Source organism: Pseudomonas sp. SWRI179 (genome assembly GCF_014268705.1).
GTDB lineage: Bacteria > Pseudomonadota > Gammaproteobacteria > Pseudomonadales > Pseudomonadaceae > Aquipseudomonas > Aquipseudomonas zanjanensis.
Genome location: NZ_JABWRA010000018.1, coordinates 55,889 through 113,559, shown reverse-complemented (window position 1 = coordinate 113,559; position 57,671 = coordinate 55,889). Strand labels below are relative to the sequence as shown.

At 63.3% G+C, this 57,671-nt stretch carries 51 protein-coding genes and 1 tRNA gene (1 of these 52 cut by a window edge); 21 read left to right on the top strand and 31 right to left on the bottom strand.

Annotation, left to right across the window (positions count from 1 at the left end; genetic code table 11):
- The coding region annotated (locus HU767_RS12810; RefSeq protein ID WP_238349461.1) for a DUF6531 domain-containing protein crosses the window boundary (this coding region is incomplete at its 3' end): on the bottom strand, positions 1-1,560 show 1,560 of its 2,428 nt. The annotated region extends 868 nt beyond the left edge of the window.
- A gap of 580 nt (positions 1,561-2,140) precedes the next feature.
- On the opposite strand from HU767_RS12810, the gene HU767_RS12805 reads away from it, so the two are divergent.
- The 6 genes from HU767_RS12805 (at position 2,141) to HU767_RS12780 (ending at position 8,050) form a co-directional block, all read left to right on the top strand.
- A complete protein-coding gene (locus tag HU767_RS12805; protein WP_186710517.1) occupies positions 2,141-2,764 on the top strand; it encodes a CDP-alcohol phosphatidyltransferase family protein in 624 nt (207 codons plus the stop codon).
- Between the two features lie 10 nt (positions 2,765-2,774).
- Complete coding sequence (locus tag HU767_RS12800; protein ID WP_186729659.1) at positions 2,775-4,532, top strand: bifunctional alpha/beta hydrolase/class I SAM-dependent methyltransferase; 1,758 nt, start codon at positions 2,775-2,777, stop codon at positions 4,530-4,532.
- Positions 4,532-5,875 (top strand): phosphatase PAP2/dual specificity phosphatase family protein, encoded by a 1,344-nt coding sequence (locus HU767_RS12795; RefSeq protein WP_186729658.1) that lies wholly within the window; start codon positions 4,532-4,534, stop codon positions 5,873-5,875. Before HU767_RS12800 ends, HU767_RS12795 begins: the two co-directional genes overlap by 1 nt.
- Positions 5,865-6,320, top strand: a complete 456-nt coding sequence (locus HU767_RS12790; RefSeq protein WP_186729657.1) for a hypothetical protein — start codon at positions 5,865-5,867, stop codon at positions 6,318-6,320. The genes HU767_RS12795 and HU767_RS12790 overlap by 11 nt, the downstream gene beginning before the upstream one ends.
- Before the next feature lie 175 nt (positions 6,321-6,495).
- Positions 6,496-7,116 (top strand): lysophospholipid acyltransferase family protein, encoded by a 621-nt coding sequence (locus tag HU767_RS12785; protein WP_186710525.1) that lies wholly within the window; start codon positions 6,496-6,498, stop codon positions 7,114-7,116.
- A gap of 1 nt (position 7,117) precedes the next feature.
- Positions 7,118-8,050 carry a phosphatidate cytidylyltransferase gene (locus HU767_RS12780; protein WP_003205974.1) on the top strand — a complete coding sequence of 311 codons (933 nt, stop codon included), beginning with the start codon at positions 7,118-7,120 and terminating at the stop codon, positions 8,048-8,050.
- A 163-nt stretch (positions 8,051-8,213) separates the two neighbouring features.
- Here the strand turns inward: HU767_RS12780 and HU767_RS12775 are convergent, their stop codons facing one another.
- The 13 genes from HU767_RS12775 to HU767_RS12715 all read right to left on the bottom strand — a co-directional run bounded on the left by HU767_RS12775 (position 8,214) and on the right by HU767_RS12715 (position 24,244).
- A complete protein-coding gene (locus HU767_RS12775; RefSeq protein WP_186729656.1) occupies positions 8,214-9,089 on the bottom strand; it encodes an MBL fold metallo-hydrolase in 876 nt (291 codons plus the stop codon).
- Between the two features lie 310 nt (positions 9,090-9,399).
- On the bottom strand, positions 9,400-10,557 hold the full coding sequence (locus tag HU767_RS12770; RefSeq protein ID WP_186729655.1) for a glutathionylspermidine synthase family protein: 1,158 nt from the start codon (positions 10,555-10,557) through the stop codon (positions 9,400-9,402).
- Between the two features lie 12 nt (positions 10,558-10,569).
- Positions 10,570-11,271, bottom strand: coding sequence for a DUF1190 domain-containing protein (locus HU767_RS12765; RefSeq protein ID WP_186729654.1), 702 nt, complete (start codon positions 11,269-11,271; stop codon positions 10,570-10,572).
- A gap of 19 nt (positions 11,272-11,290) precedes the next feature.
- A complete protein-coding gene (locus tag HU767_RS12760; RefSeq protein WP_014340424.1) occupies positions 11,291-11,719 on the bottom strand; it encodes a DUF350 domain-containing protein in 429 nt (142 codons plus the stop codon).
- A 15-nt stretch (positions 11,720-11,734) separates the two neighbouring features.
- Entirely contained in the window at positions 11,735-12,397 is a 663-nt protein-coding gene (locus HU767_RS12755; protein ID WP_186710529.1) for a DUF2491 family protein, read from the bottom strand.
- Complete coding sequence (locus HU767_RS12750; protein WP_186710530.1) at positions 12,384-13,418, bottom strand: ion channel; 1,035 nt, start codon at positions 13,416-13,418, stop codon at positions 12,384-12,386. The genes HU767_RS12755 and HU767_RS12750 overlap by 14 nt, the downstream gene beginning before the upstream one ends.
- Before the next feature lie 288 nt (positions 13,419-13,706).
- Positions 13,707-14,405 (bottom strand): PspA/IM30 family protein, encoded by a 699-nt coding sequence (locus HU767_RS12745; RefSeq protein ID WP_186710531.1) that lies wholly within the window; start codon positions 14,403-14,405, stop codon positions 13,707-13,709.
- Positions 14,406-14,427: 22 nt separating this feature from the next.
- Positions 14,428-15,009, bottom strand: a complete 582-nt coding sequence (locus HU767_RS12740) for a YjfI family protein (RefSeq protein WP_186710533.1) — start codon at positions 15,007-15,009, stop codon at positions 14,428-14,430.
- Positions 15,010-15,500: 491 nt separating this feature from the next.
- On the bottom strand, positions 15,501-16,331 hold the full coding sequence (locus tag HU767_RS12735) for a DUF2135 domain-containing protein (protein WP_186710535.1): 831 nt from the start codon (positions 16,329-16,331) through the stop codon (positions 15,501-15,503).
- 3 nt (positions 16,332-16,334) lie between these two features.
- Entirely contained in the window at positions 16,335-17,954 is a 1,620-nt protein-coding gene (locus HU767_RS12730; protein ID WP_186729653.1) for a DUF2300 domain-containing protein, read from the bottom strand.
- A 1-nt stretch (position 17,955) separates the two neighbouring features.
- Positions 17,956-22,524: an alpha-2-macroglobulin gene (locus tag HU767_RS12725; protein WP_186729660.1), complete on the bottom strand. Its 4,569-nt coding sequence runs from the start codon at positions 22,522-22,524 to the stop codon at positions 17,956-17,958.
- Positions 22,521-23,180, bottom strand: a complete 660-nt coding sequence (locus HU767_RS12720; RefSeq protein ID WP_186710539.1) for a DUF1175 family protein — start codon at positions 23,178-23,180, stop codon at positions 22,521-22,523. The genes HU767_RS12725 and HU767_RS12720 overlap by 4 nt, the downstream gene beginning before the upstream one ends.
- Positions 23,165-24,244, bottom strand: coding sequence for a DUF2138 family protein (locus HU767_RS12715; protein ID WP_186729652.1), 1,080 nt, complete (start codon positions 24,242-24,244; stop codon positions 23,165-23,167). The genes HU767_RS12720 and HU767_RS12715 overlap by 16 nt, the downstream gene beginning before the upstream one ends.
- Before the next feature lie 42 nt (positions 24,245-24,286).
- Between HU767_RS12715 and HU767_RS12710 the strand changes: the two genes are divergently transcribed.
- Positions 24,287-24,393: transfer RNA gene (locus HU767_RS12710), tRNA-Asp, on the top strand.
- Positions 24,394-24,907: 514 nt separating this feature from the next.
- Here the strand turns inward: HU767_RS12710 and HU767_RS12705 are convergent.
- Positions 24,908-25,696, bottom strand: a complete 789-nt coding sequence (locus HU767_RS12705; protein WP_186710545.1) for a DUF2135 domain-containing protein — start codon at positions 25,694-25,696, stop codon at positions 24,908-24,910.
- A 476-nt stretch (positions 25,697-26,172) separates the two neighbouring features.
- Here HU767_RS12705 and HU767_RS12700 point away from each other — a divergent pair, with 476 nt between their 5' ends.
- The 5 genes from HU767_RS12700 to HU767_RS12680 all read left to right on the top strand — a co-directional run bounded on the left by HU767_RS12700 (position 26,173) and on the right by HU767_RS12680 (position 32,697).
- Entirely contained in the window at positions 26,173-27,309 is a 1,137-nt protein-coding gene (locus tag HU767_RS12700; RefSeq protein ID WP_186729651.1) for a Fic family protein, read from the top strand.
- A gap of 219 nt (positions 27,310-27,528) precedes the next feature.
- Positions 27,529-27,771: an exodeoxyribonuclease VII small subunit gene (locus HU767_RS12695; protein ID WP_003185917.1), complete on the top strand. Its 243-nt coding sequence runs from the start codon at positions 27,529-27,531 to the stop codon at positions 27,769-27,771.
- Positions 27,768-28,655, top strand: a complete 888-nt coding sequence (ispA, locus tag HU767_RS12690) for a (2E,6E)-farnesyl diphosphate synthase (RefSeq protein WP_186729650.1) — start codon at positions 27,768-27,770, stop codon at positions 28,653-28,655. The genes HU767_RS12695 and ispA overlap by 4 nt, the downstream gene beginning before the upstream one ends.
- Positions 28,656-28,768: 113 nt before the next feature.
- Positions 28,769-30,667, top strand: coding sequence for a 1-deoxy-D-xylulose-5-phosphate synthase (gene dxs, locus HU767_RS12685; protein ID WP_186729649.1), 1,899 nt, complete (start codon positions 28,769-28,771; stop codon positions 30,665-30,667).
- Between the two features lie 149 nt (positions 30,668-30,816).
- Complete coding sequence (locus HU767_RS12680; RefSeq protein WP_186729648.1) at positions 30,817-32,697, top strand: TonB-dependent receptor; 1,881 nt, start codon at positions 30,817-30,819, stop codon at positions 32,695-32,697.
- 109 nt (positions 32,698-32,806) lie between these two features.
- On the opposite strand, the gene HU767_RS12675 is transcribed toward HU767_RS12680, so the two are convergent.
- The 12 genes from HU767_RS12675 to nrdR form a co-directional block, all read right to left on the bottom strand.
- Positions 32,807-33,592: a cobalamin-binding protein gene (locus HU767_RS12675; RefSeq protein WP_186729647.1), complete on the bottom strand. Its 786-nt coding sequence runs from the start codon at positions 33,590-33,592 to the stop codon at positions 32,807-32,809.
- On the bottom strand, positions 33,592-34,011 hold the full coding sequence (locus HU767_RS12670; protein WP_186707680.1) for an MFS transporter: 420 nt from the start codon (positions 34,009-34,011) through the stop codon (positions 33,592-33,594). The genes HU767_RS12675 and HU767_RS12670 overlap by 1 nt, the downstream gene beginning before the upstream one ends.
- On the bottom strand, positions 34,008-34,625 hold the full coding sequence (gene ribA / locus HU767_RS12665) for a GTP cyclohydrolase II (RefSeq protein WP_014340439.1): 618 nt from the start codon (positions 34,623-34,625) through the stop codon (positions 34,008-34,010). Before ribA ends, HU767_RS12670 begins: the two co-directional genes overlap by 4 nt.
- Before the next feature lie 109 nt (positions 34,626-34,734).
- The gene (locus HU767_RS12660; RefSeq protein ID WP_186707681.1) at positions 34,735-35,493 is read right to left on the bottom strand and encodes a transporter substrate-binding domain-containing protein; all 759 of its coding nucleotides are present in this window, start codon (positions 35,491-35,493) and stop codon (positions 34,735-34,737) included.
- An 11-nt stretch (positions 35,494-35,504) separates the two neighbouring features.
- Positions 35,505-36,008, bottom strand: coding sequence for a phosphatidylglycerophosphatase A (locus HU767_RS12655; protein ID WP_053125805.1), 504 nt, complete (start codon positions 36,006-36,008; stop codon positions 35,505-35,507).
- Positions 36,005-36,970 carry a thiamine-phosphate kinase gene (thiL, locus tag HU767_RS12650; protein ID WP_186729646.1) on the bottom strand — a complete coding sequence of 322 codons (966 nt, stop codon included), beginning with the start codon at positions 36,968-36,970 and terminating at the stop codon, positions 36,005-36,007. The genes HU767_RS12655 and thiL overlap by 4 nt, the downstream gene beginning before the upstream one ends.
- Positions 36,971-37,146: 176 nt before the next feature.
- Complete coding sequence (gene nusB, locus HU767_RS12645) at positions 37,147-37,647, bottom strand: transcription antitermination factor NusB (protein WP_186707683.1); 501 nt, start codon at positions 37,645-37,647, stop codon at positions 37,147-37,149.
- Complete coding sequence (gene ribE / locus HU767_RS12640; RefSeq protein WP_003206025.1) at positions 37,644-38,120, bottom strand: 6,7-dimethyl-8-ribityllumazine synthase; 477 nt, start codon at positions 38,118-38,120, stop codon at positions 37,644-37,646. Before ribE ends, nusB begins: the two co-directional genes overlap by 4 nt.
- A gap of 246 nt (positions 38,121-38,366) precedes the next feature.
- Positions 38,367-39,458: a bifunctional 3,4-dihydroxy-2-butanone-4-phosphate synthase/GTP cyclohydrolase II gene (gene ribBA / locus HU767_RS12635; RefSeq protein ID WP_053125811.1), complete on the bottom strand. Its 1,092-nt coding sequence runs from the start codon at positions 39,456-39,458 to the stop codon at positions 38,367-38,369.
- Between the two features lie 16 nt (positions 39,459-39,474).
- Positions 39,475-40,137, bottom strand: a complete 663-nt coding sequence (locus HU767_RS12630) for a riboflavin synthase (RefSeq protein ID WP_186729645.1) — start codon at positions 40,135-40,137, stop codon at positions 39,475-39,477.
- 46 nt (positions 40,138-40,183) lie between these two features.
- Positions 40,184-41,317, bottom strand: coding sequence for a bifunctional diaminohydroxyphosphoribosylaminopyrimidine deaminase/5-amino-6-(5-phosphoribosylamino)uracil reductase RibD (ribD, locus tag HU767_RS12625; RefSeq protein ID WP_186729644.1), 1,134 nt, complete (start codon positions 41,315-41,317; stop codon positions 40,184-40,186).
- The gene (gene nrdR / locus HU767_RS12620; RefSeq protein WP_163006734.1) at positions 41,314-41,778 is read right to left on the bottom strand and encodes a transcriptional regulator NrdR; all 465 of its coding nucleotides are present in this window, start codon (positions 41,776-41,778) and stop codon (positions 41,314-41,316) included. The genes ribD and nrdR overlap by 4 nt, the downstream gene beginning before the upstream one ends.
- A 127-nt stretch (positions 41,779-41,905) precedes the next feature.
- Here nrdR and HU767_RS12615 point away from each other — a divergent pair, with 127 nt between their 5' ends.
- From HU767_RS12615 to trxA, 3 genes are all read left to right on the top strand, one after another.
- Positions 41,906-42,370 carry a YbaY family lipoprotein gene (locus HU767_RS12615; RefSeq protein WP_186729643.1) on the top strand — a complete coding sequence of 155 codons (465 nt, stop codon included), beginning with the start codon at positions 41,906-41,908 and terminating at the stop codon, positions 42,368-42,370.
- A complete protein-coding gene (locus tag HU767_RS12610; RefSeq protein ID WP_186729642.1) occupies positions 42,367-43,023 on the top strand; it encodes a 50S ribosomal protein L11 methyltransferase in 657 nt (218 codons plus the stop codon). The genes HU767_RS12615 and HU767_RS12610 overlap by 4 nt, the downstream gene beginning before the upstream one ends.
- Before the next feature lie 179 nt (positions 43,024-43,202).
- Positions 43,203-44,075 (top strand): thioredoxin, encoded by an 873-nt coding sequence (trxA, locus tag HU767_RS12605; RefSeq protein ID WP_186729641.1) that lies wholly within the window; start codon positions 43,203-43,205, stop codon positions 44,073-44,075.
- On the opposite strand, the gene HU767_RS12600 is transcribed toward trxA, so the two are convergent.
- Positions 44,069-44,416: a hypothetical protein gene (locus HU767_RS12600; protein WP_186729640.1), complete on the bottom strand. Its 348-nt coding sequence runs from the start codon at positions 44,414-44,416 to the stop codon at positions 44,069-44,071. The genes trxA and HU767_RS12600 overlap by 7 nt on opposite strands.
- A 120-nt stretch (positions 44,417-44,536) precedes the next feature.
- Between HU767_RS12600 and HU767_RS12595 the strand changes: the two genes are divergently transcribed.
- The 5 genes from HU767_RS12595 to HU767_RS12575 all read left to right on the top strand — a co-directional run bounded on the left by HU767_RS12595 (position 44,537) and on the right by HU767_RS12575 (position 48,751).
- Positions 44,537-45,127, top strand: a complete 591-nt coding sequence (locus HU767_RS12595) for a DUF2796 domain-containing protein (RefSeq protein ID WP_186729639.1) — start codon at positions 44,537-44,539, stop codon at positions 45,125-45,127.
- A 159-nt stretch (positions 45,128-45,286) separates the two neighbouring features.
- Positions 45,287-45,997 (top strand): ABC transporter ATP-binding protein, encoded by a 711-nt coding sequence (locus HU767_RS12590; RefSeq protein ID WP_186707691.1) that lies wholly within the window; start codon positions 45,287-45,289, stop codon positions 45,995-45,997.
- Position 45,998: 1 nt separating this feature from the next.
- Positions 45,999-47,264: an ABC transporter permease gene (locus HU767_RS12585; protein ID WP_186729638.1), complete on the top strand. Its 1,266-nt coding sequence runs from the start codon at positions 45,999-46,001 to the stop codon at positions 47,262-47,264.
- An 11-nt stretch (positions 47,265-47,275) separates the two neighbouring features.
- Complete coding sequence (locus tag HU767_RS12580; protein WP_186707693.1) at positions 47,276-47,794, top strand: DUF3299 domain-containing protein; 519 nt, start codon at positions 47,276-47,278, stop codon at positions 47,792-47,794.
- A 258-nt stretch (positions 47,795-48,052) separates the two neighbouring features.
- Positions 48,053-48,751, top strand: a complete 699-nt coding sequence (locus HU767_RS12575; protein WP_186707695.1) for an OmpW family outer membrane protein — start codon at positions 48,053-48,055, stop codon at positions 48,749-48,751.
- A 205-nt stretch (positions 48,752-48,956) separates the two neighbouring features.
- Here HU767_RS12575 and HU767_RS12570 read toward each other — a convergent pair whose 3' ends face one another.
- A complete protein-coding gene (locus tag HU767_RS12570) occupies positions 48,957-49,886 on the bottom strand; it encodes an NAD-dependent epimerase/dehydratase family protein (RefSeq protein ID WP_186729637.1) in 930 nt (309 codons plus the stop codon).
- Positions 49,879-50,763 carry a sugar nucleotide-binding protein gene (locus HU767_RS12565; RefSeq protein WP_053188636.1) on the bottom strand — a complete coding sequence of 295 codons (885 nt, stop codon included), beginning with the start codon at positions 50,761-50,763 and terminating at the stop codon, positions 49,879-49,881. Before HU767_RS12565 ends, HU767_RS12570 begins: the two co-directional genes overlap by 8 nt.
- Positions 50,764-51,062: 299 nt before the next feature.
- Between HU767_RS12565 and HU767_RS12560 the strand changes: the two genes are divergently transcribed.
- A complete protein-coding gene (locus HU767_RS12560) occupies positions 51,063-55,376 on the top strand; it encodes a DEAD/DEAH box helicase (RefSeq protein ID WP_186729636.1) in 4,314 nt (1,437 codons plus the stop codon).
- A gap of 144 nt (positions 55,377-55,520) precedes the next feature.
- Here HU767_RS12560 and HU767_RS12555 read toward each other — a convergent pair whose 3' ends face one another.
- The gene (locus HU767_RS12555) at positions 55,521-57,605 is read right to left on the bottom strand and encodes a mechanosensitive ion channel family protein (protein ID WP_186729635.1); all 2,085 of its coding nucleotides are present in this window, start codon (positions 57,603-57,605) and stop codon (positions 55,521-55,523) included.
- Positions 57,606-57,671 lie beyond the last annotated feature (66 nt).

The following is a 57,671-nucleotide window of genomic DNA, read 5'->3' as shown; positions in this document are numbered from 1 at the left end:
GGGCAATGGAAAAAGCGTGCGACGGTTTTCCTGGTCGACCCAAGTGACCTGTTCGCCGTCGAGTTCCAGGCGATGGGCCAGGGCATGGCTCCAGCCGCGCCCGAGGCCGACGTCCAGGTCGGCGGCGCTGGTGCGGTATAAACGGGTGAAAACGAACGGCAAACGGCCGTCGAGGGTGCCATCGTCGAGGGTCAGTAGTTCTTCGCCGGTGACCATCGACACCGGGCAGCCGCTGGTCTGGGTCTGGGCGGCGGTGTCGGCGCTGTCGCCGTTGGGGTTTTTCGATTGGGCGGGGGCGTCGTCGTGGGGTTCGTGTTGGCTCAGGCGGGTAGAAGGCTGGGATTTTTCCCGCACGATCGGGGCCGGGTTGCTGACCGACAGCGGCGCGAAATCCCCAGTTGAGATCTGCAACGGTCTGACAGGCGCCGGCCCCACTGACGGTCCCTGACCGGCGATTACTACCGGCTTCAGTACGTCGGCATGTTTGTTGGAGCTGTCGCCACCGAGTTGTCCGAGGCGTTGACTCGATGCCTGTAGCCACTTCCGGGCGCGTTCCGAGCGGACATGGCGCAGCACTTTACCGCTCATGCGCAGTCCCACGCCCAGGCCACCGGTCACGCGCGCCAAGAGGAAATTGATCAGAATCGAGGCGCGCATTTCCCCCAGGAGTTCGGCCATGTACTGGGGCGGCAGCATCCGCAGCCAACTGGTGAACGCCGCGGTGTAAACGAAGAGCAAGGGCTCATCGCTCAGGATCATCAGTCCTTTGGCAATCGCCTCGGATGACGCCTTCAGCAGTTGCTCAAGCTCGACTTCGGTGAGGTATTCCAACAATTTTTCACTGTTGGCCTGTAGATCCGCCAACAGATCGAAGACCTGTGTTACGTCGTCCCATAGCTCAAACAGGGCATTTTCAAAGCCACGTAGCTGGGCCTCCTGCAATGCGTTGAAGCGCTTTACAAAACCGCTCTCGGAAGACGCCTTCCACAATGGTTGAAACTCGTTCCACTCCGCTTTCAGCCAACCTTCAAGTTCGACGATCTCGTGCTGGTAGGACGCGTACAGCGCCCGGACATGATCGGTCGTGATATTTGGAAAAAAGCTGATCCGGTAGCGCTGGCCGCGGTCGCATTCGGACACTTCCAAAATGCCGCTGGGACCAATGACATGAGGGATCGGATCGCCAAACGTTTCCTTCCCCAGCTCGCCCGTGATGATCGGCTCCAACACCACTGGCGTGTCGCCGATCGGCACGAAACGCGAGGCCTGGAACATGTGCACCAGTGTCAGTGGGCCTTGTGCCGGACACCTCGCCACCACGGCGCTGACCTGTTTGCCACCGTCTTTCACGGGTGCGAGCGACACCTCCTTGCCGACTTTAAATACTTGCTGAATGTCCAGTGTCCGACCGGCCCAGAATCTTTCCGCCCAACTGTCGTAGTCGCCCAGACAGTGGCGAAAGTCCTGCAATACCTCCTCGACATCGGGTGAGTTCATGGCGGCCAAGACCAGCGAACCAATAGCACCGGTTAATGACGGGATCTTGTCAGGGAAACGCATGCAGGCAGCTCGCGGCGCAGGAGTGGGCGCGAGACTGTGCCGGGGATAACAGGAGAAATAAGTCAGTGAAAGAAGCGGGGCGTGTAGGGCAATTCGCTAATTAGGCCTACGTTGCGAGGATTCCGAAAAATCCTGTGGGATGCGGGCTTGCTCGCGAATGCGGTGGGTCAGCTGCCATTGATGTTGACTGACACTCCGCCATCGCGAGCAAGCTCCCACAGGGGAACTGCGGTGAGGTTGGGAATGTGTGAACAGTTGCTCTCACAGGCTCCCCTTAACTTAAGGGCATAAATCATCGTGGCGAGGGAGCTTGCTCCCGCTCGGCTGCGCAGCAGTCGTAAGCCTGCCGGGTCACCGCGTTGAATGGCCTTGGGGCTGCTTCGCAGCCCAGCGGGAGCAAGCTCCCTCGCCACAGGTTTAGCGTTTTTTGCATTCTCCCAGGGGGTCTTGCGCAGAAAAACGCGCGAATAGATGCCTACCCGCACGCATTCTCAAGAAATACCCGCCTGCAACCCCTCAACCTATCGTAATCTCGCACCTGTATAAGCCCAGCCCCGCCACCGGCCGAGATCTCACCCCGATGCCCTCCATCTACCAACTCAAGCCCGCCTTTCAAAACCTGCTGCGCCCCATGGTCCAACGCCTCTACAACAACGGTGTCACCGCCAACCAGGTCACTCTGCTCGCGGGCATCGTCTCGGTGTTGGTGGGGGCGGTCATTGCCTGGTTCGCCGACCATCCGTGGATTTTCGTCCTGGTGCCGATCTGGATGTTCCTGCGCATGGCGTTGAATGCCGTGGACGGCATGCTGGCGCGGGAGTTTGGTCAACAATCGCATCTGGGCGCCTACCTCAACGAGCTATGCGATATCATCGCCGACGTTGCCTTGATCCTGCCTTTTGCCTTGTTTGCCGATACCAGTCTTCTGCTCGTGTTGTTGGTCACGCTGTTGGCGTTGTTCAGTGAATACGCCGGCGTGCTGGGGGCGATGGTGGGGGCTTCGCGGCGGTATGACGGGCCGATGGGCAAGAGCGATCGCGCTTTTGTGTTTGGCGTGTTGGCGACCGGCATTGCCCTGGGTTGGCTCGGGGCACTCTGGATAAATGGTGTGATGGCGGTGGTTGCCGCCCTGCTGGTTTATACCTTGGTCAATCGGGTCCGTCATGGCCTGGGCCAGGTGACGGAAAACGCTCCCTCAGCATAAGGAAGTTGCAATGCGCGAAGCCCAACACCGGACATTCACCACCCACGATGGCGTGGAACTGTTCTACCAACACTGGCCGGCTATCGATGCCGCAGCGGGCGAACCCCGCCAGGCTGTGTTGTTGTTCCATCGTGGTCATGAACACTCCGGGCGCATTGCGCACCTGGTGGATGAGCTGGATTTGCCCGGGTTCGACTTCTTTGCCTGGGACGCGCGCGGCCACGGCCAGTCGCCGGGCGAACGGGGCGACAGCCCGAGTTTTGCCACCAGTGCGCGGGACGTGCAGACTTTCTGCGATCACATCGGCGCGACGCATCAGATCGACGAAGCGAACATCGCCGTGGTCGCACAAAGCGTCGGCGCGGTGATCGTGTCCACTTGGGTCCACGACTACGCACCGCGCATTCGCTCGCTGGTACTGGCGTCGCCGGCCTTCAAGGTCAAGCTCTACGTGCCGTTCGCCCGGCCGGGCCTGGCGCTGATGCGCAAGTTCCGCGGCAATTTCTTCGTCAATAGCTACGTCAAGGCGAAATTCCTCAGCCATGACCCAGAGCGGGTGGCGTCCTACGACAGCGATCCGTTGATCACCAAGGCCATTTCGGTGAACGTGCTGCTGGGCCTGTACGAAGCCGCCGACCGCGTGGTGGCCGATGCCCAGGCGATCCAGGTGCCGACGCAGCTGTTGATCTCCGGTTCGGACTTTGTGGTGCACCGCAAACCCCAGGAGCAGTTCTTCGAACGCCTGGGCAGCCTGCACAAGGAAAAACACATTCTGCCGGGCTTCTTCCACGACACCCTCGGCGAGAAGAACCGCGCGCCGGCCATTGCCAGCGCCCGCCGCTTCATCCTGCAGAACTTCGCCCGTCCGCTGGAGCGCCCTTCCCTGCTCGACGCCGATCGCCTGGGCGCGACCTGCGCCGAAGCCGAAACCCTGGCCACGCCGCTGCCCCACAACTCGTTGCGTGATTTGTATTGGCGCATGACCCGCGCCAGCATGCGCTTTGGCAGCAAATTGTCCGCCGGGGTGAAGCTGGGCTTCGACACCGGCTTCGACTCCGGCAGCACCCTGGATTACGTCTACCGCAACCGCCCTACCGGCACGTCGGCGCTGGGCAAGATGATCGACCAGAACTACCTGAACTCCATCGGCTGGCGCGGCATTCGCCAGCGCAAGGTGCACGTCGAAGAATTGCTGCGCCTGGCGATGGCCGAGTTGCGCGCCCAGGACCGCGAAGTGCGCATCGTCGACATCGCCGCCGGCCATGGCCGCTACATCCTCGAAGCGCTGCAAGGCGTCAGCCCGTTGCCCGAGTCGATCCTGCTGCGCGACTACAGCGACATCAACGTGCGCGACGGCAGCGCTCTGATCCTGGAAAAAGGCTTGGGCGACATCGCTCAGTTCGTCAAAGGTGATGCCTTCGACCGCCAGGATCTGGCAGCCCTGGAGCCAAAACCAACCCTCGCCGTGGTGTCGGGCCTGTACGAACTGTTCGCCGATAACCAGATGGTCGGCGGTTCCCTCGCCGGCCTGGCCGAAGCCGTGGAGCCTGGTGGCTTCCTGGTCTATACCGGCCAGCCGTGGCACCCGCAACTGGAACTGATCGCCCGCGCCCTCACCAGCCACCGCGCCGGTCAGGCCTGGGTGATGCGTCGACGCACCCAGGCGGAAATGGATCAATTGGTCGAGGCGGCGGGCTTCCGCAAGATCACCCTGCGTGTCGATGAATGGGGCATTTTCAGCGTTTCGCTGGCGCAGCGAGTGCAGTAATGAGCGCCGTCGTCGCTCCGGCCAGGGAACCCGCGCTGCTCAAACCGGCGGTGCTGTGGCTGCTGTTGCTGGCGCCGCTGTTCTTCACCACCTACGGCTTCGCCACCTGGGTCACCGCCCAGCGTGACGACGTCGGCACGCTGGTGTTCGCCTGGGAAAGCCACATGCCGTTCATGGCCTGGACCATCGTGCCGTACTGGTCGATCGATCTGCTGTACGGCTTGTCCTTGCTGTTGCCCAACAGCCGCGACGAACTCAAGCGCCATGCCTTGCGCCTGCTCACGGCCCAGGTGATTGCGGTCAGTTGCTTTTTGATCTGGCCGCTGACGTTTACCTTCCCCCGGCCGGAAATGGATGGGCTGTTCGGCTGGATGTTCGACGTGCTGGCCGGCTTCGACAAGCCGTTCAACCAGGCGCCGTCGCTGCACATCGCGCTGCTGGTGGTGCTCTGGGTCTGTTACCAGCGGCACTTGCAGGGTTTCTGGCGCTGGGTGATGCACGGTTGGTTCGCGTTGATCGGCGTGTCGGTGCTGACGACTTATCAACATCACTTCATTGACCTGCCCACGGGCGCGTTGGCCGGTTGGTTGTGCGTCTGGTTGTGGCCGCTGGATCGACCAAGCCCACTGCTGAGCGCGCGCCTGACGGCCGATCCTGACCGCCGACGCCTGGCCTTGCGTTATGGCCTGGGCGCGGCGGCGCTGTTCATCCCGGCGTTTGCCTTGGGCGGCGCGTGGCTCTGGCTGATCTGGCCGGCGGTCGCGGTGCTCATGGTGGCGCTGAATTACTTGATGTTCGGTGCCGATGGTTTCCAGAAGCGTGCCGATGGTCGCTTGAGTCCGGCGGTGCGTTGGTTGCTGGCGCCGTACCTGGCGGCGGCGTGGATCAATTCCCGCTGCTGGACGCGCAAGCACCCGCAGCCAGACCTGATCGCGGATAACGTCTGGCTGGGGCGAATGCCTACGCCGATGGAATTGAAGGACAGCACGTTTACCGGCGTGCTCGACCTCTGCGCGGAACTGTCCATGGACAGCTCGAATGTCGCCTATCGTTCGTTACCGGTGCTCGACCTCACGGCGCCGACCGCCGAGCAATGCCTGAAAGCGGCAGAAGCCATCGAAAGCCTGCGTCAACATGGGCCGGTGCTGGTCTGCTGCGCCTTGGGTTATTCGCGCAGCGCCACGGCGGTGGTTGCCTGGTTGTTGCACACTGGCCGGGCAGCGAACGTTGACGCAGCGATCGTGCAGATCCAGCGCGCTCGACCGCGCATCGTCTTGCACGCGGCGCACCGTCGGGCACTGGGACAGTTATCCACAACACGGGGGAATGCTCATGATCAGTGATATGGAACTCCACACCGTGGCGAGCCTGTTGCGCCGGGGTCATTCGCTGGACCAGCTTTCCACGGGACTGACGCTGCTGGCGGCGCTGCTGGGGTTGGGGCAATGGCTGGTGGGCGTGATCGATCCGTGGTTGCTGCTGTTGAGTGCTGTGCTGCTGGTTATCGGAGTGGTGGAAAAATACTGGGCACTGCGCGTGGCGTTTGACGCCGATCTGTTCCAGCGCATGGCCGACAGCACCCACTCCCTGGCCGAACGCACCTATGAATTGGATCAAGCCCTCACCGCGTTGGGCCTGCAACCCGCCGAACGGGCCGGGCGCCTGTGGACCGAACGACGGCACGGCGCGTTGTTGCTGCTGCGTCGGCAGTCGCGGTTGCTGGCGGTACAAGTTGTCCTGGTGCTGGGCTTCATCCTGGCCAGTCCCTGGTTAGCTTCAGGTATCTAAAGAGTTTTTGTGGCGAGGGAGCTTGCTCCCGCTGGACTGCGAAGCAGTCCCAAAACCAAGCACTGCGGTGTGTCAGATTGGTTGTATTCAGCCTCTTGGGGGCTGCTGCGCAGCCCAGCGGGAGCAAGCTCCCTCGCCACAGTGATGCTTATGTTTCTCAGGACAAGGAATCCTCATGTTCGAACCCGTGGTCGCCAACCTCATCACCTCCGCCGCTCGCATGGTCACGGGCGCTCGCAGCCTGTGGCTCGGTTGCGCGCCGACGCCGGTGCAGCGGATCTACTTCGCCAACCACAGCAGCCACGGTGACTTCGTGCTGCTCTGGGCCTCGCTGCCGCCGGCGCTGCGCAAGCTCACCCGCCCGGTGGCGGGCTCTGACTATTGGCAAACCAGCCCGGTGCGCCGCTACATCATCAACCGGGTGTTCAACGGCGTGCTGGTGGACCGCGAGCGCAAGGACCCTGCGTACAACCCATTGCAACCGATGCTCGATGCACTGGAAAACGGCGACTCGCTGATCATCTTCCCGGAAGGCACGCGCAATCCGGAGGAAGGCCTGTTGCCCTTCAAGAGCGGGATTTATCACTTGATGAAAAACCACCCCGAGGTCGAGGTGATCCCGGTGTGGATCGCCAACCTCAACCGCGTCATGCCCAAGGGTCGTGTGCTGCCGCTGCCGTTGTTGTGCACCACCAGTTTCGGTGCGCCGCTGTGCATCGAAGAGGGTGAAAGCAAAGAGCAATTCCTTGAACGCAGCCGCGCCGCGCTGCTGGCACTGGCCCCGGAGCACGTCTGACATGGATCGATATACCCTGATGTTGTTTGGCGGGATCGGCGCGATTCTGGTGCTGGCGTCGCTGATTGGTTTCATTCTCAGGCTGCGGACCAAAGGCGCGCCGAACTCGGTCATCGATAACCTCAACGCCCGGATCAACGCCTGGTGGATCATGGTGCTGGTGATCGGCATCGCGTTCTGGCTCGGTAACGCGGCGGTCATCCTGTTGTTCTACGCGGTGTCGTTCTACGCCCTGCGGGAATTCCTGACCCTGACACCGACCCGGCGCAGTGACTACCCGGCCCTGGTGGCGGCGTTCTACCTGGCCCTGCCGCTGCAATACCTGCTGATCTACTACGACTGGTACGGGCTGTTTTCGATCTTTATCCCGGTGTATGTGTTCCTGCTGCTGCCGATCCTGGCATCCCTGGGCGGCGACAGCACGCATTTCCTCGAGCGCGCGTCGAAGGTGCAGTGGGGCTTGATGATCGCGGTGTTCTGCATTTCCTTCGTGCCCGCCCTGCTGACCCTGGACATCGCCGGTTTCGAAGGGCGCAACCTGTTGCTGATCGCCTACCTGGTGATCGTGGTGCAGCTCTCGGATGTGTTGCAGTACGTCTGCGGCAAGCTGTTCGGCAAACACAAGATCGCGCCGAACCTGTCGCCCTCGAAAACCGTGGAAGGTTTTGTCGGCGGCATCTTCCTGGCCTCGCTGATCGGTGGTGCGCTGTGGTGGATCACGCCGTTCAATCCCTGGCAGTCGTTCCTCATCGCCTTGCTGATCAACCTGCTGGGCTTTGCCGGCGGCATTGTCATGTCAGCGATCAAGCGCGACCGCGGCGTCAAGGACTGGGGCCACATGATCGAAGGCCACGGCGGCATGCTCGACCGGCTGGACTCGGTGTGCTTCGCCGCGCCGATCTTCTTCCACCTGGTGCGGTACTGGTGGACTTGAAAGAGCCTGCGGCGAACCCCTGGACCTGTGGGGGTCTGTGGTGAATACCTAACCTGTGGGAGCGGGCTTGCTCGCGAAATCGGTGGGCCAGCTTGCATTTATGTAGACTGTGCAGCCGTCTTCGCGAGCAAGCCCGCTCCCACAGTGTGCCCGGGCGGGTGGTTTAGCGGTGGGTCGACGGCATGGCCGTGGAGTCAACACGGACCGTACGCGCCTGGCGGGTCGCGTGCTCCCACTCCCTGGCATCGTGACTGCAAAAAATCTCGACATGCCCATTCTGGCCCGCCGCCAGTTCCCGCAGGCGATCCTGATTGCGCAGCCGTGCCGGGCGATAGGTGTCCATCATGTACTGATAGAACTTCAGCCCCGGCGGGCAACGCCGCTCGGGCTGATGGACTTCATCGTGGAAGAAATACGCATCGCCGGCATGGAGCATCCAGCCGTCCGGTGTCCTCAGGGCGATCCCGGCGTGGCCGGCGGTGTGGCCTTGGAGCGGGACCAGGAAAATGTCCTCTTCTTCCGCCCCGATCAACGCGCGCACCGAATCAAAACCGAACCACGTGTCACCGTCCGGGGCATAGAACTCCCAATTGTCGACGCCCTGCCACTGGCGCGCCTGGAATCGCCGTCGACTGATCCAGGTGTCGGCGCTGCGCGCCATCGCCATCTCGTCGCGCATCACGTGAACCCGAGCCTGGGGAAAGTCCTGGAGCCCGCCGGCGTGATCGAAATCCAGGTGCGTCAGCAGGATATGCCGCACATCGCCGGTGTCGAAACCCAACCGGCGCACTTGCTCCAACGCGGTGAGGCGATGCTCGAACTTGATGTTGTTGAACACCCGGAAGAATCGGCTAAGCCGTTCGGGCGTCTGGACATCCCGCTGGCCAAAACCGGTGTCCACCAGGACCAGGCCATTGTTGTCGGTTTCGATCAACAGGCAATGACACACCAGGCACGCCGTCAGCCCCCGACTGTAGCCATCGAACAACTTCCCACCCACGGGGCACATGCAACCGCAGTTCAGGTGATGGATACGCATGGGGCCTCCTGTCACGAATGGCGTGCCGCTCTCGGGTTTTTCTTGGGCTCTTTAAAATCGACAGGGAGGGGGCAGGCGCAATTCCGCAAAGGCGACAGGCGGTGGGTATGCCTGGCCAAATCCATAGTGTTCACTTAAGAGAAATGATGACCCAGTGGCGAGGGAGCTTGCTCCCGCTGGGCTGCGTAGCAGCCCCTTCTTGTGAGCGCTTCGCACTCAAGCGGGAGCAAGCTCCCTCGCCACAAGGATTCAGACAAGCCTTAAGTGAACAGCATTACATGCTCACAGGGTTTTCAGTGTGTGCAGGCAATCAATCAAGAATCAAATGCGGCAAAAACCGGCTGGAATCCTTGGTGATCAGGCTGTTGTCTTCCCGCACACCGATGCCGGCGGCCTGGTCGCCGATGACCCACGAGCCGATCAGGGTGTAGCTGTCGTCGAATTTCGGCAGTGGCGCAAATTCCTGGAGGATGAACGGCGCGTCGGTGTAGGGGCCGTCTTCCTTGACGATCAAGCCGTCAGCGGTCTGCAGCTCGATGTTGGCGCCTTCCCGGGAAAAAAACGGCTTGCGCACCCAGCCTTTCGGCACGGCTTTGCTAGTGTCGGTGTCCAGGTGGGCGGCGAGCAGGTTCGGGTGGCCTTTGTTGAATTCCCACAGCAGCGGCAGGATGCCTTTGTTGGAGATGATCGACTTCCAGGCCGGCTCGAAAAACTGCGTATCGCATTGAGCGATCGCTTCACCAAAGGGCTCGTGGAAGATGAATTCCCACGCATGCAACTTGAACAGGTGCGGAATCCAGCGCTCTTCCAGGTCGACGAAACGTCCGTCGCTGTTGAGGCCGATGTCTTCGATATCGATGTGCCGCGATTCAATGCCGACTTTTTCCGCGATCAGGCGCAAGTAATCCGTGGTGCCTTTGTCTTCCACCGAGCCTTTCATCGAGGCGAAATAGAACGGCTCCTTGAGCTGCAATTGGGCGAAGGCCTGGTGCAACTTGGTGTCGATGCTGTTGAACTGGTCGGCATGGGCCGGCAGCATGCCGCGCTCGATGCATTGCTCCAGCCACCCCCACTGGAACGCCGCCGCCTCGTAGAGGCTGGTCGGCGTGTCGTAGTTGAGTTCCAACAACTTGGCCGGGCCCGTGCCGTTGTAGGAGAAATCCATGCGCCCGTACAGGTGCGGATGGCCTTCCAGCCATGACGTGCGCACCAGGTCGAAGAACGGCGCCGGGATGCTCAGGCGTTCCAGCAATTCTTCGCTCTGGACCACCCGGGCCACCAGGTCCATGCACATGTCATGGAGCTCGGTGGTCGGGTCTTCCAGGTCGTCCTCGATCTGCTTGAGGGTGAACTGGTAGTACGCGCTTTCGTCCCAATAGGGTTCGTCGTCGATGGTGTGGAACAGAAAGCCGAGTTGCTCGGCGGTCTGTTTCCAGTCGGGACGTTCTGCGCAATGGATCTTCTTCATGGCCCTCGTTCCTTAGCCGCCGGAGCTGCTCGAACCGCCCCAACCGCTGCGGGCGCTGGACTTGCTGCCGAAGCCACCGCGCGAGGTGGACGACGCGACGGCCATCGCCTTGCTGGTCTTGACGGAGTCGGTGTAGCTGCCATACCGCGCCTGGTTGGACTTGGTAAAGGTCGAGCCGCTGGAAACCCGCTGGCTCAGCGTCGAGGACCCGAAGTTGCCGCGGTCATCGCGGTAGCGGTAGACCGGCTCGGAGTAATAACTGCTGCGGTTGCCGCTCAACATGTTGCCGATCAGCAGGCCGGTCAACAGGTTGCCAAAGCCTGAACCACCGACGTTCGCTTCCGAAGCCGGCAACTGGGCCCGGGCGGCATCGACCTCGGACTGCGTGACTTCGCCATCGGCGTTCAGCTCGAAACCACCCAGCTTGGGCAGGAACTTGCCGGCCGAGTCCTGCTGGCACCAATCGGGCACGAAGTCGGCATCGCAATCGGCCTTGCTATCGTAGACCGGCGCGATGCGACGATGCTCACCCATGGCGGTCATGTAGGCGGTGGAGCAAATGTCCACCGGCAGCTTTTCATCGACACATTCCTGGACGGACTGGAAGTTGTACTTCTTCTGCAACTTGTAGGTTTTTTCCGCAGGCCCGCAACCGGATATCGCCAGGGCGACCGACGCGGCCAGCGAGAGCTGGACGTACTTGCTTCGTTTCATCGGGATCTCCGTGGCGCAATCAGTTCGTGGAAGGCGTCATGCACGCGGCGTTCAACATGCCGACGCTGATGGCCACGGCGGCGATGTAGATACCCGCGGCGATTTCACCGTTCTTGATGCGCGCGGAAGCGCCCTTGAGCACCAGACTGGTGACCAGAAACGCCAGCAACTGGACGACCGCGGCGATCACTGCCCAGACGACGAAGTCCAGCATGCTGATCGAGTAGGCGATCACGTTGCTGGCCGGAATGGCGAAACCGATGACGGCGCCGCCCAGGGCGATGGCTGCAGCCACGTTGCCCGAACGGATCAGTTCGAATTCCTTGTGCGGCGTGACGCGGGTGTAGATGAACTGGAACAGCGCGAACAGCACGGCGGCGCCGAGGATGTACATGACAAAGCCAAGCACGGCGGCTTTGTTCAGGGAAATGGAGAGCGCTTCAAGCATGGACTTCTTCCTTATTCAAAGAGTGTTCAGGTCAGTGGTGTACAGCGAAATACCCAGCGAAGTGCTCAGGCTGACAGTGCCTTCGGCGTCCTCTTCGACGGAAAACAACAGGAACTCCCGGCGATCCGTCAGGCCGGTGTCGCGGGCATACAGCATCGAACGGTGCTCGACGCTGTAGGACTCTTCGGGATTGCTTACGCGCTCGCTCAATCCCACCAGCTCGGTCTGGCCCGCCTCGGTGCCCCATTCGCGGCTGTACTCGACGCCGTCGTGGGTGTAGGTCGGCAGGCCGATCAGGCTTTCCGGGCCGGCCAGGCGACGCAATTCCGCTTCGCTGTTGATCGTGACGTAGCTGAGGTAGTTGAACAGGATCACCGACTCGACCTGCCCGGCGACGTCGCCGCTGGTGTGCACTTGCAGCCAGTAGTCTTCGTCGTTCATGTAGCAGCGCGACAGCCAGTTCGACTGCCCGAGGTCGACGATGCCCAGGCTCCAGATCTGTTGGTTGCCTGGGATGACCACGGCGGTGTTGCCGTCGAGCAGCAATTTGAGCGTGGCATCGAACATGACCTGCTTGCCGGAGGCCAGGCCCAGCGGCCCAACGACAGGCGCGCTATTGCTGGCTGTTGCGCTCGAATTCGGGGCCTCGAGCCCCATCAACTGTTTAAACCACCCCATGGGAAATTTCCTTGAGACGCGCCGAGGCGATATAGAAGAGTTCGCCGCCCACCACACGGGTGGCACCGGGCGGGTTGATCGACGGCTGGCGGGCACCCTGGGCGCGGTAACCGATCAGCGTAGCGTTGTGCTGCTCTTTCATCCGGATATAAAGGTCGCCAAACGTCGCTTCAAACGCTTCGGGCAGCTTCATCAGGTATTGCGTGGCGCCTTCGCCGACGCAGAGCAATTCATTGATGACCACCGATGAGCCCGGGTCCTGGGAGGCACGCACCAGCATCTCGATGGCCATGCTGGAGGTGCATTCCAGGCTCGGCGCGTAGGCGCTGGCGAGGGCGGCCACTTCGCTGTCATTGAAATGGGCGACCACATGCCCGACAGGCCCCAGTCGGTTGACCGCCAGCACGGTGGCCAGGGTCAGGTCGTCGGAAGGGGTGCGCACCAGCACGCGTTCGGCACCTGGCACGCCGGCACGCTGCAACAGCGCGACGGAGGACAGGCTGTCGCCCTTGATGTAGGTGGCCTTGCCGGGCATGGGGTTTTCTTCGAGATCGCAATCGCAGATGACGATCAGGTTGTCATTGGACGTTTCGTCCTGCAGCAGCAGTTCGATGACCCGCTCGCTGGTGGCGCCCTCCCAACCGATGAGCACCGTGTGGCCGACCTTGCCGGTGAAATCGCCTTTGCCCTTCATGCCTTTTCTCCATACATCGATGACGCTGCTGGTGGTTTTGCCGATGACCGTCGTCAACAGGGCAATGCCCCCGAGCATGATCCAGGTCGCCACGAAAATCCGTCCGGCGGAGGTCTGTGGCAACAGATCGCCATAGCCGACGGTGAGCGTGGTGGTGAGATAGAAGTAGATAAACGTGGCGGCGGCGATGAGGTGTTGCTCGCCCAACAGCACCAGGCCGATCCAGGCCGTGGACAGGTGCACGCCCAGCGCAATGGCCAGCCCCGCCCAACCGAAGCGATGGAAGAAGGACGACGCGTACGTGCGCAACAAAAGGAAAATCGACATTGCGTCCCTGACTCCGTGGGGCTTGGTTCCTGGCGGGATCATCGCTCTGGCGCTTGGGGGCACGAGCGTAGTGGCCGGACAGCATTAAACCTGTTGCGCGGCTTGGATAGAAGTACCTGCGTAACAATAAATCCGTGGCGTGCCGGAGACTATTGTGGCGAGGGAGCTTGCTCCCGCTGGACTGCGTAGCAGGCCCGGTTTTTGGGGCCGCTTCGCGGCCCAGCGGGAGCAAGCTCCCTCGCCACAGTTTTTGTGCTTGGCATGCCTTGATTGATATGCCCGAACCGATTACTCAGCCGATTTTTTCTTCAGGCGTTCCAGGATCGCATTGGCGCTGCCTTCGTTTGGCGTGATGCCGGCATCGCGCAGCTTGCGCTCCAGGTCGGAGCCGGTGGAAGCCTCGGCCAGTTCGTCTTGGGCTTGCAGTTCAGCGGCACGTTGTTGTTGCTTGGCTTGCAGGCGGTTGAGCGTACCGACGGCAGTTTCCAGCTTGCCATTGGCGCCGCCACTGGCGATCGAGGCGCTGACCTGGGCCTTCTGCACGCTTTCACGGGCCTTGGCCATGTCCACTTGCTGGCGCAGGCTCTTGATGCGGGCTTCGGCCTTGGTGATGTCCTTGCGCATGTTGTCCGCGTAACCGCCAAATTCGGTCGCGTGCTTTTGCTCGGCGTCCAGTTCGTTGGTCAGGGTCGAAATGGCTTCGGCCACTTCCAGCGCCAGGTCTTCGCGGTTGGCCTGGATCGCGGCCAGGGCCTTGGCTTCCAGGTCCTTGATCTTGGCGTTGTATTCGCCGACGCGATCGGTCGCCAGTTTGTGCTTGGCCATGATGGTGACCAGCTCACGCTTGGCATTGGCCAGCGCGCTGTCGGCATCGCGGATTTCCTGGTCGAGGATGCGCAGGGCCTGTTGGTCGACGATCGATTCGCCGACTTCGTTGGCACCGCCACGCAGTGCGGTGAACAACTTGCTCCAGATGGACTGAGTCATTGGATGGTTCCTATTCGGCGAATTAGATGAAGAAGCGTTCGAAGGCTTCGCTGGCGCGCTGGACATTGTCGACGAGGGTTTTGACCTCGGTGACGACGTTGGTCAGGCTGGAGTCGGCGCTCAACGCACCGAACATGTTGTAGACCACCTGTCCGTTGGGCATGGTCTCGATGCCGATGGACGACAGCGGGAACATTTCCCGGCTGCGCAACACCGCGTCGTTGAAGGCCGCCACATCGCTGATCGACTCGACGTCCACCAGCACGGTATCGACGATGATCTGGTCGCCGACCACGGCGATGTAGATGGGCAAGCCACCGAAGTCATTCATTTCCAGCTTGATGCTGGACTCGGAGCCTTGGACGAGGGAGAGGGTGATGTCGTTCGCGACCACTTCGTCCAGGGCCTGAAGGGCGCTGTAGAGGCGATCGATGTTCCAGTTATTACCTGCGCTCATGTAATCCTCCGACATGAATGAGCCAGCCAGAATCGGTTGGCGTAGCTGTTTCTCCATTTGCTTGAGCAGGCTTCTGTTTTCGGGAAGCACCCAAGCCTCGTGTTTCACATAACCGGCGGCACTCAAGCCCGCGCGCATCTGCTTCATGTAGAAGCTCGACGGTTTTTTCGCCGAGGGTTTGGCGCGCTCTCCCGTGCGGCTCGCTGGATCGGTCACAGACCCGTCAGGCGGATCTGATGGAGAGCTGGTTGGCATGGTACTGACCCCACTGTGAAAAACTCACGCGTGAGAAACACTACAGGCACTTTCCAAACCCCACAATAGCTCACGCGTGAGATTTTTTATTGCAGCCCATCCAACCCTGTGGGAGCGAGCCTGCTCGCGATAGCGGTACATCAGCTTGCATTGATGTGGATGCAAGACCGTCATCGCGAGCAAGCTCAGCTCCCACAGGGGGGTTCGAGCGCTCACAGATCAGACGTTCGCCACAGTTCCTCTGTGGGAGCGGGCTTGCTCGCGAAATCGGCGGGTCAGCTTGCATTGATGCTGAATGTGCCGCCGTCTTCGCGAGCAAGCCCGCTCCCACATTAGGAGATCTCCACAGGCTGCTACCTCAGCTTTGGCTGCTGATAGGCGGCTTACGGGTAGCTAAAGCTTTTGACCAACGTCAGCTCCCCCACCGCCCGCATCGGCACGACGAAGGTTTCCATTTTCTCGTTCGGCGTGCCCTCTTCGGTGATCACGGTGACCTGCGCGGTGGTCAAGGCCTGTTGCGCCTGCGCCACGGACTCGCCCTCTTCGCCGTCCTCCTCACTGCGATAACCGCCGCCGTAGTAATTCACATACACCAAGTACTGGCCCTTGATCGGCGCGGGCATGGCGAAGATTTCCGGGCCGTAGCCGGTGGTGACGTCGACGTCGAGGGCCGCGCCGTTGGCGACGGCGCGGTCGCCGTACCAGATGTGCGCGCCATCGGGGGTGACCAGGTGCAGGTCCAGGTCGGTGCCGTCGCTGTCCCACGTCAGCAACACCCGCAGCTTGGCCGGGGTGGCGCCGCCGCTGGTGTTGAGAAACTGCGTGCGGTGGCGCTGCTGGCCATCGGCGCTGCGCACTTCAACGCTGTTGCTGCCGTTGGGGAACGAGAACGGCCGGTCGAAGCGACCTTCTTCATCCAGTTTCAGCGGCAGGCTGACGCCGTTGACGATCAACTGGCCCGGCGCGTTGCTGTCTTTGGGCGCACCCTTGATCTGCCCAGTAATGCGCGCGGTGTCGGCCTGGCCCGGGGGCGTGTTGACCGACGAGGCCGGGTAATTGACGGTTTGGCTGAAGCTTTCGCCTTCACCCCCCGGCGCACCGCTGCGCCAGCCACCAATGGGGGTGTCGAGCTTTATAGAGTCGGCGGCCATGGCCGGTGATAACGCGGTCAGGGCGCAGAGCAACAGCAAGACCTGTGGATAACGGAGTGTCATGGTCTATTCCAGCAAGAGGTGACGGGCGAGCCCTTCGATATAGGTTTCGTCCTGGCCGTTGGGGTGAGCTTCGAAGGCCAGGTGCAAATATTCATGTGTCAGGTCGAGACGGTCTTGCAGCGACAGCACGCCGCGCACGTAGATGCGCTGGCGTTCGCGGTCGACATACGGCCGGCCGAAGGCGACACGGCAGACGGCGAAAGCGCTGATTTCGTTGTAGCCGACTTCGCTTTCCAGTCGCTCGCGCCAGCCCCGGCGCTGCTTCAGCAGCCAGTCCTGGGCGGCGGGCAGCGCCTCGCAGGACGCCACCGGGTTGTCCCAGCGGCTGAGGCTGGCGCGCGGGTAGGCGTGCAGCAGGATGGCGTCGTAGCGTTGGCCAGCGTTGGCCTGCTCCACGGCTTGCGCCCAGGACAGCTTGTCCGGGCCCGGCTGGTCGGAGTGGTAGGTGACATCGGTGCCGGCCAAGACCAGATCGCTGGTCCAAGCGGCAATAGCCCGGGTTCCAGGCGCCGCCGGGCGTGGCGCGACACGCTGGCGATGGCTGCTGTCGTCGATGCTCAGGCAATCACCGTTGCGTTGGGCGTTTTGCAGCAGATACGTGCGAATCGCCACCGCCAGGGCCTTGGCGGCTTCGGCGGGCTCTGCCTTGGCTTCGCGCTGCAAGACCCGGGCGACGTACTCCTCGCGGTCCAGGCGCGCCACCAGCTTGCCGGGCAGCAGGAACAGCTCGCCATCGCTGTGGATGTCCAATTGGTTGCCGTTGGTGAATTCGACGCGGTAGTCACCGCGCAGCTGACCCGGTGTGGCCGGCCGCTCGCCGGCCATCACCCGTTGCAACGGATAACGGGCAAACAGATCGACTTCCACGCAGCGCCCGGTGTCCGCCGGCCAGCGGGACGGCAACGCCGCCGCCAGACCTTCGCCGTAGACCTTGAGGACCTGCTGGCTGGTGCCACGGCCACCGGCCCACACCGGCGTACCGTCAGACAGCCAACCGGCAAAACCGCCCTGCCGCGAGGAAGGCCCCTGGTCACCCAACCAGCTCCAGGTCTTGACCCGCAGGCGGCTGCCCAACTCACCGACCAGCCGCCCGTCCGCCGCCCCGAGGACCACGTCCAACAGCACCCGGCGGGCCTGGTCCTGGGCCGGCAGCATGGCCAGGGCCTTGAGCAATCCCGCGACCGGTACTTGCGTCTGGGGTTGCAGCGTTGGCAGGTCCAACAACCAGGCCGGGGCCTGGCGCGCCTGCCAGTAATCGCGCCAATTCGAGGCCGATAGCCCGAGCCGCTGCGGCTCGAAATACAAGCCACAGGACTTCACCAGCGCCTGGTCACGACCGATGCTCTGCCCGGGATTGCAGCAATAGACTTCTTCCTTCGACTCGCCGCGGCACTCATAGACCGGTTCGCGAGCGTTGGTGTCCACCAGCCAGGCGTAGACAAACAGCTTCCACAGGCTGCCCAACGGTGCCTGCAACGTGTCGGGCAATGGCTGGCGATCCAGCACCTGGGTTTGATTCACCCGCAGCAATTGACCGTCGAAGGCCAGGCGCAACGGCTCGTCCTGCGCTGTCGCCAGCGCAGGAATCAAGCACAACCACCACCAACCCCAAGGCCTGCGCATGTCAGTTGACCGTCACCTGACCGAGCGCCGGTTTCTGTTCGCGAGCCTGATTCTGTGGTGCATAGACTTGGGTGAAGCGCACCGGCGGCAAGCTGAACTGGCCTTTCTGGGAGAAGCGCACCAAGTGCCGCAGGCGCAGCTCGCCACTGAGGGCGTCCAGCGGTATCGCATAGGCCATCTGGCCCGGCTCGAAGCGCGCCTTTTCCAGGGATGTCGGCTCGCTGTCGGCCTTGCCCATCAACTGGATGCCCCAGGTGGTGCGTTCCACATCGGCGCCCGGCGGCAACGGTACTTCGAGCATGCCGTAGCGCAGTGGCGTCGGAGCCTTGCTGTTGATGATCACTTCATCCAGGTAGAGGCTGTCGCTGGACAACGGTTTGTTGCCCACGGCTTCGAGCTTGAAGGTGAAGGCCTCGTCGCCCGGCACCAAGCGCGACAGGCGCCGGGTGATCGACACGGCCATCGGTGCCACCGGCGCTTGCTGGCTCTGGAAGCTCAATGCCGCTTGCAGTGGACGCTCCTCTGCACCGTTCAGGGTCAGCATCGTTGGAAGCTGCGCGCCCTGCCACTGCCAGTAGGTTTCACCGGTCGCGCCTTGCTTGGCAACCCAGCCTTCGCCCGGCGCCAGGGCCACGGCCGGCGCGGCCTGTTCGATGCTGCGCTGCAACCAGGTCAGGGCCAGCGCCCGTTCCAGGGTGGACTGCTGCGGCAGCACGCGCTCCAGCAGTGCCGTGGCGCGGGCTTGATCGAAGCTCTGCAGCGACAGCAGCAAAGCCTCGACGAAAGGCTGCGAGCTCAGCTCCAGTTGCTGTTGCGCGGCGTCGGCCTGACGGCTGAAGGCCGCGGGCAACGGCACCTTCGCCTGCTTGGCGAGGGACGCGGCCAGCACTCGGGCACTGGCCAGGCCAAGGGCGGAGTCCGGCGCGTACATGACCAGGCTGTCCTCGCCGCTGTCCAGCACGCTCTCGGTGCTGTCTTCGCTGGCCTTCGCCAGGTCGTCCATCAGGCCGCTGAGCAAGGTATTCACCGGCAGTTGCATCTGCTTGGCGAACGACAGGATCAACGCACGTTGCAGCAGCGGTGTATCCGCGGCCTCCTTGGCGTAGACCTCCAGCACCCGCTGCCAGTGTTCCGGCGGCAGGCTCAGGTCCAGGGCCTGGCTGGCGTGCCAATCGGCGTAATAGGCGTAAGCGGTAAGGAAGGCATCTGGCTCACCGTCCTGGCCCCACCAGGTGAAGCTCGCCGACGGCCCGGCCATCTGCACCAGGCGCAAGCGGCTGTTCTGCATGATCAAGCGCAAGCGGTCGCGGATCTGCGGATTCGACGCCAGGGTCGGATAGGCAATGCTCAACGGCAACAGGCGACTGGCGGTCTGCTCGACGCCACCGTAGGGGTAGCTCAGCAGGTCATCCAGGGCCGAACGGAACAACGCTGGCGGGCTGTCATCCAGGCGCAGGCGAATATCTGTGGCGTCGGTCGGCAAGGTCAGCGGAGTGTCGCCGCTGGCCACATCAAGGCGCTGGCTCTGGGTCACTTGCCAGCCGTTGCCGCTGGCGTTCAGGTGCATGGCCAGGGCGTCCTGGGTTTCGCCGTTCAATTGCAACTGCACGGTCAAGTCGCCGCTGCTCAATTCCAGGGCCGGCAGCGCCACGTAGTTGATGCCGTTTTTCAGCTCCGCCACCACGCGCTGTTCAGCGCCGGCGTAACGGATCAGCAGCTCGGCCTTCAGGGGTTTTTCCGATTGGCTGAAGGCGAACAGGCCCAGTTGCGGCTTGTCGCCCGTGCGGAAGCGGGTCGGGCCGCTCCACTTCAGGTACAGCGGTTTTTCCGACGCAATGAACTGCTTCTTCTGGCCGACTTGGCCGTCGTCAGCGATCGCCTTGGCCGTGATGCGCCAGCGGGTCAGCGAGTCCGGCATCTTGAAGGTGAAGCGGGCCTTGCCGTTGGCGTCGGTGACCAGCTCCGGTTGCCACGCGGCGGTGTCGACGTCTTCACGCCGTGGCCGCTCCAGCACCTTGACCCCACGCTCGCTACGGTTGGCCTTGCCCGGCGCGCCGGGGCTGCCTGGCAGCGCCACGTCATAGCTGATGAACGACAGGCTGGCACTGGTGCGCACGTTGTTGCGGCGCGGGTGATAGAAGAACTGGTCGATGGTCGGCGCCACTTCCGGTTGCAGGGCGTAGACCATCTCATCGACCACGCTGACCGTCAGGTGCGCCGGGATCGCCTTGCCGGCGAACTGGGTGCTCAGGTCCACGGTCACCGTGTCGCCCGGACGATAGGTGGCTTTGTCGGTGACGACAGCCACATCGATCTGCGGCGTGATCACCTTGATGCCGGCGTTCTGGAAGCTGTACTGGCCGCCCTTGGTGTACAGCACCGAGAAGGTCAGGTTGGGCGCAAAGCTATCCTTCACGGCAATGCGCGCGCGGTATTGGGTGTCGCTGAGCTTTTCCATCTTCAGCCAGTCGCCACCCTTGGACAGCAGCGCCGTGGCCTCGACCTTGTCCCGCTCAAGCGACAGCAACGCATCGCTGACCGGCTCGGGGAAGGTGATCAGCGCCAGCGCTTCGTCACCGGTCTTGTATTCAGGCTTGTCGAAGACAATCTCGACGGTGCCCGGCACGGCCTTGATGCCTTCACCGGTCACCGCATGGGCGGCCGCACCGATGACCCGACCGTGGTCATCCTTGAGCGTCAGATTGTAGGTGCCGGGGCGCTCGAAGGTCAGGCTGAAGCCCTTATCCTTGGCCGCCAGCTTGCCTTCGCCGGTGCTCTGGTCTTCCAGGCGCACCCAGGCGTAGCTGCCGGGTGTCACAGCCTTGGCCTGTTCGGTGCCGCCTTCGTTGGCGTAGCTGAACGACACCTTTTGGCCGGCGGCGCTGAACCGCTGGGGAGCGCTCAGGCGGAAATTCGCCGCGCCACGGTCGATGAGGATTTCCTTGGTGGTCTTGACCCGATACGCCGCGCCATCGCTGGCGAACACGGTGAGCGTGTAGCGGCTCGGCTTGTCGGCGGCCGGCAGGTCGAGGGTCGCGTTGCCCTTGGCATCGGTGGTCACTTCGCTGCTGGTCAGTTCCACCGGGAATTGCCCCAGGTATTGCAGCTCGTTATCGACCATCGACAGTTGCTGGGCCCGCAGGCTCAGGCTCACCGTGGCATTCACCACCGGCTTGCCGTCCGGGTACAGCAGCACGAGGTTGCCCTTGACCGGCTCGCCGGTGCGGTAATCCTGCTTGGCCAGGTTCAGGGCGATCTCGAAGTGCGGCTTGATGTATTCGGCGACGCGGAAGGCGCTGCTGTAGAGCTGGTCCTTGTAACTGAAGCGCAGCTCATAACCACCGGCCACGGCGTTTTCCGGCAGTTGGAAACGGCCTTGGGTACCGGCCTTGGAGTCGAGCTTCAGGGCCAGGGTTTGCAGCGCGGTGCCGGTGGCGTCGAGGACGCTGACATTGACGTCGGCGGCGGTCGGTTGCACCGAGTCACGGGCGTTCTTGAACTCGCGACCGACGATTTTCAGTGACACCCAATCCCCCGGCCGGTACAGCGGCCGGTCGGTGAACGCATACAGCTTGGTGTCGTAGATTTCGCTGTCGTAGTAGAAGTTTTCCGAAACGAATACGCCGCCCTCCTCGTCCTCACCAATGACGAACGAACGCTCCGGGCTGACGTGCTTGAGGCGCAGCAGGCCGTCCTCATCGGTGGCACCGCTGCTCATCACGCCCAGGCCGTCGGTCCACAGCACATTGACCTTGGGCACCGAACGCCCTTCATGCTTGCGTGCGGTCCAGACCAGCAATTCATCGCCGGCAATCTTGCTCACGGCCACGGTGTTGGAGACGAAGACCATGGTGGTCGCGCGATACTTGCCGATCAGCGCTTCCACCAGGTACAAGCCAGGCTTCAACTGGCCCAGCGGCACATAGACGTTGCCCGGGGCGACGCTGACGAACTCACTGGACGAACCGGCCAGGTTGACCCCGGCTGGCGGCTGGATTGGCTTGGCCTGCCACAGCGGATAACGGAACTGGCTGACCACCGGCAAGCCCGGGATCAAGGCGAATTGCGCCGGTGCCTCGTACGGGGTCGGCGCGACCAGGGCGTCGCCGATCCTAAGTTCCGGCACTTGCTCGGTGACGTGCTGGCGCGATTCGTAGGAGAACGCCCGTTGCATCACTCGACGGGACTTGCGGTACCAGTTGTCCCACAGGTACGCGAGGGTGTTCGACAGGCCTTCGCCCTTGAACTGGCCGTCGCTGACCACGCGGTGCAGGTTTTTCTGGCGCTTGAGGAACTCCAGCGGTTTTTCGATGCGATAGACGCGGATGTCGGCGCCGCCGTAGGGTTCCATGCGGTACCGACGGTAGTCGCGGCCCGGCGCTTCGAGGCGAACCATGGCCTGTTCGTCGCTGGCAAAACTGCTGTCGGCCAGCAGGAAAAAGCTTTCGCCGGACACCGGCGTGTAGCCGCTGGGCTCCACCGTGTCTTCGGCATTAACCAGGGGTGCCAGCAACAGGGCGAACAGCAGGGGCAGTTTTGAACACAAGCGCAGCATGCGGGCACCGGTCATTGGGAGAGAAAGTTGAGTCGATAGACGCCGATGAAGTTGGGGTTGGCTGCGTCGGGTATCCATCGGGTGTCCTTCCAGTTCATGAGTTGTTGCAGGCTTGCGGAGCGCATGCCGTTGTCGGTAGGGGTTGTGGTGCCGGTGTGATAGGCGATGTAGCGGCCCATCCAGATCATCAAGTGCTGGTCATCGCCCTGATCGAAGAACATCAGGTCGCCGGGGCGGGCCTGGGCGACATCGCGGCCCACCAGGCGACTGTTGAACTGGATCAGCTTGATGGCGTTGACGTAGGGCCCGACCTTGCCGCCGCCCTGCTGCCACTGCTGGGCGAGGCGCCGTTGCGCATCGCTGAGGGGCAGTTCCGGGGGCAGGTAGCGATTGGACAGGCCATTGCTGCGCAGCCATTTTTCATCGTGGACCTTGAGTGCTTCGTTGGCGGCGAAACGCACCAGCCCGGCGCAATCCTGCTGGTACCAGCGCGGGCTCGGGCCTTTGGTCAGCTGTTCCTGGGCAATGCGCACGAACCAGGCGCGAAAGACCTGGGACTGCTGCACGTCCAACGCCGGCGCCTCGACGGCACGCGCCGGCCCGCCGAGCAGCAGCGCCAGCAGCAGCGTCAACGCAGGGTTGCGGATCAGTGCGGTCACAGCGCTTTCCATTCCAGCGGCAGCCACTGCCAATGGCCGTCCGGCTCGCTGCCCGCGGGCAAGGTCAGGGCGTATTTGCCGTAGCCGCCGAGGGTGCGCAGTTTCGGGATCAGGTAGGTTTGCGCGGCGTTGTAGAACACCGGCTCCATGTCCTGGGGCAGGCTGTCGAGGGTTTCGCGTTGCATCAGTTGCGCCATGGAATCCGGGCCGAAGTAGACCGGCATCAGCAGGTCTTGGGGCACCACCTCGGCCATGGGCGGGAAGCGCTTGTCGAGGGTGCCGAGGGCCTTGTCCACCAACTTGTCGTCGAGGGAGAACAGCAAGGTCGAGCCATGACGGGCCAGGCTGACCCGCAGGAACGCCTTGCCGGTGATCGCTTCGGGTTGCTCGGCTTCCTTGGCCGAATAAGGCCCGAAATTGGAGCTGACCTGGCGTTGCCATTGGTGCGTCGAACCTGCTTGCTTTTCCACTACCGGGAACGCGTGTTCGGCGACGTTGTTTTCATAGGCGCCGACCATCGAACCGAACAGGTTGCCCAGGTCGGCGTCGAGCTTGCCGTCGTCGTCATTCAGGCTCGCCACCAATAGCGGCGTGTACAGCCGCGAATCGGCGTACCAGCACAGGCCGGCGGCACCGGTCACATGATCGACCATGGCCTGGGCGGCTTTTTCGTCGGCGCCCAGTTTCACCAGCAATGGTTTCTGCTGCTCGGCGGCCAGGGGCAAGGCCACGCAAGCGCTGGCGCCCATGGGCATGGCTTGCCAGATTGGCTTGAAGTCGAAGTCCGGCTGGTTTTCCTGCTCGTCCAGGGCCAGGAAGCTGTGCCAGCCCTTGTCGTCCATGTCGAAGCGCAAGCCGGCGAAGTTCGGGATGAACCGCTGGTAGCCCATGGCGAGCACGCTGGCGCTGACCGAGATGCGTTGCTTGACCTCCGGCGCCTTGGCCGGCAGGCCGAAGGCTTCAGGGAACAGTTTGTCGCCGTTGAGCAAGGCGGCCAGGGCGGTCGTCGAAACGCTGCCCGGCTCCACCGCCGACCCGCTGGCCGGGTCGTACAGCTTGGTCGGGTTGGACAGCACGACCAGTTTGTCGCCGTGGGAGGCGAAGGCCAGGGATTTGCTGGCGTTGTAGCTGAGCTGGTAAAGCGCGACGTCGTCACCGCCGACCTTGAGGTCGCTGAGCTTGCTCAGTTGGGTGTCATCCAAGGCGACTTTTGCCAACGGCTCCAGCACCTTGGCCAGGCCGCCGCGATCCATCACCAACAGGAAATCCTTGAGGCGACCGTCCGCACCGCGCCACAACGCGACGTCGGCCGGCTGGTCGAAAAGCGTTTCGATCAGGCTGTCCTGCAGCTTGAGGTCATGCTCGTAGATGATCCGGCGCAGGCTGCCGATCAGCCCGAGGCGGTCGGCATGGGCTTCGTAATAGAAGACGAAGTCCTCGGTGAGCGTGGCCTTGAGGAACGGCACCGCCAACAGGTCCTTGGGCAACTGGCTCAGGGAATGGGTCTCGAGCAAGCCGTCGGGACGGCTCAGGCCGAGTTTTTCCAATGCCAACGCCATGGGCGGCGCCTTGGGCTTGTTGATGAACCAGCCCAGCCCGGCGGCCACACCGGCGACCAGGCACAGCCCGATCAGTATCGCCGGCCAGCGGCGCACAGGTTTGGCGACAGGTGTCGGCGTGGTCGGGGAAGCAGTGTTGTCGCTCATATTCACAAGGGCCTGTTCATCCGTGGAGCGGATTTAGTAGTTGAAAGTCTTGACCAGCAACAGATCGCCAATGGCGCGCAGGGGCACGACAAAGGTCTCGCGTTTTTCATCGACGGTGTTTTCGTTGAGCACCAGGTTGATCTGCGAGGTGATCACCTCGTTCTGGTTGCTGGTCTCATCGAAGTTGTAGCCGCCGCTGCCGTAGTTGCCCCAATAGTTCACGTAGACCAGGTAGGTGCCGTGCATCGGCGCGGTCATGGTGAACATCTCAGGGCCGGGGCCATCGACGCCATCCGGGTCGAGGCCGCCGCCGTTGGTCAGCGCCGGGCGACCGAAGAAGGCATGTTGGCCGTCGGGTGTGACGATATGCAGGTCGAGCTCAGCCTTGGGGTCGTCCCAGCCCAGCACCACGCGGATCTGCGCCGGGGTGCGCAGGTTGTTGGCTTCATAGAATTGCACGCGCTTGAGGGACTGGCCTTCGGAGCTGCGCACCTCGACGCTGTTGGAGCCGGCGCCGAACGCATACGGCCGGGCGAACCGTCCTTCGTCGTCGGTATAGAGATTCAGTGGATTGCCGTTGACCGCCAGGCTGTGGGGCTGGCGCGCCGTGCCCATCGCCTTGATTTGCCCTTCGATCATCGTGCGGTTGCGCTGGATGCCGCGGTCGATGGGTGGCGTGGGATACGCGACTTGAGGGTTTTCCGTACGATCGAGCAAGCCGCTGTAGCGCCAGCCGCCCACCGGCTCCGACATTTCAGCCGAAGGCGCGGCCCACGCCAACGGCGCACCGAGCAACACGATCAATAAAGAAAGAAAACGCACGTATGCCTCCTGCCATGCACGACGCAACCCGGCGCCCTTCCAGGGCGCTGCTTGTAATTATTCGGGTTTCGTCTGAGGGCCCCGTTACAAGGCAATGCTGTTCACTTAAGGCAATCGATAAACCCGTGGCGAGGGAGCTTGCTCCCGCTGGGCCGCGAAGCGGCCCCAAAACCTGCCAATTGCGGCGTATCAGACACACCGCACCCGCCGGTTTACGACTGCTTCGCAGCCGAGCGGGAGCAAGCTCCCTCGCCACAGGGTCATCATTCTTCTTAAGTGAACGGCATTGCCGTTACAAGGGGCCGTAGATGGCGCGAAGAGTAGCCATTTGACGGATTTTTCACAATCGGGGAACACGCGATTCTGTGTGGGAAATCACGTACTGGGAGAGGCGTGAGCCGAATAGCGGGTTTATTCGGCTCACGAAATGAGCCGAATAGCGCTATTATTCGGCTCATTCATCTCTGGACAGGCTCATGGCACCTCATTGGCTCTGGCAACAGCCCGATTGGCCCGACTTCCACTGGCAAGCTGAAGCATTGGCACCGCTGCTGCGAGAGTGCGTGCAGGCCCAAGGTCAATTGCTTGGCATGACGGGCGCGGTCACGGCTTCGCTCAGCGCCCAGAACGAACTGGATGCCTTGCTGCAAAACATCGTGACCTCCTCGGCCATCGAAGGAGAACAATTGAATGTGGGTTCGGTGCGCTCGTCCCTGGCTCGCCGACTGGGCCTGGAGCCCGTCGACGACAATCCCGCCAGCCCACGCAGCGAGGGCTTGGCGAATCTGTTGCTGAACGCAACCCAGCATTTCAACCAGCCGCTGACTGTCGAGCGCTTGCTGGATTGGCACGAGTGGCTGTTTCCTGATCAAACCAACGATCTGGCTCATCGGCAGATCCGCGTCGGCACGCTACGCGGCGATGAACCGATGCAAGTGGTCTCGGGCAGGCTGGACCGACCTACCGTTCACTTCGAGCCCCCCCCGCGCCAGGGTCTTGAAGAGCAGTTGCAGCGGTTTGTCGACTGGTTCGAGGCGAGCCGTCATCAGGTCGATCTCGACCCGTTGCTGCGAGCCGGCATCGCTCATTTCTGGTTTGTCACCCTGCACCCATTCGACGATGGCAATGGCCGCCTGACCCGCACCCTGACCGACCTGGCATTGGCCCAGGGCGAGGCCCAGGCGATCCGCTTCTACGCCATGTCCGCAAGCATCCTGGATGACCTCGCCGGTTATTACCGAATCCTTGAAAACAGCCAGAAGGCCACGCTGGATATCACCGCCTGGCTGACCTGGTTTCTGCAAACGCTGTTGCGCAGCCTGCACACCGCGATGGCGCAAATCGAAAGCGTGCTGGGCAAGACACGGTTCTGGCAGGCCCATCGCGCCTCAGCTCTCACCCCTGAACAGACCAAAGTGCTGAACCGGTTGCTCGATGGCGGCGAAAAAGGCTTCGGGCAGGGGATCAGCGCCGCTCAATATCAAGCCGTGGCCAAGGTCTCAAAGGCGACGGCCACGCGACACCTGGCGGAACTGCTGGAAAAAGGCTGCCTGGAGCGGATGCCCGGTGGCGGACGCAGCACCCGGTACAGAATCAACTATCCAGACAACTGAATACCGATTGTGGCGAGGGAGCTTGCTCCCGCTGGGCTGCGCAGCAGCCCCAAACCCGCCGGGTCGATCCAGTTTGCGACCGCTGCGCGCTCGAGCGGGAGCAAGCTCCCTCGCCACAAAAGCACTGGATCACAGCCCGCGTTACCCCGCCCTGATTTGCCCGAACACCCCATGTCTGCTAGTGTCGCGCCGGTTTAACAGTCAACCGGAATAGCCGCCATGGCCCGCAAAAAAGCTGCACTGGATTTCGAACAATCCCTGGCCGACCTGCAAACGCTGGTCGAACGCCTGGAGAACGGCGAATTGTCGCTGGAAGACTCGCTGACCGCCTTCGAGCAGGGTATCGGCTTGACTCGCGACTGCCAGGCGGCGCTGGCCCAGGCCGAGCAGAAGGTGCAATTGCTGCTCGAACGCGACGGTGAACTGACCGAAGAGCCTTTCGACGCGGAACAACCTGAATGATCGGCGCCTATCAGGCCAGCAGCCAGGCCCGGGTCAATGCTGCACTGGATACCTTGTTCAGCGCCCCGAGCCCGGAACTGGCGCGCCTGTACGAAGCCATGCGCTACAGCGTGATGAACGGCGGCAAACGTGTACGGCCGCTGCTGGCCTATGCCGCGTGCGAAGCCTTGGGCGGCCGGGCCGAACAGGCCAACGGCGCCGCCTGCGCGGTGGAACTGATCCATGCCTATTCGCTGGTGCACGACGATCTGCCGGCCATGGACGATGACGACCTGCGCCGCGGCCAGCCGACCACTCACAAGCAATTCGACGAAGCCTGCGCGATCCTGGCTGGCGACGGCTTGCAGAGCCTGGCCTTCAGCGCACTGCTGGACCCGGCCCTGAGCGATTGCCCGGCGCAGGTTCGCCTGGACATGGTCAGCGCCCTGGCGTTGGCGGCAGGCCCTGCCGGAATGGTCGGCGGCCAGGCCATCGACCTGGGCTCGGTGGGCCTGAAGCTGGACCAGGGCGCGCTGGAATACATGCACCGGCACAAGACCGGTGCCTTGATCGAAGCCAGCGTCAAACTCGGCGCCCTGGCCAGCGGTCGGGCCACCCCCGCACAACTGCAAGCCTTGCAGACCTACGCCCGGGCCATCGGCCTGGCGTTCCAGGTGCAGGACGACATCCTTGACGTCGAAAGCGATACCCAGACCCTGGGCAAACGCCAGGGCGCAGACATCGCGCGCGACAAGCCGACCTACCCGGCCCTGCTCGGCCTCGACGCGGCCAAGGCCTATGCCCTGGAGTTGCGCGACCAGGCCCTGGCCGCGCTGCGACCCTTTGACGCGGCGGCAGAGCCGTTGCGCGACTTGGCGCGTTATATCGTCGAACGACGCAGCTGATACAAGGTCAACCCTAAAGATTGCGTATCGGCCAAGTTCCGGCCTACGCGTGGGCAGCTTGCGATGCATAAGGTAAACTGCCGCCTCTTTCTATACCTATAACGATTCGCCTGATGCCCACGACGTTTCAAGAGATCCCCCGCAAGCGCCCGACCACGCCCCTGCTGGACCGCGCCAACACGCCGGACGGCCTGCGTCGCCTGGGTGAAGCCGAGCTGGAAACCCTGGCCGATGAGTTGCGCCTGGAATTGCTCTATACGGTCGGCCAGACCGGTGGGCACTTCGGTGCAGGCCTGGGCGTCATCGAGCTGACGATCGCGCTGCATTACGTGTTCGACACCCCGGACGACCGGCTGGTGTGGGACGTCGGACACCAGGCCTACCCGCACAAGATCCTCACCGATCGTCGCGAGCGCATGGGCACGCTGCGCCAGAAGGATGGCATCGCCGCCTTCCCGCGTCGCTCCGAGAGCGAATACGACACCTTTGGCGTCGGCCACTCCAGTACGTCCATCAGCGCCGCCCTGGGCATGGCGATTGCCGCCCGCCTGCAAAACAGCGAGCGCAAGGCGATTGCCGTGATCGGCGACGGCGCACTGACCGCGGGCATGGCCTTCGAAGCGCTGAACCACGCGCCGGAAGTCGACGCCAACATGCTGGTGATCCTCAACGACAACGACATGTCGATCTCGCGCAACGTTGGCGGTTTGTCCAACTACCTGGCGAAGATCCTCTCCAGCCGCACCTACGCAAGCATGCGCGAAGGCAGCAAGAAGGTCTTGTCGCGCCTGCCCGGCGCCTGGGAAATCGCCCGCCGCACCGAAGAATATGCCAAGGGCATGCTGGTCCCCGGCACGCTGTTCGAAGAACTGGGCTGGAACTACATCGGCCCCATCGATGGCCATGACCTGCCTACCCTGATCGCCACCCTGCGCAACATGCGTGACCTCAAGGGCCCGCAGTTCCTGCACGTGGTCACCAAGAAAGGCAAAGGCTTCGCCCCGGCGGAAGTCGACCCGATCGGCTACCACGCCATCACCAAGCTCGAACCCCTGGACGCCCCGGCGGCCGCGCCGAAAAAAGCCGGCGGACCGAAATACTCCGGCGTCTTTGGCCAATGGCTGTGCGACATGGCCGCCGCCGACCCGCGCCTGGTGGGCATCACCCCGGCGATGAAGGAAGGCTCGGACCTGGTGGCCTTCAGCGAACGCTACCCGCAGCGCTATTTCGACGTGGCGATTGCCGAGCAGCACGCCGTGACCCTCGCCGCCGGCATGGCCTGTGAAGGCGCCAAGCCGGTGGTGGCGATCTACTCGACGTTCCTGCAGCGGGCCTACGACCAATTGATCCATGACGTGGCGGTGCAGAACCTCGATGTGTTGTTCGCCATCGACCGCGCCGGCCTGGTGGGCGAAGACGGCCCGACTCATGCTGGCAGCTTCGACCTGTCGTTCCTGCGCTGCATCCCCGGCATGCTGGTGATGACCCCGAGCGATGAAAACGAGCTGCGCAAGATGCTCACTACCGGCCACCTGTTCAATGGCCCGGCGGCGGTGCGCTACCCGCGTGGCACCGGTCCGAACGCAACGATCGAGGCCGACCTCGAGCCCATCGAGATCGGCAAGGGCGTGATTCGCCGCCAGGGCAAGCAAACCGCCCTGCTGGTGTTCGGCGTGCAACTGGCCGAGGCCCTGAAAGTCGCCGAAAAACTCGATGCCACTGTGGTGGACATGCGTTTCGTCAAACCTCTGGACGAAACCCTGGTGCGCGAGATGGCCGGCAGCCATGAACTGCTGGTGACCGTCGAGGAGAACGCCATCATGGGCGGTGCCGGCGCAGCGGTCAGCGAGTTCCTGGCGCGGGAAAACATCCTCAAGTCGGTGCTGCACCTGGGCCTGCCCGATGCCTACGTCGAACACGCCAAGCCGGCGCAGATGCTGGCCGAATGCGGTTTGGACGAGGTGGGAATCGAAGCCGCGGTGCGTCAACGGTTGCAGTTGTTAGGCTTGTAATTTTTCAAACAACGCAGAACCCTTGTGGGAGCGGGCTTGCTCGCGAATGCGGTGTATCAGTCGACATCGATATTGACTGATGCACCGCATTCGCGAGCAAGCCCGCTCCCACACTGGTTTTGTGTGGACCAAGAAATCACGGAACACCCATGAAACGCCGCCTCACCCTAGCCCTCGCCCTGCTCCCCACCCCCAACCTGCTCGCCGTCACCTTCGAACGCGACCAGGCCCTGAAGCTGCCCGACATCGTCATCAGCGCCAACCGCCAGGTCGAGGCCCGCAACGACAGCAGCGCCGCCAATACGATCTTCACCCGCGACGACATCGACCGCCTGCAACCGGCCAGCGTCACCGACCTGCTCAGCCGCGTGCCCGGCGTGCAAGTGGCGCCGCTGGGTGGGCGCGGCAGCCTGCCGGGGATTTACATTCGCGGCACCAAATCAGCCCAGAGCCTGGTATTGGTGGACGGCCAGCGCATCGGCAACGCCACCTCCGGCGACAGCAACCTGCAACGCCTGAACATCAACCAGATCGAGCGCGTGGAAGTGCTGCGCGGTTCGCGCTCGGTGATCTACGGTGCCGATGCGGTGGGCGGGGTAATCCAGATTTTCACCCGGCGCGGCAGCGAGCAAGGCCTGCAACCACGCTTGCATGTGGGTGTCGGCAGCCACCAGACCTGGGAGCGCAGTGTAGGCCTGTCCGGCGGCGACGAGCAGACCCGCTTCAACCTCGGCGCCAGCCTCGACGACAGCGCCGGAAGCAATCGGACCCACGAGTCCTACGCCAGCGACCGCGACAACGACGCCAATCGCAACCAGTCCTTCAGCCTGAGCCTGAGCCATGCCGCCAGCGAGCATTTGGAAGTCGGCCTGAACCTGCTGGATAACCGCGGCAAGAGCGAATACGACAACCCGTTCGGCCGCTTCGACCCGGCCACCTTCGAATCCCTGCCCCAGCAACCCTATAGCGAGTTTGCGGTGAGCAGCTTCAGCACCTATATGGACGGCCGAATCAACGACAGCTGGAAGTCGCGCCTGGAACTGGGCCACAGCGAAAACCGCGAAAAAACCTTCGACAAGCTCAGCGACACCCGCGAAGTATTTAACACCTACCGCGATTCCGTGACCTGGCAGAACGACGTGACCCTGAACGCGCGCAACAGCCTGATCGTCGGCGGTGACGGGTATCAGGACCGGGTCAACAGCAGCACGCCGTTCGACGAAGACAGCCGTTGGAACCGCGCAGCGTTTATCCAGCACCGCTTCCAGGCCGAAACTTTTTCGACAGAGCTGGGCCTGCGCCGCGACCAGAACCAGCAATTTGGTGGACAGAACAGTTGGAGCGGCACCCTGACCCTGCCGGTCAACCCGGACAACAACGTGCTGCTGACCTACAGCGAAAGCTTCCGCGCGCCGACCTTCAACGACCTGTACTACCCGGACTACAGCAACCCGGATTTAAAACCCGAGACAGCCAAGAACTACGAACTGCAATGGCGCAGCCAACTGAGCGACAGCGCCCGCCTGGAAACCTCGCTGTACCGCACCGACCTGGAGGACGCGATCATCTTTGGCCGTGACTCCCGCCCGCAGAATGTCGCCTCGGCGCGGATCAACGGTTTTGAAATGGCCTACCTGCAGGATCTGTTCGGCTGGCAGGGCAACCTGGCCCTGGCCATCATCGACCCACGGGACCGCGACAGCGGCCACACCCTCGCCCGCCGCGCCCGACGGACGTTGAGCCTGGACCTGGATCGGCAATTCGATCGGTTGGGCCTGGGTGCCACTTGGCAAGCGGTAAGCGGCAGCTACGACGACGAAGACAACCGCAACGCCCTGGGTGGCTATGCCCTGCTCGGGTTGCGCGGCAGTTGGGCGCTGACCCGGGAGGTTAAGCTGGAGATGAAGGTGGATAACCTGTTGGACAAGGGTTACAGCCGAGCGCTGTATAGCCATGAAGGTGGGCAATATGGGTATCGGGAGGAAGGTCGGAGTTGGTTGTTTGGGGTGACTTGGACCCCCTCTCTCTGATCCACGATTTGTAGCGTTTGAGCGGACCTCTTCGCGAGCAAGCCCGCTCCCACAGTTGAAATGCATACCCCTGTGGGAGCGGGCTTGCTCGCGAAGGGCGCACCGCGGTCTACCTGTCTGGCGCAATCAACTCACACAACCGCGCCGTCGCCTCGATCATCTGCCCACTGGGCCGCTCCAGCCCCTTGTCATTGACCAGCAGCAATCGCCCCTGCGCCACCGGCCAGGTTTTCCAGGCATCGAGCTGCGCCTGTTCGGTGGCGAGGATGACCTGCGGATTGCGCTGCAGCACCGCTTCCACACTCACCTGCGGAGCCGGCACGCTCAGGTCGGCGAAAACGTTACGCGCCCCGCACACCGCCAGCGCATCACTGATGATCTGCCCGCCACCGACGGTGTATAGCGGCCGGTCCCAGACTTGGTAGAACACCGGCAACGGCGGGTCCCGACGATAGCGCTGGCGTAACCCCTCAAGACGCACGCGCAACTGCGCCGCCCGCTGCACGCCGCGCTCCGGACGACCGAGTTGCAAGGCAATGGTTTCGATTTGCGTGATGAGTTGGTCGAGGCTGCGAGGCTCGGCGATGTAGATGGGAATGCCCAGCGTTTTAAGCTGCTCGCGCTGGGCCGGGCCGACACTGCCGGGCCAGAGCAGGAGAAGATCGGGCTTGAGGCTGAGCAAGCGCTCCATCTCCAGTTGCCCGTAACGGCCCACCGAGGGCACTGCCTTGAGCATCGGCGGACGATCACCGCCATCCAGCACGCCCACCAACAGGTCGGCGGAATCCAGCTCAACAACGATTTCCGACAGCGACGGCGCGAGACTGACGACCCGCGAGGCCGCCATCGTCGAGGCGCTGACGGCCAGCAGCAAGACCGCCAGCCAGCGGCTCATCAGCCGAGTTGACGCGGGATGCGGTACAAGTAGAACAACACGGCGGTCGACAAGGCCAGCAGCATCAACGGCACCGCTTCCAGCCCAACGAACACCGCCAGGGCGCCAATCCAGGCCGGCAACCCGGCCACCAGGAAAGCAGCGCGGCGACGGGCCGCCAAATCAATCCAGGCCTGGGGTTCTTCGGGCGTGTCGAGGGCTTTCTGGGTGGCGATCAAGGCCTGTTTATACGGCCCGAAGAAGCGCAGGCTGACAAACATCGACGCCACGCCGGCAATGAACAGCGGCATCGCCAGCACCGGCAGAATCGCTTCGCCCTGGCCGAATACCGCGTTGATCACAAACAAGGGCAGCAAGGCCAGGGCCAGGTATTGCCACCAACTGACCGACAGCCGCCGCCGAACCTGACCGCGCGTCACGCCCGATCAACCTCGCCCTGGTGCTCGTTGCCCATCATGTGGTCGAGCTTGCTGGCCTTGGTCGCCAGGTAGAGTTTGTTGTGGGGGTTGTGACCGGTGTGCAGCGGCACACGCTCGGCCACCACGATGCCCATGTCGGTCAACGCCTTGACCTTGCGCGGGTTGTTGGTCATCAAGCGCAGCGACTTCACGCCCAGGTGCTCCAGCATCGGCAGGCAAATGCTGTAGTCACGCAGGTCGGCGGCAAAGCCCAGGCGTTCGTTGGCTTCCACGGTATCGGCGCCGCCGTCTTGCAGCTCATAGGCGCGGATCTTGTTCAACAGGCCAATGCCACGGCCTTCCTGGCGCAGGTACAGCAACACGCCACGGCCTTCGCGGGCGATGGCCTGCAGCGCGGCCTCGAGTTGCGAACCGCAATCGCAGCGCTGGCTGAACAATGCATCGCCCGTCAGGCATTCGGAATGCAAGCGGCCCAACACCGGAGAACCGTCGGCGAAATCACCCAGGCTCAACACAACGTGCTCGCGGCCGGTGGCTTCATCGAGAAAACCATGCATGGTGAATTGCGCAAAGGGCGTTGGCAGCTTGGAAGCGGCAACAAAAACGACAGGCACCGGTGTGCTCCTGATCTAGTACTGGAGATTCGCAGAGGCGGGCATTGTAACAGCACGATCCGGCAGACGCTTAGGCTGAATTATCGGCCATCACTATCGAAAAGTTTGATCAAGGCTTCGGTGGCTGGCCGTGCTCGTCAAAAGGATAGGGTTGCTTCCAGCGTTCGAAAATCGGTTTCAACTGGCCGGTTTTCACCAGCACTTCCATCCGCCGATCGAACAGTTCGCTCAGTGCCTTCCCCTTGGCATTGTTGGCAAAGCCCAGATACAGCGGCAAATTGATCAACGGCGAGAGTTTGAACTGCTTCGGGTTCTCGGCCTTGGCGAGCACATCCTGGATTTCCATCAACGCATCGATATAAAAATCGGCACGATCATGGACCAGCATCGGCAAGATGCCCACGGCGCGGTGGATTTCATTGAAGCGTCGGATATTGGGCAGGTAGTTGTTGTATTCGTACCCTCGCATCCACACCAGCCGGTAATTGCCTACCGTCGCCAGCGTGGGGGACGGCTTGGAGGCGAGCCCCAGGGCATAGATGTGATCGACGTCATAGTGCCACTTCGGGTACAGCACACCTTCGGACTCATCCCGATAGGCGCCGACCTGCACCTCGACCTCGCCGCGCTGCACCAACCCGATCGAGCGGGTGTAAGGCACGCTGCGGATCTCCAGCTTGACGCCTTCGGGCTCGAACACCGCGCGCAAGATGTCCCAACCCATGCCCTGGCCATCGGCCTGGGTGTAATCGGCCCATTCCTCGCTGGCCGCACGGATCTTGTCGGGCAATGGCGCCGACTGGGCCGCCCCCGCTCCCACACAGGCTCCCAAACACAGCAACAGCAGTAGTGCGCGGCTTACGCCCATGCCTGGCTCCTTCAGGTGAAACACCACACCAATCCTTGCATTGCCAGCCAAGCGAACACCCCGGCCAGTACATCGTCGAGCATGATCCCGACACCTCCGTGCACATGTCGGTCGATCCAGCGGATCGGCCACGGCTTGAGGATATCGAAGAAACGGAACACCAGAAATCCCGTCAGCAACCAGTACCAGCCTTCCGGTACCAGCCACAAGGTGATCCACATGCCGACCATTTCGTCCCAGACGATCCCTTCATGGTCGTGCACCCGCAGGTCGTCCGCCACTTTGCCACACAGCCAGAAGCCAAACAGCATGGTGATGCCCAGCATCAACCAGTAGCCCCAGTCCGGCAACATCTGCCACAACGGTATGAAGGGTAGCGCAACCAGCGAGCCCCAGGTGCCCGGCGCTTTAGGTAAAGTGCCCGAACCGAAGCCAAACGCCAGGAAATGCCAGGGATTGCGCCAGACCGAAGGCGGAACGAACTCTGCCGGGACCTGGTTGGGATGATCTGTCACGGTGTCTCCCGAAAATGTTGATAGCCCCGTGTTTGCGGGGTGATGTCGTGTCCGACGTCGTCGACCAGCGTGACGCCCTGCCCGGCCAGTACGCTGCCGATCACATGGATCGGCCCGCCTTCGGCCTGCAACGCCGGCCATCGGCTCGGTGGCACGGCGAACAACAGCACGTAATCGTCACCGCCGCTCAGGGCGGCCTGCTCAGCATCCGCCCGGCCAAAAAACGCTAGCAGAGCGTTGGACAGCGGCAGTCGGTCCCGTTCCACCTGCAAGGCCACCCCGGATGCGAGGGCGATATGCCCGCAATCGGCCAGCAAGCCATCGGAAATATCCATCGCCGCGCTGGCCTTGCCCCGCAACGCCAGGCCCAAGGCGATCTGTGGTCGCGGTGACCAATAATGAGCCAGCAGCGGCTCGGCGATGGCGGGCTCGGCGTGACGCTGGCCGAGCACCAACGGCAATGCGCCGGCGGCATTGCCCAACTCGCCGCCGACGCACAGCAGGTCGCCGGGCTGCGCGCCGCCGCGGGTCAAGGCCTGGCTGCCAGGCACATGGCCGAACACTGTCATGGTCAGGCTCAGCGGCCCGCGCGTGGTGTCGCCTCCCACCAGCGCCACGCCACAGGCCTGGGCCATCAGGTTCAAACCGCGGGCATAGGCTTGCAGCCAATCGGTGGTCACCGTCGGCAAGGTCAAGGCAAGGGTAAAGGCGAAGGGCTTGGCGCCCATGGCGGCCAGGTCGCTGACCGCCACGGCCAGCGAGCGCTGGCCGAGCAGGAACGGATCGCAAGGGTCTGGAAAGTGTACGCCGGCCACGAGCGTGTCGGTGGACACCGCCAGCTGTTCCCCGGGAGGAACGGCCAGCAGGGCGCAGTCGTCGCCGATCCCCAGCGCAACGCCCTCGCCGCCCTGCGCACAAGGCGCGGCGGCGAAGTAGTTACGGATCAGCTCGAACTCACCCATTAAGCGTCCTGTCTCACCCATGCTGTTCTTTTTTGTCGGCGCCCGTTGGCGCCATACTGCGTTGCCGCTCCTCGCCATAGCGGGCTATGACTCGTCGCGGCGCCTTGTCTGGCACCAACAGTCACTCGACAAAAAACGAACGCATGGGCGAGACAGGACACCGCTGCAAGCACCAATCAGCGCTTGAACGCCTTCACTTCAGCTTCACGCAGGCGTGGGGCGAGCTTGTCGAGCACACCGTTGACGAACTTATGACCATCGGTGGAACCGAAGACTTTCGCCAGCTCGATCCCTTCGTTGATCACCACGCGGTACGGCACGTCGACGCGCTGCATCAGTTCCCAGGTGGACAGGCGCAACACCGCCAACTCAACCGGGTCCAGCTCGTCGATCGTCAGGTCCAGGCAAGGTGCCAGGGCGATGTCGATCTCGGTCTTGTGAGCCGGCACGCCATGCAGGATCTCGCGGAAATAAGCACCGTCGACATCACTGAAATCGTTATCGACCCGAAATTGCGCCTCGATCTCGTTCAGCGATTGCTTGGCCATGTGCCATTGGTACAGCGCTTGCGTCGCGAGCTGACGGGCTTCACGGCGCTTGACGCTTTTCGACGGCTTGCCGGCATCCGCAGGCTTTGGATCGCGCGGGTTGAAACGATCGCTTTCGTCGCTAATCACTTGGCCTCCAACTGCGCCAGCAGACTGACCATTTCCAGGGCGGACAGGGCAGCTTCGGCACCTTTGTTACCGGCCTTGGTGCCGGAACGTTCGATGGCTTGCTCGATGGAATCAACGGTCAGCACGCCGAAAGCGACCGGCACGCCGAACTCCATGGACACCTGGGCAAGGCCCTTGGTGCATTCGCCAGCCACGTATTCGAAGTGCGGAGTACCGCCACGAATGACCGCGCCCAAGGCGATGATCGCCGCATATTCGCCCTTTTGAGCGACTTTCTGCGCAACCAGCGGAATTTCGAAGGCGCCAGGGGCGCGGATGATAGTGATGTCGCTTTCGCTCACGCCATGGCGAACCAGGGCATCGACCGCACCGCCCACCAGGCTCTCGACCACGAAACTGTTGAAACGGCCCACTACCAGAGCGTAGCGGCCTTTGGGGGCGATGAAGGTACCTTCGATGGTCTTCAGGGTCATTCGTCAGATCTCTTAAAGAGCCAGAGCGCGTTCTATACGCGCTCCTCAGTGATATTAGCCACGAATACAGGGCCGTGGATTTCGCCTTCTCGTTCACTTGCACATCTTCTGTGGCGAGGGAGCTTGCTCCCGCTGGGCTGCGTAGCGGCCCTTTTTGGTGGGCGCTGCGCACCCAAGCGGGAGCAAGCTCCCTCGCCACAGATGGATCTGACAAGCCTTAACGATAATGCCGCAATCCCCAGGCCATTATTCAGAGGGCACGTATTCTACAACTTCCAGATCGAAACCGGATATCGCATTAAATTTCATCGGTGCGCTCATCAGGCGCATTTTACGCACGCCCAGGTCCCGAAGGATCTGCGAACCGGCACCGACGATGCTGTAGGTGGTCGGTTTTTTTGGCGCCGCCTGGTCGGCGGTTTCGCGGATGTGCGCCAGCAGCACGTCACCATCGAGCGGGTGACCGAGCAACAACACCACGCCGCTGCCGGCCTCGGCCACCGCGGCCATGGCGGCCCGCAGGCTCCAGCGGCCGGGTTGCTTGACCATCAGCAGGTCGCGCAGCGGGTCCATGTTGTGCACACGCACCAGGGTCGGTTCTTCGGCGCATACGGTGCCCAGGGTCAGCGCCATGTGCACGTCACCTTCCACCGAGTCGCGGTAGGTCACCAGGTTGAACTGGCCCAGTTCGCTGTCCAGCGGCTGCTCGGCAATCCGCTGAACGGTACGTTCGTGGATCATCCGGTAGTGGATCAGGTCGGCGATGGTGCCGATCTTGATGTTGTGTTCGGCGGCGAAGGTTTCCAGTTCCGCGCGACGGGACATGGTGCCGTCGTCGTTCATCACTTCGCAGATCACGCCGCTGGGTTCGAAACCGGCCATGCGCGCCAGGTCGCACGCCGCTTCGGTGTGGCCGGCGCGGGCCAGGGTGCCGCCGGCCTGGGCCATCAGCGGGAAGATATGGCCGGGGCTGACGATGTCTTCGGCCTTGGCGTCCCGGGCGGCAGCGGCCTGTACGGTGCGCGCGCGGTCAGCGGCGGAGATCCCGGTGGTTACGCCCTCGGCGGCCTCGATGGACACGGTGAACTTGGTGCCGAAGCCCGAGCCGTTGCGCGGCGCCATCAGCGGCAGCTTCAACAGCTCGCAGCGCTCGCGGGTCATCGGCATGCAGATCAGCCCACGGGCGTGCTTGGCCATGAAGTTGATGTGTTCGGCCTTGCAGCATTCGGCGGCCATGATCAGGTCGCCTTCGTTCTCACGGTCTTCGTCATCCATGAGGATGACCATCTTGCCTTGGCGGATGTCTTCAACCAGTTCTTCGATGCTATTGAGCGCCACGCGGCACCCCCTTGGGTCAGGATTTGAGGTAGCCGTTGGCGGCCAGAAAACTTTCAGTGATGTTACCGGCTGCAGGCGTTGCGGCCTTGTCGCCCAGCAGCAGGCGCTCGAGGTAACGGGCCAGCAAGTCGACTTCCAGGTTGACCCGGCGACCTGGCCGGTACGAAGCCATGATGGTTTCGCTCAACGTGTGGGGAATGATCGTCAGTAGGAATTCGGCGCCGTCCACCGCGTTGACCGTCAGGCTGGTGCCGTCGACGGTGATCGAGCCTTTATGGGCGATGTACTTGGCCAGTTCCTTCGGGGCGCGGATGCGAAACTCCACGGCCCGGGCGTTATCCGTGCGCGAGACCACTTCGCCGACGCCGTCCACGTGGCCGCTGACCAGGTGCCCACCCAGGCGAGTGGTGGGGGTCAGGGCTTTTTCCAGGTTGACCGGGCTGCCGCTCTTGAGGTCGTTCATGGCCGTGCAGTCGAGGGTTTCGCGGCTGACGTCCGCCAGGAAACCGTTGCCCGGCAATTCGACGGCGGTCAGGCACACGCCGTTTACCGCGATGCTGTCGCCCAGCTTGACGTCGCTCAGGTCGAGCTTGCCGGTTTCGACATGGACCCGCACATCGCCGCCCTTGGGGGTGAGTGCACGGATGCTGCCGATGGATTCGATGATGCCAGTGAACATGGAGTCCTCCTCGAGAACGGGCCGCCGCTTGAGCGAAAGCCGGGAATTATACGCTGGCCGGTGGAACGGGAACGGCGATGACTCGCCAGTCATCGCCCACGGCGCGGATTTCGGTGATTTTCAGCACCGGGGCGTCTTTCATCTGCGCCAGCGGCCAGTCCAGCAGTGGCCGCGCCGAAGAGCCGAGGAATTTGCCAGCGATGAAAATCTGGAACTCATCCACCAACCCCTGCCGGGCGAAAGCCCCCGCCAGGCGCGGACCGGCCTCCACCAGCACCTCATTGACGCCACGGCCCGCCAGCTCCACCAGCAGGCGATGCAGATCGACCTGGCCGTCATCGCCGGCCACGATCATGCATTCGGGACCGTTGGCGTATTGTTCTTCCACCGCCATGCAGGTAGCGACCAGCGCCGGGCCGGCCTTGAAAAACGCCGCATCCAGCGGCACCCGCAGGCGCCCGTCCACCAGCACCCGCAGCGGCGGGCGGCTCATGACCAACGCGGTCTGCTCGGCATCGAGCCCCAGTTCATCGGCGCGCACGGTCAACCGGGCGTTGTCCGCCAACACCGTGTCGGCGCCGGTCAGCACCACGCTGGCCTGGGCACGCAGGCGTTGCACCGCCGAGCGTGCGGCCGGGCCGGTGATCCACTGGCTTTCGCCGCTTTCCATGGCGGTGCGGCCATCAAGGCTCATGGCCAGCTTGACCCGCACGAACGGCAGGCCCTGTTCCATGCGCTTGAGGAAACCTTCGTTGAGCGTGCGCGCTTCGCCTTCCAGCACGCCGCTTTGCGTGGCGATGCCGGCCTGGGCCAGGCGCTGCAGGCCGCGACCGGCGACTTCCGGGTTGGGGTCTTGCATCGCTGCCACCACCCGCGCCACGCCGGCATTGACCAACGCATCGGCACACGGCGGCGTACGCCCGTGATGGCTGCACGGTTCGAGGGTCACGTAGACCGTGGCGCCCCTGGCATTATTGCCGGCGGCACGCAGGGCATGGACTTCGGCATGGGGCTCGCCGGTGCGGATGTGCCAGCCTTCGCCGACCACCTGCCCGTCCCGCACGATCACGCAACCGACCCGGGGATTGGGGTGGGTGGTGTAGTGACCGCGCCGCGCCAACTCCAGGGCACGGGCCATGTAATGGGCGTCGAGGACGGCCTGCTGCGCCGAGGCGGTCATTGTTTCACCGGTTCGCGGGCCAGGCGGTCGATTTCTTCGCGGAACTCGTTCAGGTCCTGGAAGCGTCGGTATACCGAGGCGAAACGGATGTAGGCGACTTCGTCGAGCTTCTGCAGCTCGGCCATCACCAGCTCTCCGACCACCAGGGACTTGACCTCGCGCTCGCCGGTGGCCCGCAGCTTGTGCTTGATGTGCACCAGCGCCGCTTCCAGGCGCTCGACGCTCACCGGACGTTTTTCCAGGGCGCGCTGCATGCCGGCGCGCAGTTTTTCTTCGTCGAACGGCTGGCGGCTGCCGTCGGTTTTGATCAGGCGCGGCAACACCAGTTCAGCGGTCTCGAACGTCGTGAAACGTTCGCCGCAAGCCAGGCATTCGCGGCGGCGGCGGACTTGTTCGCCCTCGGCGACCAGTCGCGAGTCGATGACCTTGGTGTCGTTGGCACCGCAGAAGGGACAGTGCATGGTGGCAGGCAACAAAAAAAGGGAGGGCCATGGTAGCGCATCCCACTGGCAAGACAAGCCATAGGGTTTACGGTATACAGACGGGCTTACCGTCAGATCCATGGAATTCACCTTGCTGGAGCCACACATGCCGCTACGATCGCTCGTTTTGCTCAGTTTTTTCAGCCTGCTGATGGCGTGCAGCAGCGATGCCCCAAAGCCCGCCGTTCCCGCTCCGGCCCCCGCGCCGAAACAGGCCCAGGAAAAGGCCCGGCAAGCCACCGAGCTGGGGCCGCTGCCGGCGCATCAACGTGAGTTGAGCGGCACCTTGCAAGGCGTGCCGGCCGGTGCCGAGGTCGAATTGGCGTTGCTGGTGATCGACGAGAAAGACCGTCCTCAGCAATTGCTCGCCAGTTCCAGCCTGATCGGCACCAATCAGGCCCTGCCCTTCCGCCTGCGCTTCAACCCGCAAGCCTTCCCGGTCGGCGCCCGCGTGGAACTGCGTGGCCGCGCCAGCCAGTCCGGCCAGTTGATCCTGCACTTGCCGGAGCAACGCATCAGTCAACCGACCACCCAGGCGTTGGGCACCCTGCAATTCGTCAAAGCCCCATGAGTGCACCGCAAGACTTGCAACGGGCGTTGAGTGAATTGCTGGGCGACGCGCGCCTGGTGGCTTGTCCACTACCCGACACTGATTTGAAGTTGTGGCTGATCGACGGCGACAACATGGACCGCGCCTTCAGCCCGGAAGAAACCCGGCGCATCCTCCACGAACCGCCCTATTGGAGTTTCTGCTGGGCCAGCGGCCTGGCGATGGCCCGCTACCTGGCCGAACAGCCGCGGTGGGTAGAGGGCAAGCGGGTGTTGGATTTTGGCGCCGGCTCCGGCGTGGCGGGGATCGCGGCGGTCAAGGCCGGGGCCCTGGAAGTGGTGGCCTGCGACCTGGACCCATTGGCGATTGCCGCGTGCCAGGCCAATGCCGCGCTCAACGGCGTGGCGCTGGGTTATTCGACGGATTTTTTCGCCGAGGCTGATCGCTTCGACCTGATCCTGGTCGCCGACGTGCTCTACGACCGGGCCAACCTGCCGCTGCTCGATCAATTCCTCAGCCGTGGCCGCGGGGCGTTGGTGGCCGACTCCCGGGTGCGGGATTTCCAGCATCCGCTGTACCGGCGTATCGAAATGCTCCAGGCCATGACCCTGCCGGACCTGGCCGAGCCGGAGGAGTTTCGGCATGTGAGCCTGTACCACGCGCGGCGCGGCTAAAAGCTTCGCGAGCAAGCCCGCTCCCACAGGGGTCGCATGAACACTTGGGATCATTGTAGGAGCGGGCTTGCTCGCGAAGGCGTCCTACCAGACACCACAAGACGAAAGTCCTCCCCGCTTTCAGCCACCCCCCACCAAGCCGTATAGTTGCCCCATTCAAGCGCTCTACGAGATTGCCCATGACTCAGGAAACGCCCTACATCTTCGACGCCACCACGGCCGATTTCGATCAGTCTGTGATCGCTAACTCTTTCCACAAACCGGTGCTGGTGGACTTCTGGGCCGAGTGGTGCGCGCCGTGCAAGGCGCTGATGCCGATGCTGCAAAGCATTGCCGAGAGCTATCAGGGCGAACTGCTGCTGGCGAAGGTCAACTGCGACATCGAGCAGGACATTGTCGCCCGTTTCGGCATTCGCAGCCTGCCGACCGTGGTGTTGTTCAAGGACGGCCAGCCCGTGGATGGCTTTGCCGGTGCCCAGCCGGAATCGGCGGTGCGGACGTTGCTCGAACCCCACGTGCAAATGCCGCCGCCGGCCGCGGCCGATCCGTTCGAACAGGCCCAGGCGCTGTTCGACGACGGTCGTTTCGCCGATGCCGAAGCCGTGCTCACGGTATTGCTGGGTGAAGACAACACCAACGCCAAGGCCCTGATCCTGTACGCCCGCTGCCTGACCGAGCGCGGCGAACTGGACGAAGCGCAGACGGTACTCGACGCGGTGAAAAGCGATGAGCACAAGGCCGCCCTCGCCGGTGCCAAGGCGCAGATCCAGTTCCTCGGCTTGGCCAAGCACCTACCGGACGCCGCCGACCTCAAGGCCCGCCTGGCGAAAGACCCGCAGGACGATGAAGCGGTGTACCAACTGGCGATCCAGCAACTGGCGCGCCAGCAGTACGAAGCGGCCCTCGATGCGCTGCTCAAGCTGTTCGTGCGCAACCGCGGCTACAGCGAAGGCCTGCCCCACAAGACCTTGCTGCAAGTGTTTGAACTGCTGGGCAACGACCATCCGCTGGTGACGACCTATCGCCGCAAGCTGTTCGCCGCGCTTTACTGACCGACCCAACTGTAGAGCGGTGTATCCGCACCGCTCAGCACCTTGACCTCGGCGCTATGGCGAAGGCGCACCAACAAGCGCTTGCCCGCCGAGGCGCTGCCGGTCAGGCCTTCGAGCTGTTCCAGCAGGTCCGGGCCGCTCAGCTGTCCGGCCTTGCGCAGCAGTTCCTTGGCGATCTGCCATTGGGCATCATCTTGATTCGCCGGTTTGGCCGCAGGCGTCACTACGCTCTCGGACTTGGCTACTTGCAACTGCGCGCCGAGCTGCGCCCAATCGCCTTCATCCATTTCAATCGTCAAGTCCACCGGCCATTCGCCGACGGTTCCGCGTATCCGCAACATCACCGTGCTCCTGAATATTTCATGTACGCATGCTCCCATGGCCCTTGCGCGACGCCAAGCAGCCGGTCAAACTCTGCGCACTTTCGTTATAAGATTACATAACCTTTTCGGAGACTCGTCATGCGTCGTCTGCTTCTCGCTTTGCCGTTCGCCCTGCTGCCATTGGCTGTCGCTCACGCGGCGGTGGAGCATGACCACGATCATGATCACGAACATGGCAGCCTCGGCGCCCATGAACATGGCGTGGCTCGACTGAACGCCGCGCTGGACGGCCAGACCCTGGAGCTGGAGCTGGAAAGCCCGGCGATGAACCTGGTGGGCTTCGAACACGCCGCCACCAGCGATGCCGACAAAGCCAAGGTCGCCACCGTACGGACACAGTTGGACAAGCCACTGGCGCTGTTCAACCTGCCGGCCGCCGCCACGTGCACCGTGGCCCAGCAGGAACTGGAAAGCCCGTTGTTTGGCGATGAACCGGACCACGAAGACCATGACGAAGACGGCGATGGCGACGAGCACCACGGCGAGCACAGCGAGATCCATGCCCATTATCAGTTCACCTGTGCTGCCCCTGGCGCCTTGAAGAACCTGGACCTGGCCACACTGTTCAAAACCTTCCCGGCCACCCAGAAAATTCAGGTACAACTGATCAGTCCGAGCGGCCAGCAAGGTGTGGAAGTGACGGCCAAGGCGCCAGCCCTGAAATTCTGATTCACCGCAAAACCCAAATGTGGGAGCAAGCCTGGTGGGAGCAAAGCTTGCTCGCGATAGCAGTCCAACTGTCAGCTACCCAGTTGAATGTGATGGCCTCATCGCGAGCAAGCTCGGCTCCCACAGGTCTTCCACAGACTCCACTTTGAAGCGACAAACATGACCCAAGCACTCATCGAACTGTCCGACCTGGGCTTCAGTTGGCCCGGGCATCCGCCTTTGCTGGATATCCCGGCGTTTCGCCTGGAAGCCGGCGAAACCTTGTTTCTCAAGGGGCCGAGCGGCAGCGGCAAGACCACGTTGCTGGGGCTTCTGGGCGGGGTGCAGACGCCGGATCGCGGCAGCATCCGCCTGCTCGGCCAGGAACTCAGCGAACTGGGCGCCGGCCGCCGCGACCGCTTTCGCGTGGACCACACCGGCTACATTTTCCAGCAATTCAACCTGCTGCCGTTTCTCTCGGTGCGCGAGAACGTCGAACTGCCCTGCCATTTCTCCAAGCTACGTGCGCAACGGGCCATCCAGCGCCACGGCAGTGTCGATCAAGCCGCCGCCACGCTGCTGGCCCACCTGGGCTTGACCGATGCGAAGCTGTTGGAGCGCCGCGCCGACTCGCTGTCCATCGGCCAGCAACAACGGGTCGCCGCGGCTCGGGCGCTGATTGGCCAACCGGAACTGGTGATCGCCGACGAACCAACCTCGGCCTTGGACTACGACGCTCGGGAAAACTTCCTGCGGCTGTTATTCGCTGAATGCCGCGAGGCCGGCTCGAGCCTGTTGTTCGTCAGCCACGACCAGAGCCTGGCACCGCTGTTCGACCGCCACCTCTCGCTGGCCGATCTCAATCGCGCCGCCACGCCACTCGAGGTTTGAGATGTATTTGTTCCGTCTAGCCATGGCCAGCCTGGCGAACCGCCGCTTCACCGCGATCCTCACCTCATTCGCCATCGCCCTGTCGGTGTGCCTGCTACTGGCGGTGGAACGGGTGCGCACCGAGGCGCGGGCCAGTTTCGCCAGCACCATCAGCGGCACCGACCTGATCGTCGGTGCCCGCTCCGGCTCCGTGAACCTGTTGCTGTACTCGGTGTTTCGCATCGGCAACGCCACCAACAACATTCGCTGGGACAGCTTCGAGCAGTTCGCCAACAACCCGAAAGTGAAGTGGGCGATCCCCATGTCCCTCGGCGACTCCCATCGCGGCTACCGGGTGATGGGCACCACCGAGGCCTACTTCGAGCATTACCAGTACGGCCGCCGGCAACACCTGGAACTGGCCGATGGCCGGGCGTTCGCCACCGATCCGTTCGAAGTGGTGCTCGGCGCCGAAGTCGCCGAAGCGCTGCATTACAAGCTCGGTGACAAACTGGTGCTGGCCCACGGTGTGGCGGCGATCAGCCTGGTCAAGCATGACGACAAGCCCTTCACTGTGGTCGGGATTCTCAAGCGCACCGGCACCCCGGTAGACCGCACGCTGCACATCAGCCTCGGCGGCATGGAAGCGATCCACGTTGATTGGAAGAACGGTGTGCCGGCCCAGGGCAGCGGACGCATCAGCGCCGACCAGGCCCGCAACATGGACCTCACGCCCCAGGCGATCACCGCGTTCATGCTTGGCCTCAACAGCAAGATTTCGACCTTTGCCTTGCAACGCGAGATCAACGAGTTCCGTGGCGAACCGCTGCTGGCGATCCTGCCCGGCGTAGCCCTACAGGAATTGTGGAGCCTGATGGGCACGGCGGAGAAAGCCCTGTTCGTGATTTCGCTGTTCGTGGTCCTGACCGGGTTGATCGGCATGCTCACGGCAATCCTCACCAGCCTCAACGAACGTCGCCGGGAAATGGCGATCCTGCGTTCGGTGGGCGCGCGGCCGTGGCACATCGCGACGCTGCTTGTGCTCGAAGCCTTTGCCCTGGCATTGGCCGGGGTCACCGCCGGGCTGGCACTGCTGTACATCGGCATCGCCGCCGCCCAGGGTTACGTGCAGTCGGCGTACGGTTTGTACTTGCCGCTGGGCTGGCCGAGCGAATATGAATGGACGCTGCTGGCTGGCATCCTGGTCGCCGCCCTGCTGATGGGCAGCGTGCCGGCCTGGCGCGCCTATCGCCAATCGTTGGCCGACGGCCTGTCGATCCGTCTATGAGGACCTTGAAAATGCCCCGCGCCCTGCTAGCGCTGTTGATGATGGTCACCCTGCCGTTGTGGGCGGCCGAGCCGAGGGACCTGGCCTGGTCGGAAATGATCCCGCCGGACGCACCGCCGGAAGTGCCGAACATGACGCCGCTGCATGACTTGTCGAAGATGAGTGATGCGTTGGCCGCCGAAGCCGCGCCCGCGGCCAAGCAGGACCTGCCCAATGCCCCGGTGGTCAAGGCCCTCGACGGCCAACAGATTCGCTTGCCGGGCTACATCGTGCCGCTGGAAGTCAGCGAGGAAGGCCGCACCACGGATTTTTTGCTGGTGCCGTATTTCGGTGCCTGCATCCACGTGCCGCCACCGCCGTCGAACCAGATCGTGCATGTGAAAAGCGAAGTCGGGGTCAAGCTTGATGAGCTGTATCAACCGTACTGGGTCGAGGGGCCGATGCAGGTCAAGCCGTCCACCAGTGAACTGGCCGATGCCGGGTATCAGATGGAGGCTGAGAAGATTTATGTGTATGAGCTGCCGGAGTGAATCCGGTGGTGATGGGTTGTTGATGAGATAGCTATCGCGAGCAAGCCCGCTCCCACAGGTGATCGGGTTTCTTCAGAAGGAATGCGGTCAAACTGTGGGAGCGGGCTTGCTCGCGAAGGGGCCCTCGAAATTGACTCATCATCATTTCATTGAGCTGAGTCAATTAAACACCCCCTGACTCATTGAGCTGTGTCAAAAGACCGGACCAGACGGCTTCGTACCATGGGACATCAAATTTCGATGCCCTTTGGAGCCCCCATGAACAAGTCCTTGCTCAGCGCGTCCCTCGTTGCCCTCGCCCTCGCGGCCCCGCTCGCCCAGGCCCATACCGCCGGCGACATCATCGTTCGCGCCGGTGCGATCACCGTCAACCCGGACGCCGACAGCTCCAGCGTCAAGGTCGACCGTGGCCCCCTGGCCGGCGCCGACCTGGGTGGCAAGGCGACCATGAGCAGCGACACGCAATTGGGCCTGAACTTCGCCTACATGATCACCAACAACCTGGGCATCGAACTGCTGGCGGCCTCGCCGTTCGAGCACGACGTAAAGCTCAAAGGCACCGCCCTGGGCGCGGCCAATGGCAAGCTCGGCACCCTCAAGCACTTGCCGCCGACCCTGAGCCTGGTCTACTACCCGCTCGACGCCAAGTCGGCCTTCCAGCCTTACGTCGGCGCGGGCATCAACTACACCTGGATCTATGACGAACACGTCGGCAGCGACGCCAGCGCCAACGGTTTCAGCAACTTTCGCGCAAGCAACAGCTGGGGCATGGCGTGGCAAGTCGGTGCCGACTACATGTTGACCGACAACATCATGATCAACGGCCAGATCCGCTACATCGACATCGACACCACCGCCTATGTGGACAACAACGCCGTGGCCGGCGGCACCCGGGCCAAGGTGGACGTCGATGTGGATCCGTTCGTCTACATGGTGGGGTTGGGCTACAAGTTCTAAGCCCCTACGCAATGGTGAGATGACTACACACCCTGTGGCGAGGGAGCTTGCTCCCGCTGGGCTGCGAAGCAGACCCAAAGAATGTGCGACCGCTTCGCGCTCGAGCGGGAGCAAGCTCCCTCGCCACAGGTTTCACTTGCCACAACAGTGATGCATGACTCACAAAAAAGGCGCCCCAGAAGGCGCCTTTTTGTGACCATGAAACTCAGCGCCCCAACAACCGCGCCAGGCCTACGCTCATCGGTGTCTGCTGTGGGAAGTTGAAGCGCTGCAACAGCCGATGGTTGTCCGCCCGGGAATGGCGGATGTCGCCGGAGCGCGCCGGGCCGTAGCTGATCGGCGGCAGGTCGCCCACCACGGCGGCCAGGGCCTGGAGCATCTGCTTGAGGGTCGTGGCCTGGTTCCAGCCGACGTTCACCGCGCCCACTTCCACCTCGGGCTTCTCGATGGCCTGCACCAGCAAGTCCACCAGATCTTCCACATAGACAAAGTCCCGGGTCTGCTCGCCGTCGCCAAACACGGTGATTGGCAGGCCTTTCTGCGCCCGTTCGCTGAAGATGCTGATGACGCCCGAATAGGGCGAGGACGGATCCTGGCGCGGGCCGTAGATGTTGAAGAAGCGGAACACCACCGGCTCCAGGTCGTGCTGGCGGCGATAGAAGTCGAAGTAGAACTCGCTGGCCAGTTTGTCCGAGGCATAGGGTGTGAGCGGGGCCTTGGGGGTGTCTTCGTCGATGGGCTCGCCTTCGCCGTTGTTGCCATAGACCGCCGCGCTGGAGGCGAACAGCACGCGTTTCACCCCGCTCTGGCGCATGGCTTCGCAGACATTCAAGGTGCCGATGAAATTGCTCTGGTGGGTGCGCACCGGGTCATCCACCGAGGCTTGCACCGAAGCCACCGCCGCCAGGTGCGCCACGGCGCTGCAACCGGCCATGGCCCGGGCCACCAGCGCGGCATCGGCGACGTCGCCTTCGATCAGTTCGACCGCCGGGTTGTCCAGCGGCAGGTTGCTGCGCTTGCCAGTGGACAGATCATCGAGGATCCGCACCGCATGCCCCTTGGCGAGCAAGGCGTCGGTCAGGTGCGAACCAATGAAACCCGCACCGCCGGTGATTAAAACAGGGCCTTTAGCCATGGCGATAAAACCTATCCAGTAAGCCCGGGAGGGCCGCGCGCCAGGCGCGGGGCTTGATCCCGAAAGTGTGCAGAATTTTCTTGCAGGCCAGCACCGCATGCTGCGGTTCTTCCGCGGCGTCCGGCCGTGCGGCATGAGCCTGGGGGGTGGGCGACTCGATGGCCAGCGGATGAAGGGCGCGGGCTTCGGTGAGGATCGCCTGGCCCAGCGCCAGCGGCGTGGTCGCCTCGTGCCCGGCGTAATGATAGGTGCCCCACAGCGGCGCCGCGCAATCGAGCTGCTTGAGCACCGAAATGATCACCCGCGCCGCATCGTCCACCGGCGTCGGGTTGCCGCGACGGTCGTCCGCCAGCAACAGCTCTTCGGGCTGTTCGGCCCGAGCCAGGAAACGGCCGAGGATACCGTCGGCGCTGTCATCCAGCAGCCAGCCGAAGCGCAGCAGTACGTGTTGCGGGCAGGTGGCGCGCACGCTTTGCTCGATCCGCCACAATGCCTGGCCACGCACGCCCAAGGGCACCGGCTCGTCCTTTTCGCTGTAGGCCGTGGCGCGGGAGCCATCGAACACGCGATAGCTGGACGGTTGCAACAAGACGATGTTGTGGTGCTGGCACAGCTCGGCCAGGCGCTCGACAGCGCGCTCCTGGCTGGCCAGGCGCTGCTCGCTGACGGCCTCGGCCTGGAACCAGTCGAAGTAGTACGCCAGGTTGATCAAGGCGTCCGGACGGGTATCGTCGAGCAGTTGCGTCAGGCTCGCGGCATCCCAGCCGTCTTCGGGCGGGCGGGGGGCAAGAAAACCGATGTCTTCTTCTGCACCGAGGCGAATCAGCGCCTGCCCAAGGGCATTTCCGCCGCCCAGTAACATAAGGCGCATTCGCATAAAGTCAGCAGGCCCAGTCTATTGGCACAAGAATTTGGTCGATAACGCCCGCAGGCGTTGTCGGAATCGTTGCATTTTGCGGGTTTAGTGCGCAACCGTCATCCGCAATGTGCAGATCCTGGATTTGTACTGTTCTTTAGGGCCCCTTCGCGAGCAAGTCGGATCGCCGCACCGCCGCTCCCACAGGGGAATGCATTCCAAATGTGGGAGCGGGCTTGCTCGCGATGAGGCCCGAACAGGCGATAGAGATCCCGGACGGTACTTGCATCTTCCCCACCCCACCCGCCTAAACTGCCCACATGAATCTGCCCCTTGCAGCCAACCACGCCACGGCAGGCTTTCACCCCGCCGTTCGCGCCTGGTTCAGCCAGACCTTCCCGGCGGTCACGGCCGCCCAGGCCCAGGCGTGGCCGTTGATCGGCCAGCGTCGCTCGGTGCTGGTCGCGGCGCCCACCGGCTCGGGCAAGACCCTGACGGCGTTTCTCGCCGTGCTCGATGACCTGGTGCACCGAGGCCTGGAACAAGGCGGCCTGCCGGACCAGACCCTGGTGGTCTATGTCTCGCCGCTCAAGGCCCTGAGCAACGACATCCAGATCAACCTGCAGAACCCCCTGGCCGGCATCACTGAACAGCTGCAGAAAATGGGCTTGCCGCCCTTGCCGATCACCACCGCCGTGCGCACCGGCGACACGCCGCAAAAAGACCGCTCGGCGATGCGCAAGACCGCGCCGCACATCCTGGTGACCACGCCTGAATCCCTCTACGTGCTGCTCGGCTCCGACTCTGGCCGACAGATGCTCGCCAGCACCCGCACGGTCATCGTCGACGAAATCCACGCCATCGCCGCCAGCAAGCGCGGCAGCCACCTGGCCTTGAGCCTGGAGCGCCTGCAAGCCTTGTGCGCCGAACCGCTGATGCGCATCGGTTTGTCGGCCACGCAGAAACCCATCGAAGCGGTGTCACGGTTTCTCGTCGGCGAAGGACGCGCCTGTGACATCGTCGACATCGGCCACGCCCGCCCCCGCGATTTGGACATCGAGGTGCCACCGGTGCCGCTGTCGGCGGTGATGGCCAACGACGTGTGGGAACTGGTCTACAACCGCCTCGCCGAACTGGCCCGGGAACATCGCACCACCCTGGTGTTCGTCAACACCCGGCGCCTGGCCGAACGCCTCAGCCGACACCTGAGCGAACGCCTGGGCAAGGACGCCGTGGCCGCTCACCACGGCAGCCTGGCCAAGGAGTTTCGCCTCGACGCCGAACAACGCCTGAAACGCGGTGAACTGCAGGTACTGATCGCCACCGCGTCCCTGGAGTTGGGCATTGATATCGGCGATGTCGACCTGGTCTGCCAGATCGCCTCGCCCCGCTCGATCTCGGCGTTCCTGCAAAGGGTTGGACGCTCCGGCCACCAAGTCGGCGGCACGCCCAAGGGGCGCCTGTTCGCCACCACCCGCGACGACTTGATTGAGTGCGCCGCCCTGCTCGACTGCGTGCGCCGAGGCGAACTGGACATCCTGCACATCCCCAAGGCACCGCTGGACGTGCTGGCCCAGCAGATCGTCGCCGAAGTCAGTTGCCAGGAATGGTCGGAACAGGCGCTGCTGGAAGCCTTCCGCCGCGCCTCGCCTTACGCCGAGTTGGACGAAGGGCATTACCAGGCGCTGCTGCAAATGCTCGCCGAAGGCCTCAATGGCCGCCAGGGCGTGCGCAGCGCCTACCTGCACCGCGACGCCGTGACCCGGACCTTGCGCGGGCGCCGGGGCAGCAAGCTGACGGCGGTGACCAGCGGCGGCACCATTCCGGACAATGCCGACTACAGCGTGCTGCTCGAACCCCAGGGCTTGAACATCGGCAGCGTCAACGAAGACTTCGCGGTGGAGAGCATTGCCGGCGACGTATTCCAACTGGGCAATACCTCCTACCGCATCATTCGCGTCGAGACCGGCCGCGTGCGGGTCGAGGACGCCCAGGGCCAACCGCCGACCATCCCGTTCTGGCTCGGCGAAGCCCCGGGGCGCAGCGCCGAACTGTCTTTTGCCGTGGCGCGCCTGCAAGCCCAGCTCGACCACCTGCTGGCCGCCACGCCGGGCCACCTGCAACCAGCCCTCGACTGGTTGACCGGCACCTTGCGCCTGAACCTGGCCAGCGCCGAACAATTGGTCGATTACCTCGCCCCGGCACGCCTGGCCTTCGGCGCCCTGCCGTCCCAGGACACGCTGCTGATGGAGCGGTTCTTCGACGAGTCCGGCGGCACGCAACTGATCATCCACACACCCTTTGGCAGCCGCATCAACCGCGCCTGGGGCCTGGCCTTGCGCAAGCGTTTCTGTCGCACCTTCAACTTCGAGTTGCAGGCCGCCGCCAGCGAGGACGCCATCGTGCTCTCGCTGTCCACCAGCCACAGCTTCGAACTGGACGAAGTCTGGCGTTACCTCAACAGCCACAGCGCCGAGCAGATCCTGGTCCAGGCAGTGCTGGATGCGCCGCTGTTCGGCGTGCGCTGGCGCTGGAACGCGGGCGTGGCCCTGGCGTTGCCGCGCTACACCGGCGGGCGCAAAGTCGCCCCGCAAATCCAGCGGATGAAAAGCGAAGACCTGATCGCCAGCGTGTTTCCAGACCAGATCGCCTGCCTGGAAAACCTCGCCGGCGAGCGGGAAATCCCCGACCACCCGCTGGTGGAGCAGACCCTCGACGATTGCCTGCACGAAGCCATGGACAGCGAAGGCTGGCTGGCATTGTTACGGCGCATGGAAGCGGGCGAGGTGCGCCTGATCAGCCGCGACCTGCCGGCGCCTTCGCCGCTGGCGGCGGAAATCCTCAGCGCCCGCCCCTACACCTTTCTCGACGACGCGCCGCTGGAAGAACGGCGGACCCAGGCGGTGATCAACCGGCGCTGGAGCGATCCACAGGCCACCGACGACCTGGGCGCGCTGGACGCCGAGGCCATCCAATCGGTCCGGGATGAGGCCTGGCCGACGCCGGCCAATCTCGATGAGATGCATGAAGCCTTGATGAGCCTGGCCTGCATCGCCGACAGCGAAGTCGACGCCCACGTGCCGTGGCTGGATTGGTTGCAGGCATTGGCGGCGAGTGGGCGCGCCAGCCACCTGCAGATCAGCGCCGAGCGTGGTTTGTGGGTGCCGCTGGAACGCCTGACCTGCTTGCAAGCCATTTATCCACAGGCCCGGTGGCAACCGGCGCTCGCCCCATTGGCGGGTTTCGATGAGGCCTGGGACAGCGACGAAGCCCTGGTGGAGGTGCTTCGCGCCCGGCTCAGCGCCTTTGGCCCGTTGCCGTTGAAGGCCATCGCCTACCCGTTGGGGTTGTCGACTCCACAGGCCACCCAAGCCCTGGCGCAGCTTGAGCAGCAAGGCTACGTGCTGCGCGGGCGGTTCACCCCGGGCACCGGGCAGGAGGAATGGTGCGAGCGGCATTTGCTGGCGCGAATCCATCGCTACACGGTCAAGCGCCTGCGCCGGGAAATCGAGCCGGTGATGTTGCAGGACTTCATGCGGTTCCTGTTCGATTGGCAGCACCTGTCCTCGTCCACCCAGGGCCGGGGCAATGCCGTGTTGCCGTCGATCCTGAGCCAGTTCGAAGGCTACCCGGCCGCCGCGTCAGCCTGGGACAGCGACCTGTTGCCCGGGCGGATCAAGGATTATTCACCCAGTTGGCTCGATGAACTGTGCCGCAGTGGCAAATGGGTATGGACGCGCCTGAGCGCGCGCCAGAAACCGTCTGCCACGGCCCTGCGCAGCACGCCGGTGGTGTTGCTGCCCCGCAGTCAGGTGGCGTTGTGGAGCAGCCTGGCCGGGCAAGTGCCCCTGGACGAACTGTCGCCCAAGACGCAAAAAGTCCATCAGGCCCTCAGTGAACACGGCGCGCTGTTTTTCGATGAGCTGGTCCACGAAGCCCACCTGCTGCGCAGCGAACTGGAAATCGCCTTGCAGGAGCTGGTGGGCGCCGGGTTGGTGAATGCCGACAGCTTTGCCGGCTTGCGCGCCCTGATTACGCCGGCCAGCAAACGCCAGGCCCGTAGCAGCCGGCGCGGGCGCGGCGCGTTTGTCGGCGGCATGGACGACGCCGGACGCTGGGCCTTGTTGCGCCGCAGCCCACCCGCGCCCGTGGAGGGCAACCGCCCCGTGCCCACCGCACCAGAGACGTTAGAGCACATCGCCATGACTTTGCTGCGCCGTTACGGCGTGGTGTTCTGGCGCCTGCTGGAGCGCGAGGCCGACTGGCTGCCGAGCTGGCGCGAGCTGCTGCGCACCTTTCATCGCCTGGAGGCGCGGGGCGAGATTCGCGGCGGGCGTTTTGTCAGCGGCCTGGCGGGCGAGCAATTCGCCCTGCCCGAAGCCATCCCGCTGCTGCGCGAAACCCGCCGCCGCCCCACCGACGGTAGCCTGGTGGCGGTGTGCGGAGTCGATCCGCTGAACCTGGCCGGCACGTTGCTGCCGGGGGCAAAAGTGCCGGCGCTGGCGAGTAATCGGCTGGTTTACCGGGATGGGTTGCCGGTGGCGGCGCTGATTGCCGGCAAGCAGCAGCTTTGGGTGGAGTTGGATGTTCAAGCAATGGCTGAACTGAGGAACAAGCTCATTCAGAAAGGTTGAGGGTGCCTGGGCTGTCCCCTTCGCGAGCAAGCCCGCTCCCACATTGGACCTCCTGTGTACTCAGACTCTGTGTTCACTCTCGATCCAGTGTGGGAGCGGGCTTGCTCGCGAAGAGGCCATAAGCCCCACTACAACATTCAGCAGCTATTGAGGTTGATCAAGTGCTCCATCTCCCTCCTGCCGCCTATCCATCAACCGCTTCGGCATCACCACCTGCTGTGGATAAGTCTGCGCAAAATGCACCGCCGGGTGGTTATCCACAAGCTTTTTCAGCCGCTGGTTGAACGCCCGGCTCACCGCATACTGCCCACCCGACACGGTGCGGAACTGCGCCGTGAGTACCACGCCGTTGAGGTCCATCTTGTCCACGCCGAACACATCCAGCGGCCCTTGCAGGTTGAACTTGAGGAACGGGTCCTCGGCAATCGAACGCCCGGCTTCGCGAATCAACTCGATGGCCTCGTCCACGTCGGTGTCGTAGGTGAATTGCACGGAGAAGAACGCAAAGGCGAATTGCCGGGACTGGTTGGTCACGGCCTTGATCTGGCCGAACGGCACCGAATGCACGAACCCCTTGCCGTCGCGCAGGCGCAGGGTGCGGATGGTCAGGCCTTCGACGGTGCCGGCATGGCCGGAACTGAGCACCACCCAGTCGCCGATGGACAGCGTGTCTTCGATGATAATGAACAACCCGGTGATCACGTCCTGCACCAGTTGCTGGGACCCGAAACCGATCGCCAGCCCCACCACCCCGGCACCGGCCAGCAACGGTGCGACGTTGATGCCCAGGTTGGCCATGGTGGTGATAGCGCAAATCACCACCAGGATGATTTTCGCGGCGTTGCGCAACAGCGGCAGGATGGTCTTGACCCGGGTGCTGGGCTGGCGCGCGCCGCGCTTGTTCAGCGGCGGCTTCAAGGCTTCCTGGATCGCCGTGTCGAGCACCACCCAAGTGAGCCAGGTCATCAGGACGATCAGGCCGATGCGGCTCAAGGAATCACTGATGGCCCGACCGATGGCATTGCGCGAGGCGAATTCGAACAGGGATATCCCCCAGATTCGTCCGAGGATTTCAATGAATGCCACCGCCATGACGATGCGTAGCAAGGCGTGCAGCAGACTCAGCAAACGGCCCTTGTAGGCGCTGTTGCGCTGGATGGCTTCGGCCTTGGGCGACTTGAAGACATGTTGGAACACGGTGCTGAGAAACACCGTGGCGATCAGCAGGATGGTGGTGAACAAGGCACAACGCAGGGCTTTCTGGTTGTCCTCGCCGACGCCGATCAGGCTCACCGCCGACACCAGCACCATCAGCAGGATCGGCCAATACCAGAGCCCGGAAAAAATCCGCAGCGACTCCTGCAAGGCCGGCTGCTTCAAGCGCTGGGCCAGCGGGCGGTTGCGAATCAAGTGCGCCACTGGCCGGCGCATGTGAATCACCAGCCAGCCAAAGATCATCGACGCCGACAGCCCGGTGAACACCGCGACGCTGCTGGTGATGTTACCGCCCAGTTGCCGGGCGATCTGCGGGCTGGTCAGGGCATCGCTGAGGGCGGCGAGAAAGCCGATCAGAAACAACGGCCGCGGGCTGAAGCGCCGAATGATCGCCACCGCGCGACGCTTGTGCCCGGCGTTGAACATGACGATCACGCAGAGCAACACCGAGGTGGAGAAAATACCGCTGCTGGTGGCGTAGGCGAAGCACAGCGCCAGGGCACGACCGACCGAGACTTGCAGAAAGTGGCTGATATAGAGGGTCAGTGGCAGGCAGGCCACCGCCGGCAAGGTATAGGGCAGCAGGTAACCGAGTAGGTCGTGCACGCGCTGACGGGTACGCAACCAACGGCGCCGACCGAGACGCCGCACCAGCAATCGCGCGCCAGCCCATAACAGCGCAAACGTCCCCAGCCACACGCCGGAGAGCAAGAGGAAATCCCCCGCCACGCGCCAGGACGACCGGGACGTCTGGTCCACCAGCCGGTCCACCTCGTCCGCCGCCCGGTCCGCCCGCAGGCGCCAGGCATCTACCAGGCTCTGGTTGAGGTCGAGTTTGTCCTGGACGTCGTCGATGCTCGAACTGATGGCCCCCAACAACCCGCCCTGCACCAACGGCGCGGGCTCGGCGGGCGGTTCGTCGGGCTTGGCGGTGCCAGGGACAGCGGCGGTCCCGTAGGCGCTGGTGCCGGTCATCGCCAACAACAGCAGCAATACAGTGCTCAATCGAGACAAAACGCGAGGCTCCTTCACACGGGATGGGTAAGGAACTGATCAATATTGGGCCGGCAAGTTCGCCCG

Bases quoted from the DNA above. Each gene is read 5' to 3' on its own strand.
- HU767_RS12805 (WP_186710517.1), top strand. From the start codon at position 2,141: ATGCCCTCCATCTACCAACTCAAGCCCGCCTTTCAAAACCTGCTGCGC.
- HU767_RS12800 (WP_186729659.1), top strand. From the start codon at position 2,775: ATGCGCGAAGCCCAACACCGGACATTCACCACCCACGATGGCGTGGAA.
- HU767_RS12795 (WP_186729658.1), top strand. From the start codon at position 4,532: ATGAGCGCCGTCGTCGCTCCGGCCAGGGAACCCGCGCTGCTCAAACCG.
- HU767_RS12790 (WP_186729657.1), top strand. From the start codon at position 5,865: ATGATCAGTGATATGGAACTCCACACCGTGGCGAGCCTGTTGCGCCGG.
- HU767_RS12785 (WP_186710525.1), top strand. From the start codon at position 6,496: ATGTTCGAACCCGTGGTCGCCAACCTCATCACCTCCGCCGCTCGCATG.
- HU767_RS12780 (WP_003205974.1), top strand. From the start codon at position 7,118: ATGGATCGATATACCCTGATGTTGTTTGGCGGGATCGGCGCGATTCTG.
- HU767_RS12775 (WP_186729656.1), bottom strand. From the start codon at position 9,089: ATGCGTATCCATCACCTGAACTGCGGTTGCATGTGCCCCGTGGGTGGG.
- HU767_RS12770 (WP_186729655.1), bottom strand. From the start codon at position 10,557: ATGAAGAAGATCCATTGCGCAGAACGTCCCGACTGGAAACAGACCGCC.
- HU767_RS12765 (WP_186729654.1), bottom strand. From the start codon at position 11,271: ATGAAACGAAGCAAGTACGTCCAGCTCTCGCTGGCCGCGTCGGTCGCC.
- HU767_RS12760 (WP_014340424.1), bottom strand. From the start codon at position 11,719: ATGCTTGAAGCGCTCTCCATTTCCCTGAACAAAGCCGCCGTGCTTGGC.
- HU767_RS12755 (WP_186710529.1), bottom strand. From the start codon at position 12,397: ATGGGGTGGTTTAAACAGTTGATGGGGCTCGAGGCCCCGAATTCGAGC.
- HU767_RS12750 (WP_186710530.1), bottom strand. From the start codon at position 13,418: ATGTCGATTTTCCTTTTGTTGCGCACGTACGCGTCGTCCTTCTTCCAT.
- HU767_RS12745 (WP_186710531.1), bottom strand. From the start codon at position 14,405: ATGACTCAGTCCATCTGGAGCAAGTTGTTCACCGCACTGCGTGGCGGT.
- HU767_RS12740 (WP_186710533.1), bottom strand. From the start codon at position 15,009: ATGAAGCAGATGCGCGCGGGCTTGAGTGCCGCCGGTTATGTGAAACAC.
- HU767_RS12735 (WP_186710535.1), bottom strand. From the start codon at position 16,331: ATGACACTCCGTTATCCACAGGTCTTGCTGTTGCTCTGCGCCCTGACC.
- HU767_RS12730 (WP_186729653.1), bottom strand. From the start codon at position 17,954: ATGCGCAGGCCTTGGGGTTGGTGGTGGTTGTGCTTGATTCCTGCGCTG.
- HU767_RS12725 (WP_186729660.1), bottom strand. From the start codon at position 22,524: ATGACCGGTGCCCGCATGCTGCGCTTGTGTTCAAAACTGCCCCTGCTG.
- HU767_RS12720 (WP_186710539.1), bottom strand. From the start codon at position 23,180: ATGGAAAGCGCTGTGACCGCACTGATCCGCAACCCTGCGTTGACGCTG.
- HU767_RS12700 (WP_186729651.1), top strand. From the start codon at position 26,173: ATGGCACCTCATTGGCTCTGGCAACAGCCCGATTGGCCCGACTTCCAC.
- HU767_RS12695 (WP_003185917.1), top strand. From the start codon at position 27,529: ATGGCCCGCAAAAAAGCTGCACTGGATTTCGAACAATCCCTGGCCGAC.
- ispA (WP_186729650.1), top strand. From the start codon at position 27,768: ATGATCGGCGCCTATCAGGCCAGCAGCCAGGCCCGGGTCAATGCTGCA.
- dxs (WP_186729649.1), top strand. From the start codon at position 28,769: ATGCCCACGACGTTTCAAGAGATCCCCCGCAAGCGCCCGACCACGCCC.
- HU767_RS12680 (WP_186729648.1), top strand. From the start codon at position 30,817: ATGAAACGCCGCCTCACCCTAGCCCTCGCCCTGCTCCCCACCCCCAAC.
- HU767_RS12675 (WP_186729647.1), bottom strand. From the start codon at position 33,592: ATGAGCCGCTGGCTGGCGGTCTTGCTGCTGGCCGTCAGCGCCTCGACG.
- HU767_RS12660 (WP_186707681.1), bottom strand. From the start codon at position 35,493: ATGGGCGTAAGCCGCGCACTACTGCTGTTGCTGTGTTTGGGAGCCTGT.
- thiL (WP_186729646.1), bottom strand. From the start codon at position 36,970: ATGGGTGAGTTCGAGCTGATCCGTAACTACTTCGCCGCCGCGCCTTGT.
- ribE (WP_003206025.1), bottom strand. From the start codon at position 38,120: ATGACCCTGAAGACCATCGAAGGTACCTTCATCGCCCCCAAAGGCCGC.
- HU767_RS12630 (WP_186729645.1), bottom strand. From the start codon at position 40,137: ATGTTCACTGGCATCATCGAATCCATCGGCAGCATCCGTGCACTCACC.
- ribD (WP_186729644.1), bottom strand. From the start codon at position 41,317: ATGACCGCCTCGGCGCAGCAGGCCGTCCTCGACGCCCATTACATGGCC.
- nrdR (WP_163006734.1), bottom strand. From the start codon at position 41,778: ATGCACTGTCCCTTCTGCGGTGCCAACGACACCAAGGTCATCGACTCG.
- HU767_RS12615 (WP_186729643.1), top strand. From the start codon at position 41,906: ATGCCGCTACGATCGCTCGTTTTGCTCAGTTTTTTCAGCCTGCTGATG.
- HU767_RS12610 (WP_186729642.1), top strand. From the start codon at position 42,367: ATGAGTGCACCGCAAGACTTGCAACGGGCGTTGAGTGAATTGCTGGGC.
- trxA (WP_186729641.1), top strand. From the start codon at position 43,203: ATGACTCAGGAAACGCCCTACATCTTCGACGCCACCACGGCCGATTTC.
- HU767_RS12600 (WP_186729640.1), bottom strand. From the start codon at position 44,416: ATGTTGCGGATACGCGGAACCGTCGGCGAATGGCCGGTGGACTTGACG.
- HU767_RS12595 (WP_186729639.1), top strand. From the start codon at position 44,537: ATGCGTCGTCTGCTTCTCGCTTTGCCGTTCGCCCTGCTGCCATTGGCT.
- HU767_RS12590 (WP_186707691.1), top strand. From the start codon at position 45,287: ATGACCCAAGCACTCATCGAACTGTCCGACCTGGGCTTCAGTTGGCCC.
- HU767_RS12585 (WP_186729638.1), top strand. From the start codon at position 45,999: ATGTATTTGTTCCGTCTAGCCATGGCCAGCCTGGCGAACCGCCGCTTC.
- HU767_RS12580 (WP_186707693.1), top strand. From the start codon at position 47,276: ATGCCCCGCGCCCTGCTAGCGCTGTTGATGATGGTCACCCTGCCGTTG.
- HU767_RS12575 (WP_186707695.1), top strand. From the start codon at position 48,053: ATGAACAAGTCCTTGCTCAGCGCGTCCCTCGTTGCCCTCGCCCTCGCG.
- HU767_RS12570 (WP_186729637.1), bottom strand. From the start codon at position 49,886: ATGGCTAAAGGCCCTGTTTTAATCACCGGCGGTGCGGGTTTCATTGGT.
- HU767_RS12565 (WP_053188636.1), bottom strand. From the start codon at position 50,763: ATGCGAATGCGCCTTATGTTACTGGGCGGCGGAAATGCCCTTGGGCAG.
- HU767_RS12560 (WP_186729636.1), top strand. From the start codon at position 51,063: ATGAATCTGCCCCTTGCAGCCAACCACGCCACGGCAGGCTTTCACCCC.